A 53557-nucleotide genomic window follows, 5' to 3' on the forward strand; every position below is an offset into this window, starting at 1 on the left:
ACGCCGGTCAGATGACCGTCGGCGCGATCGGGGTCCTGGCCGCGGGCTGTGTGGCCAGCGGCGCGGTCCTGCTGCTGCGACGTCGGCGCGCATGATCGGACGCACCCCACGGCGCGGTGGCGCCGTGCGCGCCCTGTCCCGCGTGCTCTCGCCGGCGGTGGTCGTCGCGCTCCTGCTTCCGCTGGCGGCGCTGCTCGTCCTCGGCTCCGCCTCCCCGGCCGCCGCGCACGCGACCCTGGTCGGCACCGACCCGGTCGAGGGGGCCGTGCTGGACACGGCGCCGGAGCAGGTGACCTTCACCTTCGACGAGGCGGTCATCGGCGTCCCGGCCGGCATCCAGGTCTTCGACGCCACCGGCGCGGAGGTCGCCGCGACGGCCTCGGTGCGCAAGGCGCAGCTGGTGGTCGACCTCGACGGTGAGGTCGACGAGGGGACGCTGGTGGTGGTGTGGCGCCTCGTCTCCGCGGACGGTCACCCGATCAGCGGCTCCCTGAGCTTCTCGGTCGGTGCCCCCAGCGACGTGGTCGACGTGCCCACGGTCAGCACGGACGCCAGCACGAACGCTCCGCTGCATCTCGGCGTGGCCCGATGGCTCGGCTACGTCGGGCTGCTGCTCGCCGCAGGGCTGGCGGCGTTCTCGGTGCTCTTCCTGCCCGCGGACCGCGCCCACGACGGCTCCCGGCGACGGTTGCGCACCGCGGCGCGTGCGGCGGCGGTCGTGGGGGCCCTCGCCTGCTGGGTCGGCGTCCCGATGATCGCGCTCTACCAGCTCGGTCTGCCGCCCTCAGCGCTCGGTCGGGCCTCCACGTGGTCGGCGCTGGCCGCCGGCGAGTACGTCGTGCCCGCGATGGTGGTGCTCGGCCTGGCCCTGGCGGTCGGCGCCATGCCGCGCGCGGCGCCTGACCGGCGGCGCACCGCCCTGGTGCTCGCCGGGTGTGCGCTGTCCCTCGCCGCTCCCTCCGTGACCGGCCACACGCGGGCGGCCACCCCGCAGGCGCTCGTGATCGGCGTCGACGTGCTCCACCTCCTCGCCGGAGCCCTCTGGCTCGGGGGACTGGTGGCGATCGGGCTGGTCCTGGCCGACCTCGCCGCGCGTGACGACTCCGGTGCGCTCGTGCTGGCCCGCTTCTCGGCCTGCGCCTCGGGTGTCCTCGCCCTCCTGGTCGTCACCGGCACGGTGCTCGCCTGGCGGATCGCCGGGTCGTGGGGCGAGCTCGTCGACAGCGGCTACGGCGGGCTGCTCCTCGTCAAGGTGGTCGTCGTCCTCGTCGCCGTGGCGATCGCTGCCTGGAACCGCTTCTCGCTGCTCCCGCGCCTTCGCGACGCGACGAGGCGGGCCGAGCGCCGGGGCACCGCCTCGGTCCTGGTGCGTACGTCGCTGGCTGAGGCCGGCGTGCTGGTGGCGGTGCTGCTCGTGACCGGCTTCCTCGTCGATCGCAGCCCGGAGCCCGACGCCACCCCGTCCGCGTCCGCGGCCCCCGGCGACGCGTCGGGGGAGTCGGTCTGGCTCGGCGGCATCATCGCGGAGGTGGGCCTGGACCCCCTCGGCGTCGGACCGGCGACCGTCACCATCACCATGACCGACCCCGACGGCGCGCCCGCCGAGGGCTACGAGGCGCCCCGGATCAGCCTGTCGACCGCCGAGGTCGACCTGGGAGAGATCGAGCTGCGCAACCTCGGCCCCGGCATCTACGCCGGTGACCTGGTGATGCCGACCGGCGGCACCTGGGAGGCGCAGGTCTCGCTGCGCACGACCGAGTTCGACAACCCGGTCAAGACGGTGCGGTTCGAGGTGCCCTGAGCGGCGCCACGGAGCAATTCCGGTCGGGCGGCAGCGGCCGCTCGTACCGCAGACTGGGACCATGACGGAGCCCGGACGCGACCGCCTGCGTGAGCTGCTCGACGCGGTGCTCGACGAGGACCACGCCACCTTGACGGACATGGCCAGCGGCGCCTTCTCGTCCCCGCACCACTTCAACCGGCGCGTGCGGCGCGAGTCCGGCGAGCCGCCGGTGGCGATGCGGCGCCGGGTCATGCTCGAGCGGGCGGCGTGGCGGATCGCCGGCGGCGACAGCGTCACCGCCGCCGCCTTCGAGGCCGGCTACGAGTCGGTCGAGGGTTTCGCGCGGGCCTACGCCCGGGCGTACGGACACCCGCCGAGCACACCGGCGGACGATCACTGGCTGCCGGCGCCCAACGGCATCCACTTCCACCCGCCCATGTCGTTGTGGGTCACGTCCTCGGAGCAGGCCATGAACCCGATCACCGAGCACCTCGTCCGCCACGACCTCGACGACACCCGGCACCTGCTGGACCTCGCCAGGGACGTGCCGGAGACGGCGTACGAGTCGTCGGTCGTGCCCGGCCTGGCGGTGCTCGGCTTCGACGGTCCCGACGAGTCGCTCGCCCAGCTGCTGGAGCACCTGGTGGCGAGCAAGGAGGTGTGGCTGGCCGCGATCGACGGGGAGGACCTCCCGGCCGGTGGCGACCGCAGTGCCGCGGCCCTGCTGGAGCGCCACGACGCCGTCGCGCCACGCTGGCTGGCCCGGGTGCGCGACCTCGACAGCCGGGGAGCCTGGGACGACCGGCTCGTCGACGCGCTGTGCGACCCCCCGGAGAGCTTCGTGATGGGCAGCGTCTTCGCCCACGTCGTGACCTATGCGGCCGCCCGGCGCCAGGTGGCGCGACACGCGTTGCGCCACCACGGCGTCGTCGTCGACGAGGGCGACCCGATCGAGTGGCTGCGGGAGGTCCGGAGGTAGCTCAGGCGGGTCCGGTGCCGTCGCCCTGGTGGGTGACCTCGTCCTCGGTGAGGCCGAGTGCGGGCGCCAGCACGGCGGCCTGCTTCGACGGAGCACGCCGCGTCGACGCCTTGCTGTCGGAGGACTTCCGGGCGGGCAGCTTGCCCGACGGCGTCGACGCAGCCTTCTTGGCCGGCGCCTTCTTCGCAGCGGGCGCCTTCTTCGCAGCGGGCGCCTTCTTCGCAGCGGGCGCCTTCTTCGCGGCGGGTGCCGTCCCCGGGGCGGGCGCCTTCCGGGGCGACGGCTTCTTGGCAGCCGCTGGCACGTCGGGCTCGCTGGGCGACGGGGCGCCGGTCTCCGCGGCAGGGGCTCCGGTCACGTCTTCGTCGGGAGCCCACGGGGTCGACGGCCGCGTCGGGGATCCTCCGGTCGCGCGCTCGACCGCCCAGCCGATCACGCCCGATGCCGTCCGCAGGCCGACCCGGGCGACGCCGAGCGAGGCGTCGGTGACGGCGCGCGCGGTGCCGACGGGGTGGGTGATCGCTCGGGTGATCTTGCTGATGGAGCTCACAAGGGTTCCTCTCGTGGGTGGTCGTCACCTACCCAAGCACGCCGCCCCGCACGACGCGGCGGGCCGGCCGACCCGTCGGGTCAGGTGGCGTCCTCGCGCAGCAGCCACCAGGCGGCGAGCCAGGCGGCCGCTCCGGCGACGAGCTCGACGTGCAGCTCGACGATCGCCAGCGTGGCCAGCGTGGTGAACGCGACCGAGCTGAACGCCGAGCCCGCCATCACCGGGTCACCGTCGCGACGCGGCGTCCGCGTGGGCGGGCAGGGCCTCGGTCACGGTCGCCAGACGGCGGGCGTCGAGCGCCGAGGAGCGGCGCGACAGGCGCGCGTCGAGCAGCGTCGCGGCCTCGGTGGTGCGCCCGGCCATCGCGAGCGCGTGGACCAGCGTGTCCTCGACGACCTCGCGCTGCGCCTTGCTCCCGCCGAGCGGCGCCATCGTGGCCACCACCGTGGTGAGGGTGGCTGCGGCAGCGTTCCAGCGCTCCTCGACGACCGAGACCAGGCCCCGGCACAGCGGCGCGACGACGTCGCGGAACACGACGTCCTGGCTGCGCGAGGACTCCTCGGCCAGGACGCTCAGCGCCGAGGCGTCGCCGTCGGCGGCGAGCAGCACGGCTCCGTGCATCGCCGCGAACGCGGTCGGCGGGGTGCTCAGCCACTCCGACGGTGCGTGGGCGCGCACGTCGGAGACCGGCAGGTCGTCGGTCCAGGCGCCGGTGACGCGGCCGCGCCACAGCAGCGCGCCGCTGTCGACCACCACGCGGCTGCCGCTGACCACGGAAGGGGCGAGCTCGCGGTGGTAGCGACGGCGTACGGCCTCGACGTCGTCCTGCATCAGCTCGTGGAGCGCGGCGTGCCAGGAGAAGTGCGAGCGGTGGTTGGCCTCGGGGCCGCGGGAGCGGATCCACTCGTCGAGCCAGGCCAGACCGGTGGCGTGGTCTCCGGTCTCGTAGAACACGTGGGCCCGAGCGTGCACGGCGTGGCCGGAGGACGGCTCGACCGACAGGGCGTACGACGACAGCTCCTCGGCCTCGGCCCAGCGCTCCTGGTCCTGGCGCACGAAGGCGAGCTGGCCGGCGTACCACCAGTCGTCGCCGTAGGAGCGGCCGAGCGACTCGACGAGCGCTGCGGTCTGCGAGCCGCTGGTGAGGCCGCCGAAGGCGACCGTCGGCACCGCGACGCTGACGGCGAGAGCGTCGCGCGGGAAGAGGCGCACGTGGCGCAGGAGGGCGGACGCGCCGGTCGCCTCGTCGGTGCGCAGCCGGGTGGTGACGGCGTCGAGGAAGGAGCTCTCGCGGTCGTCGAGGTGGCGCTCGGCCGCGGCCCGGTGGGCGGCACGGAGCGAGGCCTGCCAGTGGGTGTTGGTGCCCCACTCGTGGCCGAGCAGGGCCAGCGCGGCGTGCGCCTGGACGAAACCCTCGTCGGCGGCGACGGCCTCGGCCAGCCCCTCCTCGACGCCGTCCTGGAGGCGGAGCAGTCGACCGAGCGCGCCGTTGTAGCGGTCGGCGGCGTCCTGGCTGGTGGACAGGGTGAGGCCGTAGGGGTCGACCGGGCGCCGGCGCGACTCGCCGTGCATCGAGCGGCTCACGACGCGGGCTACGTCGTAGGCCTGCTCGCGGATCTCGGGCATCGCCGTGGACTCCCACATGTTGCCCTTGCGCAGGGAGCCGACGGCGAGGAACGGCACGGTGTCGGGCAGCGTGCCGACGATGCGACCGTCGTCGGTCGTGTCGATGCCCAGCCCGGCAGGGCCGGGGCGGACGAGCCCGGTCTGGGCGAGCCGGCTCAGGAGTGGGTCGGAGGCGATCGAGCCGACCGGTCCGGTGCAGTTCACGACGGCGGCGACCCGCAGGGTCGTGCCGTCGTCGAGGGTGACGTGCAGCGCGTGGGCGTCCGCCCGGACCCCCGCGATCGTGCCGCGGTGGCGCCGCAGTCGGCCCGCGGAGGAGATGGCGTCGAAGCGGCGTGCGGTCGCGGGCGCCATCCGGTGGCGATGGACGTCCCAGCTCCGCGCGTCCTCGGCGATGAAGCGACGCTTGTCGGCCTCGGACAGCCCGCGCCAGAGCTGCGCGGTCACCGGACGCAGGCCGTCGACCGCCGCGCGCCAGTCGCCCGTGGACCGCACCGTCTCCTCGACGTGTGCCGACACGATGGTGCGCAGGTCGTCGAGTCCCTGGGTGCGGGTGATGCCCGGTGGCGGTGGGACCGGGGGAGTGGTGGGCAGCACGTGCGGGCGCGGCACCGCGTCGGTGCGCGAGACGACGTGGACGGTGCGGTCGGGGCGGTCGGCGCTGATCGCGAGGTCGACCATGGTGAGACCGGACCCGAGCATCAGCACGTCGCCGACGTCGGGGACGGGCTGCGTCCACGGGTCGGTGACCAGGCGGGCGTCCGCGACGAGCTCGGCGGGCGCCCAGCCGGTGCCGGGCTGGCTGCTGGTCGCCAGCACGACGGCGCGGGCCTCGAGCCGGTCGCCGTCGGAGAGCTCCATGGCGAACCCGGTGCCGACGCTCGTGATGTCGACGACCTCCGCGCGGCGGCGTACGACCCGGGCGTTGCCGGGGAACTCGGTGGCCGTGGTCAGCAGGCCCTCGATGTAGCGGCCGAAGACGGCGCGTGGGGCGAAGTCGTGGGGCTGGAACTTCGGGTCGTGGTGGTTGCGCAGCCAGCGCAGGAAGTGCTCGGGGTCGCGCGGGAAGGCGCTCATGCCCGAGGCGGGGACGTTGAGGAGGTGGCGGTCGTCGGTGGTCGAGTACGCCTGGCCGCGCCCCGTGGTGGGGGCCGGGTCGACCAGCTCGACGCGGAAGCGTGAGGAGAGCGCGGTCACCAGGTGGGTGGCGACCAGCGTGCCGCCGGCTCCGGCGCCGACCACCACGACCCGACAGTCACCCTCGTTCGACCCCAGCGGCGTTATGGCCCCACTCCGTCCTTTTAGTGCACTGAATTACGTGACTAAAGGTACCAAGGAGCGTGCCGCGCGGCGAGTCGGCGCGCAGGGATCAGGCGTCGCGGCGCATGACGACGCGCGGGAAGCCGGCCGAGGTCGCCTCGGTGCTGCTCGCGAGCTCGAAGCCGGCGTCCTCGAAGAGCTTGCGGGTGCCGACGTAGGCCATGGTGAGGTCGACCTTCTCGCCCCGGTTGTCGACGGGGTAGCCCTCGATGACCGGCGCCCCGCGCTGGACGGCGTACGCCACCGCGCCCTCGAGCAGGACGTGCGAGATGCCCCGACCGCGGTGACCGGGCCGCACCCGGATGCACCAGACCGACCACGCGTCCTGCTCGTCGACGTGCGGGATCTTCGTGGAGCGGGCGAAGGGGAGGTCGGCCCGCGGGGCGACCGCGGCCCACCCGACGACCTCGTCGCCGTCGTAGGCGAGCACACCGGGCTTGGTGCGCCTGCGGGTCAGTGCCTCCACGAAGTCGGCGCGCGCGGGACCGGCGAGCTCGCGGTTGTCCTTGGCCGGGATGCGGTGGCTCAGGCACCAGCACACGTTGGACGTCGGCTTCTTCGGGCCCACCATCGTGCGCACGTCGTCGAAGCGTGCCTGGGTCGCCGGGTGGACGGTGAGCCCGTCGGAGGAGGTGAGAGGCGCGGCCATGGGTCCACGCTAGAACGCTGGTCGCTCCCTCGCATGTCGAGCTGGTCGCCACCACGTCGCTCGCGGCGCACGATGCGCTGCTCGAGGACCGACCCGAGACGGACCTCTGCCCACGCGCTCGGTTGAATGGCGTCATGGGTGAGGCGATGCGCACGATCGGGCTGCTGGGCGGGATGAGCTGGGAGAGCTCGGCGCTCTACTACCAGGTCGTCAACGAGGCCGTCCGCGAGCGGCTGGGCGGCTACCACTCGGCGAAGGTGCTGATGTCGTCGGTCGACTTCGCCGAGGTGGAGGCCATGCAGGCCACCGGGGACTGGGACGCTGCGGGCGAGCTGCTCGCCGCCGAGGCGCGCGCCCTCGAGGCCGCCGGTGCCGACTGCCTGGTGCTCTGCACCAACACGATGCACAAGGTCGCAGGTGCCATCGAGGCGGCTGCATCGATCCCGCTGCTGCACATCGTCGACGTCACCGCGGCCGCGATCCACGACGCCGGCCTCTCCCGGGTGGCGCTGCTCGGCACCCGCTTCACCATGGAGCAGCCCTTCGTGCGCGAGCGGCTGGAGGCCCAAGGCATCGAGGTGCTCGTGCCGACCGGCGACGACCTCGAGCTGGTGCACCGGGTGATCTACGACGAGCTCGTCCACGGCGTCGTGCGCGACGGGTCGCGGTCGGCGTACGTCGACGTGGTGGCGCGCCTGGCGACCGCCGGCGCCGAGGGCGTGATCCTCGGCTGCACCGAGATCGAGCTGCTGATCGGCGCCGACGACGTCGAGGTGCCGGTCTTCGCCACGACCCGCCTGCACGCACTCGCCGCGGTGGACTTCGCGCTGGGCTGACCGCGCGCGGTCGGGCTGGTCCTGTGGTCTCTCGAACACGTGCTCCGAGGCGGCGGGCGGGCTGGACACGTGTCCGAGACGTCGCCCCCGGATGGGAGCTTCGCGGGCAACAAGGCGGACACGTGTCCGAGAGGTTGCCCCCGGCCCAGTCGAGGGCTGCGCTCCAGTCGTTGGTCATCGGCGCGACGCTGGCGCCACCACGTCCACACGTGTCCGAGGAATCGCCCTCGGAACGGCGGATCGAGGGCGACGTCACGGACACGTGTCCGCGACGTCGCCCGGGCACGCCAGCCGAGGGCGACCTCTCGGACACGTGTCCGGATCAGGTGACGGCGGACGGGGAGCCCCCGCCGCTCAGCCCTGGGCGGGCCAGAGGGAGTGGTAGGCGTTGATCGCCGGCTGCCCGCCGAGGTGGGCGTAGAGCACGTGGGAGTCGCGCGGGATCTCACCCTGGCCCACGAGGTCGATGAGGCCGGCGAGCGACTTCCCCTCGTAGACGGGGTCGGTGATCATCGCCTCGAGCTGCGCGCCGAGCGCCATCGCCTCCATCGTCGAGTCGACCGGGAGTCCGTAGAGCTCCCCGGCCCAGCCCTCGAGCACCGTGATCTCGTCGTCGCGCAGGTCGCGGCCGAGCTCGATCAGCTCGGCGGTGTGGCGGGCGATCCGGGCGACCTGGTCGCGGGTCTTCTCCAGCGTGGCGCTCGCGTCGATGCCGAGCACGCGACGGCGGACGCCGGTGAGGTCCTCCAGCGCGGCGAAGCCGGCGATCATGCCGGCGTGCGTCGAGCCGGTCACCGTGCAGACCACGATCGTGTCGAACGTGACGCCCAGCTCCTTCTCCTGCTCGGCGACCTCGAAGGCCCAGTTGGCGAACCCGAGCCCACCGAGGCGGTGCTCGCTCGCGCCGGCCGGGATGGCGTACGGCGTGCCGCCCGACTCCTCGACCTCACGGAGCGCGTCCTTCCACGAGTCGCGGATGCCGATGTCGAAGCCGGCCGGGTCGAGGCGGGAGTCGGCGCCCATCATCCGGCTGAGCAGGATGTTGCCGACCTGGGTGTTGGTGGGGTCGTCCCACGGCACCCACTTCTCCTGCACCAGGCGGCACTTGAGGCCGAGGTGCGCGGCGACCGCTGCGACCTGGCGCGTGTGGTTGGACTGGAAGCCGCCGATGGACACGAGCGTGTCGGCGCCGCTGGCGAGCACGTCGGGGACGATGTACTCCAGCTTGCGGACCTTGTTGCCGCCGTAGGCCAGGGGGCTGCTGACGTCCTCGCGCTTGGCCCAGACGGTGGCGCCACCGAGGTGCTGGGTCAGTCGCTTCAGCTCGTGGACGGGGGACGGGCCGAACGTGAGCGGGTAGCGCTCGAACTGGTCGAGGATCACGCGATCTCCTGCGGGGTGGTGGTGTCGGACTCGGGGGACTCGGGGGACTCGGGGATCAGCGCGGCGAGGTTCTGCCAGGTCTGGAAGGCCACCTCCGCGGCCGCGTCGGCGTCGCCGGCCGCACACGCGTCGACGAGCCGGTCGTGCAGGCCCACGGACTCGGCGCCGGCGTGGGAGGCGAAGCGGCGCCGCTCGAGGCGACGCACGACCGGGCTGAACTGGTCGAGCACGGTCGCGAGAGCCCGGTTGCCGGAGGCGTCGACGGCCACGGCGTGGAAGTCGTCGTCGGCGCTGAGGGCCGCAGCCGTGTCCCGGTCGTCGATCGCGGCGGCGAAGCGTTCGTTGGCCGTGCGCATCCGGTCGAGGTCGGCGGAGGTGAGTCTGGAGACGGCCTCGCCCACCGCGAGCCGGTGCATCGAGGCGACGACGGCGTGGGCGGCGCGCACCTCGCCCAGGTCGATCTCGGCGACGACGGTGGAACGACCGGGGGCCGCGCGGACCAGCCCAGTCTCCCCGAGTCGCAGCAGCGCCTCACGCACCGGCGTACGACTCACGCCGAGCCAGGTGGCTAGCTCGGTGTCGCGGACGACCTCACCCGGAGCCAGCGTGCCGTCGACGATCGCGTCGCGGAGTCGGTCGTGCACGGTGTCGCGCAGCAGTCCGGTGCGGATCGGTGCCGCGTCGAGAGGGATCGGCATGCAATATATTGCACACCGGAGACGGTCGCGCGTCAAGGGCCGGAGTGACAGGGTGGTGAGGTGCTCACCGTCCTCGTCGCGCTGGCCGCCAACACGATCCTCGCCATCCTCAAGAGCCTCGCCGCCGCGCTCACCGGCTCGGCGTCGATGGTGGCCGAGGCAGCGCACTCCTGGGCCGACGCCGGCAACGAGGTCTTCCTCGTCGTGGCCGAGCGCCGCTCGGAGAAGGCGCCCGACCGCACCCACCCGCTCGGCTACGGCCGGGAGGCCTACGTCTGGTCGATGATCGCGGCCTTCGGGCTCTTCGCCGTCGGGGCCGCGGTCTCGGTGATCCACGGGATCCAGTCGCTCGGCGCGGAGGAGCAGGAGGCCGACTACCTGTGGGCCTACCTCGTCCTCGGTGCCGCGTTCGTGCTCGAGGGCATCTCCTTCACCCAGGCCCGTCGGGAGGTGCGCCGCGGGGCGCTGACCGCGAAGGTCAGCCGGGCGACGTTCCTCGACCAGACCTCCAACCCCACGCTGCGCGGTGTCTTCTTCGAGGACGCCGCGGCGCTCGTCGGCATCGTGATCGCGGTGAGCGGTCTCGCCCTGCACCAGGCGACCGGTCAGCCGGTGTGGGACGCGATCGGCTCCATCCTCGTCGGGCTGCTGCTCGGCTGGGTCGCGATCTACCTGCTGCGCCGCAACATGGCCTTCCTCGTCGGCCAGATCGCCGACCCCCGCGCCTACGAGACCGTCATCGGCTGGCTGCGGGAGCGGCCCGAGGTGCAGAGCGTCAACAGCCTGCACCTGGAGTACGTCGGACCGGAGAAGATCTTCCTCGTCGGCTCGGTCGACCTCGTCGGCGACGACCCCGAGAGCCAGGCGGCCGAGGAGCTCCAGCGGCTCGAGGACCACCTCGAGGAACGCCCCGAGATCGCCCGGGCGGTGCTGTCGCTGGCGGCGCCCGGACGGCCGCCGGTCGAGGGGGCCGGGTTCAGCGGCGACCGCCGGGAACAAACGGAGTAGTTGAGCGTTGAACGAGTCATGAAGAAGATCGGGTTCCTGAACTTCGGCCACTGGACCGACTCGCCGCAGTCGGCGGTCCGCTCGGCCTCCGACACGTTGCTGCAGTCGATCGACCTCGCCGTCGCGGCCGAGGAGCTCGGCGCCGACGGGGCCTACTTCCGCGTGCACCACTTCGCGCGCCAGCTCGCCTCGCCGTTCCCCCTGCTCGCCGCCGTGGGCGCGCGCACGAGCCGGATCGAGATCGGCACCGGCGTGATCGACATGCGCTACGAGAACCCGCTCTACATGGCCGAGGACGCCGGCTCCGCCGACCTGATCTCCGGCGGCCGGCTCCAGCTCGGCATCAGCCGGGGATCACCGGAGCAGGTCGTCGACGGCTGGCGCTACTTCGGCTACGCCCCGGCCGAGGGGAGGACCAGGCCGACATGGCCCGTCGCCACACCGAGGTCTTCCTCCAGGTCCTCGAGGGCGAGGGCTTCGCCCAGCCCAACCCGCGACCGATGTTCCCGAACCCGCCGGGCCTGCTGCGCCCCGAGCCGCACTCGCCCGGGCTGCGCGATCGCATCTGGTGGGGCGCCGCGTCCGACGCGACCGCGCGCTGGACGGCCGAGAAGGGCATGCACCTGATGAGCTCGACGCTCAAGGCCGACGAGACCGGCGAGCCGTTCCACGTCCAGCAGCGCAAGCAGATCGAGATCTTCCGCGAGGCGTGGAAGGAGGCCGGCCACGAGGGCGAGCCACGCGTCTCGGTCAGCCGCTCGATCATGCCGATCACCACCGACCTCGACCGGATGTACTTCGGGCACGAGGGATCCAGCTCGGACCAGTTCGGCCAGATCGAGGCCAACCTGCGGGCCGTCTTCGGCAAGACGTACGCCGCCGAGCCGGACATCCTGGTCAAGGAGCTGGCCGACGACGAGGCGATCGCCGCCGCCGACACCCTGCTGCTCACGGTGCCCAACCAGCTCGGCGTGGACTACAACGCCCACCTCCTCGAGTCGCTGCTCACCGAGGTCGCACCCGACCTCGGCTGGCGCTGACCCACACCCATCCCGGAAGGAAGCACGTCATGGCACGCATCACTGTTCTCGGAGGCACCGGCTACGCCGGCGCCGCCCTCGTCGCCGAGGCCCACAAGCGGGGTCACGACGTGACCTCGGTGAGCCGCACCGCTCCGGAGACCCCGGTCGACGGCGTCGACCACGTCGTGGGCTCGGCCCTGGACACCGACGTGCTCGACCGCGTGCTCGCGGGACGCGACGTCGTGGTCAGCGCGCTCTCGCCGCGCGGCGACATGGCCGGCAGGCTCGAGGGCGTCGTGACCGACCTCGTCGCGCGCCTCGACGGCACGCCGACCCGCCTGGGGTTCATCGGGGGCGCCTCCTCGCTCCTGGTCGAGGAGGGCGGTCCCCGCCTGTGGGACGTGACCGAGGAGCACATGCCGGACGAGGTGAAGCCGGAGGTGCAGACCGGGCTCGACGTCCTCGCGCTGCTGCAGGAGAGCCCCGAGGGCCTCGACTTCTTCTACGTCAGCCCGCCGCAGGACTTCGGCTCGTGGCTCGGCACGGCCTCGAAGGGCGCGTACGTCCTCGGTGGCGACGTGCTCCTCAAGGACGCCGACGGCACGTCCACGATCTCGGCCGACGATCTCGCGATCGCGATCGTCGACGAGATCGAGCAGCCGCGGCACCGGCGGGGTCGCTTCACCGCGATCAGCTGATCGGCGAGACTCAGCCCGCTCGTGCCGCGACGTGGTCGAGCCAGGCCCCGGAGCACAGCCCGGCCACGGAGGCGCTGACCTTCACCGCCCCAGCCGTCTTGAGCTCCTCCTGCCCGAAGCCGCCGGTGCGCACCGCCAGGCACGGGAGGCCGGCACGGCGCGCGGACTCCACGTCGTAGACCGTGTCGCCGACGAGGACCGCCCGGTCGACGTCACCGAGCCGATCGAGCGTCAGCTGGAGCAGGTCGGGGGCGGGCTTGGAGGCGTCGACGTCGTCGGAGGTCAGCAGCACGTCGACGTGCTTGCCGATGCCGAGGAGCTCGATCGCCTCCCGCGCGAACTGCGGGTCGCCGGACGAGGCGATCGCGACCCTGCCGCCGTGGTCGCGCACCTCGGCCACCAGGTCGGCCGCGCCGGGCAGGGCGACGATCTCCTCGCGGAGGGGGAGGTACTCCTCGCGCCAGGCCTCTCGCAGCGCGTCACCGATCCGCTCCTCGGTCTCCTCGTCGGTGATGTGCGCGACGAGCTTGTCTCCGCCCATGCCGATCGCGCGATGGACCTCCCACATCGGCGGCGGCGTGCCGTGCCTGCTGAACGCGCGGAACCAGGCGACCGCGTGGTGGTAGGTCGAGTCGACGAGCGTGCCGTCGACGTCGAGCAGGACGGCCGTCCGGGACGGGTCGCTCACGGGGCGGCCGCGCGCAGCTTCTCGAGCAGCGGTCCGGCCGCCTCGGCGAGGAACCGGTCCTGGCCCTCGTCGCCGACCTGCACGAGCGCGACGTCGGTGAACCCGGCCCCCCAGTAGTCCGAGACGGCCTCGACGATCCTGTCGAGGTCGGGCCCGCAGGGGATCGAGTCCGCGACGTCCTCGGGGCGGACGAACTGGGTCGCGCCGGAGAACCCGGCGGGAGTCGGCAGGTCGGCGTTGACCGACCAGCCACCGGCGAACCAGCGGAACTGCTCGTGCGCTCGGGCGATCGCTGCGTCCTCGTCGGGGTCCCAGCAGATCGGGATCTGGCCGATGGCGCGGGCCCCGGAGCCGATCGAGGGCGCATCCTCGACGGCGTTCCACTGCTCGACGATCTCGGCCTTCGGCTCGACGGCGACGAGGTGGTCGGCCAGGGGCGCGAACCGCTCGATGCCGCGCTCGCCGGCGACCGCGACCCCGATGTCGACGCCCTCGTCGGGCAGGTCCCAGATGCGGGCGGAGTCCACCTGGAAGAACTCGCCGCGGTGGTCGACGAGCTCACCGGTGTGCAACGCGCGGATGACCTCGATCGCCTCGGCGAGCATGTCCTGCCGCTCGGCGATCGCGGGCCAGCCGGCGCCGACCACGTGCTCGTTGAGGTTCTCGCCGCTGCCGAGCCCGAGGATGAACCGCCCCTCGGCGAGCAGCTGCAGCGTCGCGGCCTTCTGCGCCACGACGGCCGGGTGGTAGCGCAGCGTCGGGCACGTCACGTAGGTCATCAGGTCGACGCGCTCGGTCGCCTGCGCGACCGCCCCGAGCGTCGTCCAGGCGTGCGGGGCATGGCCCTGCTCGGTGAGCCAGGGGGAGAAGTGGTCACTCATCACCTCGAAGTCGAAACCGGTCCGCTCGGCGGCGACGGCGTACGAGACCAGCTGCCGCGGGCCGCTCTGCTCGGTCATCAGGGTGTATCCGAATCGAGTCATGCCGCGACCGTAGCCAGCCGCCCGTGCACGTCCACCACCCGCGGAGGTGAGCCGCGCCGGCTGCCGTGGCTGCTTGTGTGGACCGACCACGACGAGAGGCGACCCATGGCACACGACGAGCACGACCGCGACGCGAACGACCACGAGGAGGAGCCCGAGGGCCAGGTCTCCGAGATGGCCGTCGCGGGCGATGAGCCGCAGGCCATCAGCGCCGAGGACTCGGTGGCCGGGCAGCCGGAGCAGGAGTCCGGGGACGTCCAGGAGGGCGCCCAGGGACCCAACGCCATCCCCGACGACCCCACCGGCGAGCACCCCCACACGACCTGAGCGTGCGGTACGAACGACCCATGAGCAGACCAGTCGTCGTGATCGTGGGTGCCGGGCCGGGTGTGAGCGGATCGGTGGCGAGGAAGTTCGCCGACGAGGGCTACGACGTCGCGCTGATGGGCCAGGACCAGGGCGTGCTCGACGACCTCGCAGCCGACGTCGAGGGGCGTGGTGCCGCGTGCGGTCACACGGTCGTCGACGTCACCGACGAGCCGGCCGCGCGCGCCGCCGTACGCCGCTTCGGCGAGCACGCTGGCCGGATCGACGTGCTCCACTTCAACCCGAGCGCCTTCCGGGAGAAGGATCCGCTGCAGCTGAGCGTCGACGAGCTGCTCGAGGACGTCCGGCTCGGTGTCGGCGCGCTGCTGACCGTCGTCCAGGCCGCGCGACCCTTCATGTCCGCGGGCGGGCGCGTGAGCGTCACCGGGAGCATGGCGGCCGACGAGCCGTGGGAGGGCGCCGCATCGCTCGGGGTGCAGAAGGCCGGCGTGCGCAACCTGGTGCACAGCCTCGACAAGACCCTGTCTCCCGACGGCATCCGCGCGGTCTCGGTGACCGTGCGCGGCGCCCTGGCGAAGGACGGCGCGTTCACGCCCGACGGGGTCGCCGAGGCGCTCTGGGCGGCGGTCGCGACCGACGAGGGCGACTGGCGCAGCGAGGTTCCCTACGCGGGCTAGGGTCGAACGGTGATCTCCCGCCCCCTGGTCGCCCTGTCGCTGACGGCACTGCTGGCTCTCGGCGCCAGCGCCTGCGGCTCCGACGGCGAGCCCGCGCCGGCGTCCTCGTCCGACTCGTCCGCGAGCGGTGCTGCACCGGTCTCGTCGAGCGACGCACTCGGACGCATCGCCGACGGGGCGACGGTGATCGACGTCAGGACCCCTGAGGAGTTCGCCGCCGGCCACCTCGACGGGGCGACCAATCTCGACGTGCAGGCCGACGACTTCGCCGATCGCCTCGGCGAGCTGCCTCGCGAAGACCCCTACGTGGTCTACTGCGCCACCGGTCGCCGCGCCACCGGTGCGGTCGAGCAGATGGAGGAGCTCGGCTTCACCGACGTCGTCAACGGCGGAGGCTACGCCGACCTCGCCGACGGCTGAGCCGCAGGCTCAGGCCTCCTTGGCCACCAGGGTCAGCACGTCGTAGGTCGCGACGGGCTCGTCGTCGCCGTTGGTGACGAGCGCGTCCCAGCGGACCTCTCCGTAGTCGGCGGAGGAGCGCGGGGTGATCTGCTTGACCGTGAGCGTCACGCGGATCGAGTCACCGGCCTTGACGGGGGTGAGGAAGCGCAGGTGGTCGACGCCGAAGTTGGCCAGCACCGGGCCGGGCGCGGGGTCGACGAAGAGCCCGGCGGCCATCGACACGATGAGGTAGCCGTGGGCGACGATGCCGCCGAAGAGCGGGTTCTGCGCGGCGGCCTCGGGATCGGTGTGGGCGTAGAAGGTGTCACCGGTGAAGTCGGCGAAGTGGTCGATGTCCTCGAGCGAGACGACCCGTGGCTCGGACGCGATGGTGTCGCCGACCTGGAGCGTCGCCAGAGAGTGGCGGAACGGGTGCTCCGGGGTGATCGTGCGCTGCGAGCCGCGCGTCCAGCGGCCGGTGATCGCGGTCAGCATGTCGGGGGAGGCCTGGATCGCCGAGCGCTGCATGTGGTGGAGCACGCCGCGCACGCCGCCGAGCTCCTCGCCGCCGCCGGCGCGACCGGGTCCGCCGTGCACCAGCATCGGCAGGGGCGAGCCGTGGCCGGTCGACTCCGGCGCGTCGTCGCGGTCGAGGACCAGGATGCGTCCGTGCCACGGGGCGAGGCCGAGCACGAGCGTGCGAGCGACGGCCGGGTCGTGGGTGACCACCGAGCCGACGAGCGAGCCCTTGCCGCGGGCGGCCAGGGTGACGGCCTCGTCGAGGGTGTCGTACGACATCACGGTCGACACCGGGCCGAAGGGCTCCACGTCGTGCGGCTCGACCGCGCCGGCGCGGGCCCTCAGCAGCACCGGGGTCATGAACGCACCTCGGTCCGAGGCGTCCACCGAGGTCTCGTCGAGGACCACCTCGCACGACGAGCGCAGCGCCTCGACGGCCTTGCGGACCTCCTCGCGCTGACCGAGGGAGGCGAGCGGACCCATCCGGGTCGACTCGTCGCCGGGATCCCCGACGGTGATCGCCGCGAGCCTGGTGGCGATCGCATCGGTCATCTCGTCGGCGACGGCCGACGGCACGATGACGCGGCGGATGGCCGTGCACTTCTGGCCCGCCTTGGCCGTCATCTCGGTGACGACGCCCCTGACGAAGAGGTCCCACTCCGGGTCGCTCGAGGTGACGTCGGGACCGAGCACGGAGCAGTTGAGCGAGTCGGCCTCGACCTGGAGCTGCACGCCGCCGTGGAGCACCGACGGGTGCTGACGCAGGATGCCGGCGGTGTGGGCCGATCCGGTGAACGCCACCGAGTCCTGCACGCCGAGGTGGTCGAGGAGGTCGCCCGCCGAGCCGGACAGCAGCTGCAGCGAGCCCTCGGGCAGGATCCCCGACTCGATGATCCGCCGCACCACGAGCTCGGTCAGGTACGCCGTCTGGCTGGCGGGCTTCACGAGGGAGGGGAGTCCGGCGATGAAGGCCGGCGCGAGCTTCTCGAGCATGCCCCACACCGGGAAGTTGAAGGCGTTGACCTGCACCGCGACACCCGGGCGCGAGGTGTAGACGTGCTGGCCCAGGAAGACGCCGGTGCGGCCGAGCTGCTCGAGGTCGCCGTCGCACACCACCGTGTCGTTGGGCAGCTCGCGGCGACCCTTCGACGAGAAGCTGAACATCGTGCCGAAGCCACCGTCGATGTCGATCATCGAGTCACGGCGCGTCGCGCCGGTCGCCAGGGACAGCTCGTAGAGCTCGTCCTTGAGCCCGGTGAGGTGGGTGGCCAGCTCCTTGAGCAGGAGGGCGCGCTCGTGGAAGGTCAGCTCGCGGATCGCCGGGCCGCCGACCGACCGGGCGTGGTGGGCCATCGCCCCGAGGTCCAGACCGGCGCTCGAGATGCGCGCGACCTCCTCGCCCGTGCCTGCGTCGAGGAGCGGGTGGCCCTCGGCGGGGGCGGCGTACCAGCGGCCTGCGGCATAGCTCTCGAGCAGTCGGCTCACGGTGTTCCTCCACTGGTCGCACGGGCGGATTGCGTGTCAGGGTGACTGGTGACACACTAATACCAGACCGATCGGTCAGTAAATCGCTCAGCCCATTCGTTCGGAGGCCCTGATGACGCTGACGGAGACCGCGCCGGACCGCGAGTCCGACGAGGCGCTGGAGCGCCGGTTCGAGGCGACGATCGCCCGCAACGACCGGATCGAGCCGCGCGACTGGATGCCCGAGGGCTACCGGAGGACGTTGGTGCGCCAGATCGCCCAGCACGCGCACAGCGAGATCATCGGCATGCAGCCCGAGGGCAACTGGATCGCGCGCGCGCCGAGCCTGCGCCGCAAGGCGATCCTGCTGGCCAAGGTGCAGGACGAGGCCGGGCACGGGCTCTACCTCTACTCCGCGGCCGAGACCCTCGGCGTCTCCCGGCTCGAGCTCACCGAGCTGCTGCTCGCGGGCAAGCAGAAGTACTCCTCGATCTTCAACTACCCCACGTTGTCCTACGCCGACGTCGGCACCATCGGGTGGCTGGTCGACGGTGCCGCGATCTGCAACCAGGTCCCGCTGTGCCGCACGTCCTACGGCCCCTACGGCCGCGCGATGATCCGTGTCTGCAAGGAGGAGTCCTTCCACCAGCGCCAGGGCTACGAGCTGCTCACCACGATGATGCGCGGCACCGACGAGCAGCGCGCGATGGTGCAGGAGTCGGTCGACCGGTTCTGGTGGCCGGCGCTGATGATGTTCGGCCCGCCCGACGCCGACTCGCCCAACACCGCGCAGTCGATGGCGTGGGGCATCAAGCGCAACACCAACGACGAGCTGCGTCAGAAGTTCGTCGACATGTCGGTCCCACAGGCGAAGGCGCTCGGCGTGACCCTGCCCGACCCGGAGCTCGTCTGGAACGAGGAGCGCGGCCACCACGACTTCGGCCAGCCCGACTGGGAGGAGTTCATGGAGGGTGTGAGGGGCAACGGCCCCTGCAACGCGCAGCGGATGGAGCACCGCCGACGCGCCCACGAGGACGGCGCGTGGGTGAGGGAGGCAGCGATGGCGTACGCCTCCCGCCAGGACGGAGCCACCGCATGAGCGACGAGCCGACCGGCCGCGGGTTCACCGCCGAGGGCGGGCACGGCGCCGTCCCGCTCGAGGGCGTGGCCAGCGGTGTCGGGATCGCACCCGTCGAGCGGGAGTGGCCCCTCTACGAGGTCTTCGTGCGCGGCAAGCGCGGGCTCAACCACGTCCACGTCGGCTCGCTGCACGCCGCAGACGACCGGATGGCGCTGCTGCACGCGCGCGACGTCTACACCCGGCGCAACGAGGGCGTGAGCATCTGGGTCGTCCGCGCCGACGCGATCACCGCGTCGAGCCCCGACGAGAAGGACCCGATGTTCGCCCCGAGCGGCGACAAGGTCTACCGCCACCCGACCTTCTACGACATCCCCGCCGACGTCCCCCACATGTGAGAGCACCCCACGACGTTCTTCTTCCCCCGCTGCGCTCCTCCAGAACAACGCCGCGGGGACCCCGTTCCCTCCGACAATCACCGGACAGGGCTGATGACTGACCACATCCAGACACCTGCAGAGGACGAGCACGACAGCGCCTACGCCGGCCTGCTCGTCAACGACGCCCACTGGGCCTTCGGGACCGACTTCGAGGACCCCCTCGCGGGCGTCGACACCACGATCCCCGAGGGCGTCGACGGCCCCACGCTCGCGGTGTACGCGCTGATGCTGGGCGACGACGCGCTCGTCATGTCCCACCGGGTCTCGGAGTGGACCAGCCGCGCGCCCGACCTCGAGGACGACATCGCGCTGTCCAACATCTCCCTCGACCTGCTCGGCCAGGCGCGGCTCCTGCTCGCCCGCGCGGCCAAGGCCGACGGGTCGGTCGTGCCGGTGCTGCCTGAGGGCTCGCCCGCACCGCCGGAGGACGCACTGGCCTACTTCCGCGAGTCCCACGCCTTCCGCAACGTCCGTCTCGCCGAGCTCGACAACGGTGACTTCGCCGAGGCGACCGTGCGGGTGCTGCTCTTCTCGGTCTGGCGGCTCGCGATCTGGGAGCGGCTGCGCGAGAGCCGCGACCACGTGCTCGCCGCCGTCGCCACCAAGGGCGTCAAGGAGCTCGCCTACCACCGCGACTACGCCGCCCGCTGGTTCGTCACGCTCGCGCGCGGCACCGACGAGTCCCGTGCCCGGCTCGTCGCCGCGCTCGACCTCTTGTGGCCACTGTGGCCCGAGCTGTTCGACACCCACCCGGTCGAGGCCGCCGCCGCTGCGTCCGGTGTCGGCGTCGACCCGGCGGGCGTCCGCGAGGCCGCGGAGGCGGTGCTCGACCAGGTGCTGGCCGCCGCCGACGTGCCGCGCTCGGAGGCGCCGCGCCGCGCCGGGGTGCTCGGCCGCACCGGCCGCGACGGCACGCACGGCGAGCCGCTGGGCCGGATGCTCGCGGAGATGCAGTCCGTCGCCCGCGCCCACCCGAGGGGGCAGTGGTGAGGTTGCTGAGCCGTACGACGTTGAAGCAGGCCAGGGCCGCCGCCGGGCGGGTCACCGACCCCGAGCTGCCGATGCTGACCCTCGCCGACCTCGGCGTGCTCCGCGACGTCGACGTGGTGGGCGACTCGCACGTGGTCGTCGACATCACCCCGACCTATTCCGGATGCCCGGCGATGGCCGCGATGCGCGACGACCTCGTCCGCGAGCTCTCAGGTGCCGGGTTCGACCGCGTCGAGGTGCGGGTCAGCCTCGATCCGCCCTGGACGACCGACTGGATCACGGCGGAGGGTCGGGCCGCGCTGGCCGAGGCCGGCATCTCGCCGCCCGGACCCGCGCCGTCGAGCGACGGACCGATCCCGCTCACGCTGCAGCCGATGGCCCGACAGGTGCGGTGCCCGCAGTGCGACTCGCCCGCCACCGAGCTCGTCTCGGAGTTCGGCTCGACGGCCTGCAAGGCGCAGTACCGCTGCACCTCGTGCCTCGAGCCCTTCGACCACGTGAAGGAGATCTGACCCCGTGGCCGCCCCCACCTTCCACCGGCTCACCGTGCGCGACGTCGAGCCGCTCACCGACGACGCCGCCGCCGTCACGTTCGACGTGCCCGACGACCTGCGCGAGCTGTTCGCCTTCGAGCCGGGGGAGTCGCTCACCCTGCGCCGCGTCGTCGACGGTGTCGAGCACCGCCGCACCTACTCCATCTGCGCGCCGGCCGGTGCCGCGCCCCGCATCGGCGTGCGCGAGATCCCCGGTGGCCTGTTCTCCTCCTGGTTGATCCACCAGGTGCACCCGGGCGAGGCAGTCGAGGTCGCCGAGCCGTCGGGCAGCTTCCGTGCCGACCCGGCGATGGCCGGGCGCCATCTCTGCATCGCGGCCGGCTCCGGCATCACGCCGATGCTCTCGATCGCCGCCTCCGTCCTGGCCAACCCGGCGAGCTCGGTGACGATGCTCTACGGCAACCGCGAGACGACGTCGGTGATGTTCGCCGAGGAGCTCAGCGACCTCAAGAACCTCCACGGCCCGCGCTTCGACCTCGTCCACGTGCTCTCCCGCGAGCCGCGCGACGTCGAGCTCTTCTCCGGCCGGCTCGACGCGGACCGGCTGCGCCGACTGCTGCCGATCAAGGTGCCGCTGGCGGCCCTCGACCACGTGTGGCTGTGTGGTCCGCTCGGGCTGATCCAGGACTCCCGCACCGTGCTCGAGGAGCTCGGCGTGCCAGGCGAGAAGGTGCACTTCGAGCTGTTCTTCGTCGACGAGCCGCCGCCCACGTTGCGTCACGCCGACCGCGTCGTCGACGGAGTGACCAGCGACGTCACCGTCGTGCTCGACGGACGTACGACGACCACCCCGATGCCGCGCGACACGACGTTGCTCGACTCCGCCCAGGCCGTGCGCAGCGACCTGCCCTTCGCCTGCAAGGGCGGCGTGTGCGGCACCTGCCGGGCGAAGGTCACCGGTGGCGAGGTGGAGATGGTGCGCAACTACGCCCTCGAGCCCGCCGAGGTCGAGCAGCAGTTCGTGCTGACCTGCCAGACCTATCCCGTGAGCGACGACGTCACGGTCGACTTCGATGCCTGAGGCCGACCACCCCGAGGCTCGTGCGATGTGGGCCGCCGACGCCGCCAGCGCCATGCTCGGGATGCAGGTCGACTTCCTCGGTCCCGGCCGCGCGCGGGTGTCGATGCTCGTGCGGCCCGACATGGTCAACGGTCACGACCTCTGTCACGGCGGGTTGATCGCGAGCCTGGGCGACTCGGCGTTCGCGCTGGCCTGCAACTCCCACGGGCCGGTCACCGTCGCCGCCGGCTTCGGGGTCGACTTCCTGGTGCCGGGGCGGCTCGGCCAGACCCTCCACGCCGACGCCCGTGAGGTGTCGCGCCGTGGGCGGTCCGGGATCTACGACGTCACGGTCCGCGCCGACGACCCCGAGGCAGGCGAGGTCGTCGCCGAGTTCCGCGGTCGCAGCCGGACGATCACGTCGCGCTGACGCGGAGCTAGCGCTTCAACCGGATGGTCGCGCTGGTCCCGGCCATGCCGTGCTGGCGGGGCACCACCACGCGGTACCTCCCACGCGTTAGCGTGACGGTCATCCGGTCCTTCGGCCCCAGCGTCTGGGTGTAGCTGACCGGGCGCCACGACCTGCCACGCTTGCGCTGGATGGTCAGGCGGTAGTTCGACGGGTTGAGGTTCGGGTCGACGTCGATGCGCAGCCGCGACTTCTTCAGGGCCTTCAGCGTGACGGTGATGCGCGGTTCTGCCGGGGGCGGCGGTGGTGGTGACGGCGGGGCCGGCGGCGGCGGAGGTGCCGGCGCGACGACGGTGAACGCGTACGCCGCTGGGCTCGGATCGACGGTGCCGGCGGCATTCGTCGCGACGACCTCGAACGTGTGCGCGCCGACCGCGACGGTGTGGGCAGCGGGGCTGGTGCAGGGCTCCCACGCAGCCTGGTCGAGACGGCACCGGAACGTGCTCGGCTCGTCGGCGCGGAAGGCGAAGGCCACCGAGGTGTCGGTGCCCTCGACCGGTGGGCCCGCGGTGATCGCCGTCTCCGGTGGGACGTCGGCGATCGTGACGACTCCCTGGGGGAGGTCCACTGTCTGCGTCGGTCCGAGGAAGTAGACGTAGACGGCTTGGGGCCCGTGCTGCGAGACGGCCACCGTCCGGTCGATCCCCTGGTTCGGGCCGACCCCGTACACGTCCGCCACGTCCTGCCGGGGTTGATCAGTCGACCCGACCACGTACCCGGGCGCACCGGATCCGGCCGGCCCGCCCACATACACGTGGACTGCCAGCGGGCTGCTGGGTGCGGCGTCGTCGAAGGCCCATCCGGCGAGCCGGAGCGTCCCAGGTCTCTCCGAGCGCACCAGGTCGACCGCGGCGTGGACCGTGCCGGCGTGCGCCGGGGGCGCCACGAGGGCCAACATCCCTGTCGCGACGACGAGCGCCAGTCCCGGGGGCAGGCACGAGCGCAACATGGCGTGGAAGCGTCGCACCTTCGTCCCCCGACGATCGCTGGTGGTGGTCGGGGAAAACCTAGACGAGTCAGCGGTGTCGCGAAAGCCCGTCGAAGGCCAGCGTGGTGACCGCGTCGGCGAGCACGTCCGCGTCGCCCTCGTCGCGCAGCCACTCGGTCAGCGAGTTGACCATGCCGAAGATCAGCCGGCTGATCAGGTGTGGGTCGATGTCGTCGCGGATCGCGCCGGCCCCGGCGGCCTCCTGGACCATCTCGGCGAGACGCTGGTCGATGTCGCGCCGGCGGGCGAGGGCGTCCTGCTCGGTCGGGGTGTTGCCCCGCACACGCAGCAGCAACGTCACTGCGGGCAGGTGCTGGGCCAGCACCACGACGCTGGAGCGGACGGCCTCGCGCAGCCGCTCATCGGGGGAGTACGACGCCTCGGCGCGCACCGCGTCGAGGGCGGACGAGAGCTCCCCGAGGGCTTCGTCGAGCGCCCGCTCGAGCAAGTGCTCCTTGCTGGGGACGTGGTGGTAGATCGCCGACTTCGTCAGCCCCAGCTCGCGGGCGAGGTCACCGACGCTGGTGGCGTCGTAGCCTTGCTTGTTGAAGAGCTCGATGGCGACGCGGAGCACCGATGCCTGGTCGTGGCCCGGCCGGCCCCGGCGTGCGCGTTCTGCCATGGCTGAACGTTCTCACGACTGACCTCGGACCCGGAGGACCACGTGCACGACCTCGCTCCCCAGCCCGGTGACCTCGACCCCATCGAGACGGCGCCCGTCGAGGAGCTGCGCGCGCTCCAGCTCGAGCGGCTCCGGTGGTCGGTGCGCCACGCCCACGACCACGTCGCGCACTACCGGCAGGCCTTCGACGAGGCCGGGGTGGGCCCGGACGACATCGAGACGCTGGCCGACCTCGCCCGACTCCCGTTCACGACCAAGGCGACGCTGCGAGACCACTACCCGTTCGGCATGTTCGCGGTGCCTCGCGAGGACGTCGTACGCCTCCACGCCTCCAGTGGCACGACCGGCAAGCCGACCGTGGTCGGCTACACCCGCGACGACCTCGACATGTGGGCCGACGTCGTCGCCCGCTCGATCCGCGCGGCCGGCGGCCGGAAGGGAATGGTGCTGCACAACGCCTACGGCTACGGCCTCTTCACCGGTGGCCTCGGCGCGCATGCCGGTGCCGAGCGTCTCGGGTGCACCGTCGTACCGGTCTCCGGCGGCATGACGCAGCGCCAGGTCCAGCTGATCCTCGACTTCGAGCCCGACGTGATCATGGTGACGCCGTCCTACATGCTCTCGATCATCGACGAGCTCGAGGCGCAGGGCGTCGACCCGCGCTCCACCTCTCTCAAGGTCGGCATCTTCGGGGCCGAGCCGTGGACCAACGACATGCGCCGCGAGATGGAGGAGCGCACCGACATGCACGCGGTCGACATCTACGGCTTGTCCGAGGTGATCGGCCCCGGCGTCGCGAGCGAGTGCGTGGAGACCAAGGACGGCCTGCACGTGTGGGAGGACCACTTCTATCCGGAGGTGATCGACCCGGTGACCGGTGAGGTGCTGCCCGACGGCGAGGAGGGCGAGCTGGTCCTCACCACCCTCACCAAGCAGGCGATGCCGGTCATCCGCTACCGCACCCGCGACCTGACCCGGTTGCTGCCCGGCACCGCGCGGACGATGCGGCGGATGGAGAAGATCACCGGTCGCACCGACGACATGATCATCCTGCGCGGGGTCAACCTGTTCCCGACCCAGATCGAGGAGGTCGTCCTCGCCATCCCGGCCCTCTCGCCCCACTTCCAGTGCCACCTCGACCGCAGCGGCAACCTCGACACCCTCACCGTGCGCGTGGAGCAGCGCGAGCACACGACGCCGGCCGAGGCCGCCGCGGCGCAGGCGGAGCTCGGTCAGCGGATCAAGGACTCGATCGGGGTCAGCGTCGCCGTCGAGGTCGTCGACGTGGCGTCCATCGAGCGCTCGGTCGGCAAGATGCGTCGCATCGTCGACCACCGCCCGCCACGCTGATCCGGGGTTGTTTACCGGCGGACGGCGCCCGGGGGCTACAGTGGTCGCAGCGTCCCGACGCCGTGCCGCCGCTGATCCCCCCGATCCACCGGCCACGACCCAGACGCCCGCTCCACACCTGACGCCGCGGCGTGCAGGTCAGGGCCTCGCCACAGGCTCGCCTGCTCCGCGACGCGTATCCGAGTCCGGGAGGACCCCTTGGCCCAGCGCCAGCGCTCACGCGGCGGTCGCCGCACCCCTGCACAAGCCCGCCACAAGGACAACGAGGGCATCGTCCCCGTCCTGGCGCGTGCGGTGCGCGAGCTCGAGTCCGCGGTGCAGCGCGGTCCGTTGGCCCCGGGCCAGCGCGTCCGGTTCCAGGTCGTCGCGCTCCTGGTGCGCGAGCACCGGCAGGACGTCAAGGCCTCGACCGAGCTGAGCGACCCGCAGAAGGCCGACGAGCTCAAGCGTCTCGACGGCATCGCGACGATCCTCGCCAAGACCGCGACCCGCGACCCCTCCCTCTTCGGCCTGCTCTCGGAGGAGTCCGTCGTCACCGACAGTGCGCGCGACCTGCGCCTGGAGATGCTCCGCAAGGCCGGCGTCGAGGTGGCGCCGGAGGAGCCCAAGCCCGACGACGAGGCCGGCCCGGGCCTGGGCGAGCGCCGGGTCATCCCGCAGTCCGTGGTCCAGCACCAGCTGGCCAACCCGTTCCTCGTGCCCGACTTCGGGATCGGCCGCGAGCGCCGCAGCACCCACGGGCGCCTCACCACCTGGGAGCTGCTCGGGCCGCTCTTCCGCTCCTTCGAGCTCGGTGGGTCCTCCTCCTGCATGGAGCTGCCCGAGCCGACCACCCTCGACGCGCCCGGCAAGCTCGAGCTGATGCCCCACCAGGCCGCGATGATCGCCTCGGCGGCCGAGGGTCACCGCACCTTCCTGCTCGCCGACGAGCCGGGCCTCGGCAAGACCGCCCAAGCGCTCCTCGCCGCGCAGGCGGCCAACGCCTTCCCCCTGCTCGTGGTGTGCCCCAACGTCGTCAAGACCAACTGGGCCCGCGAGACCGAGCGCTGGACGCCGCGCCGCCGCGCGACGGTCATCCACGGTGACGGCGACCGGGTCGACGCCTTCGCCGACGTCGTCATCGTCAACTACGAGATCCTCGACCGCCACGTCGGCTGGCTGGGCGACTTCGGCTTCCGCGGCATGGTCGTCGACGAGGCGCACTTCATCAAGAACAAGACCTCGCAGCGCTCGCGCCACGTGCTCGAGCTCTCCGAGCGGCTGCGCTCGCGCACCGCGCGGCCGCTGCTGATGGCGCTGACCGGCACCCCGCTGATCAACGACATCGAGGACTTCCGCGCGATCTGGCAGTTCCTCGGCTGGATCGACGACCACAAGCCGATGGCGCGCCTGATGGAGGCGCTGGAGGAGACCGACCTGACGCCGGCCGACCCGCCGTTCTACCCCGCGGCGCGCAAGGCCGTGATCGACATGGGCATCGTGCGACGGCGCAAGGTCGACGTGGCCGAGGACATCCCGGCACGCCGCATCGCCGACATCCCCGTCGAGCTCGACGACGAGGACACCCGCTCGATCCGCGCGGCCGAGGAGGACCTGGCCCGCCGGCTCGTGCAGCGCTACAAGGCGGCGCTGGAGACCCGGCGTACGGGCTCCGTCGTCGACGGCATCGACCACGAGCTCGTCCGCCGCGTGGCGACGTGGGAGCGCGAGGAGATGGACAAGGGCACCGGCGGGGAGAACGTCTTCTCGATGTTCCGCCGCATCGGTCGCGCCAAGGCCGGACTCTCCGCCGACTACGCCGCCCAGCTCGCCCGCAACGTCGGCAAGGTCGTCTTCTTCGCCCGCCACGTCGACGTGATGGACATCGCCGAGGAGACCTTCACGCGCCGGGGGCTCAAGCACACCTCGATCCGTGGCGACCAGACGCCGAAGGCGCGCGAGAAGGCGATCGAGGGCTTCGTCAACGACCCCGACGTGCAGGTCATCGTCTGCTCGCTGGCCGCGGCCGGCGTCGGTGTCAACCTCCAGGTCGCCTCCAACGTGGTGCTCTCCGAGCTCTCGTGGACCGACGCCGAGCAGACGCAGGCGATCGACCGCGTGCACCGCATCGGGCAGAGCGACCCGGTCACCGCGTGGCGCATCATCGCCGCCCAGACGATCGACACCCGGATCGCCGAGCTGATCGACTCCAAGGCCGGTCTCGCCGCCCGGGCGCTCGACGGGTCGGACGCGGACGTCGGCTCCTCGGCCAACATCCAGACCGAGGCCCTGGTCGCGCTGCTCACCGACGCGCTGGAGCGCGAGCTCGGCTGATCACCCCCTCGGGCCTTGTCCCGCCCCGGCGGGTCAGGTACGCCTGTAGGCATGACTGAGGATCGCGAGACCTACCTCGACATGTCGGTGGACGACGAGGACCAGCTCCAGCCCGAGGACACGCTCGACGACGGTGACCTCACCGATGTGCTGGACCGCGGCTACTCGCCGCCGGACCGGGCCCCCAAGGGCTACGACGACTACCCGACCGAGGCCGAGCGCCTCCAGGGGGAGTCCCTCGACGAGAAGCTGGCCGAGGAGGAGCCCGAGCCCGACCCGTACGCCGAGGCCGCCAAGGACGCGGACCCCGACCGCGAGGACGAGAACGCCCTCGACGAGCAGCTCGGCCTCGACGAGGCCGACGAGCGCACCGGTCGCCTGGTCGCACCCGACGAGGGGCTGGGGGAGGACCTCGACAAGCAGGAGGTCGCCTACGACGTCGGCATCGACGGCGCCGGCGCCTCCGCCGAGGAGGCCGCCATGCACGTCACCCGCGAGCCCGAGCCGCCGGAGGACCTCGAGCCCTGAGCGAGACTCACGTCGCATCAAGGTCGAAGTCCGCTCGTACCTGCTGCGAGCGGACTTCGACCTTGTCGTCTCTTGTCGTCTCTGTTGACGCCTGCGGTGAGAGTCGACGCTCGGTCGCAACTTCGGACACGTGTCCGAGATGTTGCCCTCAGGCGCCGGGTCGAGGGGCGGATCCGGCAACACGTGTCCGAGATGTTGCCCTCAGAGAGCGACCTCGGGGGCGACATCTCGGACACGTGTGAACCTGTGCCGCGGAACCGGGCCGCCGTCACCTGACGTGGGGCACGAGGTGGGGACCCGGTCTCTAGGCTCGTCGCATGTTCACGCGTCGCTCCCGCCCACAGCCACCGGTGATGCGCACGGACGCGGAGTGGCGGGCGCAGCTGGGTGCCGAGGCGTACCGCGTGCTTCGCCGGGCCGGCACCGAGGCGCCGGGGAGCAGTCCGTACGTCCACCCGACGGCCGGTGCCGAGGGCGTCTACAGGTGCGCGGGCTGCGGCACCGAGCTGTTCCGAGCAGGCGACCAGTTCGACTCCGGGACGGGCTGGCCCAGCTTCTCGGATCCGGCCACGCGTGATGCCGTGTCGATCCGGACCGACTTCAAGCTGCTGGTCCCGCGACGCGAGGCGAGCTGCTCCAGCTGCGGTGGGCACCTGGGACACGTGTTCGGTGACGGGCCCACGCCGACCGGTCGACGATGGTGCATCAACGGCGCCGCCCTCACCCTCGACGAGGATCCACCCGAGGCGACCGAGGAGACGACCGCCTAGAGGCCGCCGGTCCGGGCGCCGGTCAGCCGCGCGCGGTCGCGGCGTAGCGCTCGGCGAGCACCGCGAACGCGGCGGTGAGCTCGGGCGGCCCCACCACCTCCATGGCCACCTCGAAGCGGCCGAGCGAGGCGGCGAGCGAGCCCCAGGACCAGGAGCCGACCTCGAGGCTGCACCGCTCCTCGTCGACCACGCGCACCGTCCCGTCGCCGGCGAAGGGCAGGACCTCCCGGGCCGGGAGGTCGAGGATCACCGTGCCCCGGCAGGGCCACTCGTTGACGTCGCGGCCCTTGAAGCGTGCCGAGACGAACTCGTGCACGTCACCGCCCGGGACCTCGCGGGGCGTGAAGCGCGGGCCCGTCGGCGTACGCGGTGTGACCCGGTCGGCGCTGAAGAGACGCCAGTCCTCCCGGTCGAGGTCCCAGGCGAGGAGGTACCAGCGGCCGTCGGAGGTGACGATGTGGTGCGGCTCCGCGCGACGTGGTGGCGAGGTCGGCTCGGCGTCCGGGGCGGCGTCACGAGCGGCGTAGTCGAAGCGCAGCACCTCCCGGGCGCGGATCGCGCCGCTGAGCGAGACGAGCACCTCGGAGGAGACCCGCGCAGGGGTTCCGCTGCCGGCGCCGCGGGTGATGGCGGTGACCTCGAGCGCGTCGAGCCGATGGCGCAGGCGCGACGGCATGACCTGCCGCACGGTGGCCAGCGCGCGGAGGGCGCCTTCCTCGATCCCGACGCCGGCGGCCGGCGCGGTCTGCAGGGCGATGGCGACCGCGACGGTCTGGTCGTCGTCGAAGAGCAGCGGAGGGAGCTCCGTCCCGGCGCCCAGCCGGTAGCCACCGTCGGGACCCATCGTCGCCTCGATGCGATAGCCCATCTCGCGGAGGCGGTCGATGTCGCGTCGCACCGTGCGGTCGCTGGTCTGCAGGCGCTGGGCGAGCAGGGAGCCCGGCCAGTCGCGCCGGGTCTGGAGCAGCGACAGCAGCTGCAGCAGTCGCGAGGTCGTCGACGTCATCTCCCCAGACTAGGTGCAGTCTAGGACACACCCTGACCTACACGACCGGCAGAGTCGCTCCTGACGCGGCCACCAGGGCCGCGCACCCCAGGAGGAGCAGCAATGACCATCCAGACGACCCCTCACCTGAACTTCCGCGGTGACGCACGCGCGGCGCTCGAGCACTACCGGTCCGTGTTCGGCGGGCACGCGGTCATCCAGACGTACGCCGACTTCGGCATGCCGGCCGAGGTGCCGGGCTCCGACCGAGTGGTGTTCGGCCTCGTCGCGTCCGACGCAGGGTTCCGGATCATGGGCTACGACGTCCCCGGCGAGTCCGGCGGCACGATCGTGGGCGGCACCTCGACCCGACGCGAGGACAACACCACCCTCACCGACCAGGCGCTGTTCGTCTCCGTCGCCGCCGACACCCTCGACGAGGCGCAGGGCTACTGGGACGGCCTCGTCGAGGGCAGCACCGTCGTCGAACCCCTCGCCGCGTCCGCGTGGAGTCCTGGCTTCGGCATGCTCACCGACCGCTTCGGCGTGACCTGGAGCATGAGCGTCGCCACCGCCTGAGCCCCGAGGCCCGGCGGTCCCGTCGGTGGCTACGGTGGGGGCATGGGCCTGATCGGCACGATGGAGCACTCCGTGCTCGGCACGCGCCACGTCTACGACGCCTGTGCGGACCCGGTCTTCGTCGCGACCGTGCTCGACACGATCCGGTCGGGCGGCCGTCAGGCCGATCTCCGGGTGAGGCGGGTCGACGGCACCGAGGTCGGTCGCGACGCCGACGCGACGGCCCGGGGCGAGGGTGTGCCGACCGTCCCCCGTCACGACCCCGGCGTGCCGGTGTCGGTGGCGGACGGGACGGATCGCACCACGGTCACCGGCGGCGGCTTCGAGCTGACGGTCGTGCGCCGCCTCGGCGGCTCGCCGGATGGGCTGAAGAAGGGGCCGGCCCTGACCGGCACCTTCGCCGGCGGGGCCGACCTCCGGCTCGCGATCGTCAGCGGCTGAGCCTCAGGCCATCCTCCGCAGCACCGCCGTCGGCACGTGCTTGGTCACGAACCCGAGTGGCGCCCAGGGCCAGGCGGGGACGCGCGCCGAGGCCTTCTGCTTCTCGATCGCATCGACCATCGCGCGCACGCCCTTCTCCGTCGAGGACATGAGCGGCGTCCGCGCCGCGGTGCCGGACATCTCGGAGGCGATGTAGCCGGGGTAGAGCACGGTGACCTTGATCGGGCTGCCGTGCACGTCGGCGCGGAAGCCCTCGGCGAGGTGGGCGACCGCGGCCTTGGTGGCGGCGTAGGTCGTGATGTTCCTCGGCATCCCGCGCAGCGCGGAGATCGACGAGACCATCACGAGCTGACCGGCGTCCTGCCTGCGGAAGATCGCGGCGGCGGCCTCGGTCTGCGCCAGCGCTCCGATGAAGTTGGTCTGCGCGGTCTCGAGGTTCGCGTCGAAGCGACCGGTGCCGAGCGGCTGGCCCTTGCCGAGCCCGGCGTTGACGACGACCTTGTCGAGGTGTCCGAGCTCGGCGTGGAACTCGTCGAAGACGCGGAAGACGGCGTCGTGGTCGTTGACGTCGAGCGCCTTCACCGAGACGGTCACGTCCGGGTGCGCCGCACCGATCTCGGACGCGAGCGCGTCGAGGCGGTCCGTGCGCCGGGCGCATAGGGCGAGGTCGTAGCCGAGGGCCGCGAACTGTCGCGCCATCTCGGCGCCGAGGCCACTGCTCGCTCCGGTGATCAGGATCGTGCGCTGGTCGGGCATCGGTGGTTCCTAGCGGTAGGTGAGCAGGTCGGCGGAGAGGTGGTCGTGGGCGTTGAACGAGACGAGCGTGGTGCCACGTGAGCCGCGCACGACGGTCGAGACGCCGGAGTTGACCGAGACGGGGTTCAGCCGGAGCCAGAGCCCGGTGCGGACGGCCGGGTCGTCGGCCAGCAGCGTGGCGACCGCCCAGGCGATCGGACCACCGCTCGTGACGACCACGGCGGATCCCTTGCGCGGCAACGAGTCGGTGAGCCGGGCCAGCGAGGCCCCGACGCGGTCGGTGAAGGCGGCGAACGGCTCGTCGTAGGCCCCGTCGTGCCCGCCCGACGTCCAGCTCAGCGTGGCCTCCTCGAACCAGCGCTGGAAGGCGACCCGCCCGGTCTCGCCCTCGACGCTCGTCGGACGGTCGTGGACGGCGAGCACCTGGACGTGGTCGAACTCGTCCCATCCGGCGTCGACCGCGACCTCAGTCGTCCACCCGGAGCCGTCGAGCACACCGGTCGCGGTCTGGGAGTGCCGCTTCATCCCACCCGCCACCACCACGTCCGGGGCGACCCCGCGCGAGGCCAGTGCCGCTCCGAGCACCCGCGCCTGCTCGTGGCCGGTGGGGGAGAGCTCGTCGTAGTCGGCCGCACCGAAGGACGCCTGCCCGTGCCGCACCAGGAGGATGCTGCTCACGCGCCCGCCCCGATGATGGTGTCGATCCGGCGACCCATGACCTGCACGGCCGTGCCGAAGAGCGCGTAGGTCTCGTTGCTCGTCTGGCCGTGGAACCAGCGGTAGTAGATCTGCTGGGCGATGACCGCCGTGCGGAACAGCCCGAAGACCTCGTAGAACCGCCACTGCTCGGCCGTCACGGTGCGACCGGTGCGCTCGGCGTACGCCGCCACGAACTCGTCGCGGGTCAGCATCCCGGGCAGGTGGGTCGGCACCCGCCGCACCATCTGGAGCTCCTCGGGATCGTCGGCCTGCACCCAGTAGGCCATCGACCCGGCCAGGTCCATCAGCGGGTCTCCGAGCGTCGCCATCTCCCAGTCGAGGACGCCGACGACGCGCGTGACGTCGTCGTCCGACAGCACCAGGTTGTCGAGCTTGTAGTCGTTGTGGATCACGCAGACGCCGACGTCGTCGGGCTGGCGCTCGTCGAGCCAGGCCATCACCGACTCGAGGTCGGGCACGTCGTCGGTGCGCGCGTTGCGATAGCGCGTCGACCAGCCCTCGACCTGTCGGCGGACGTAGCCGAGGCCCTTGCCGAGGTCGTCGAGCCCCGCGGCCACCGGGTCGATGCCGTGCAGCTCGGCCAGCACGTCGACGGCGTTCAGGCACAGTGCACGCGCCTGCTTGGGCGACAGCGGCACGTCGACCGGCCACTCGCTGCGCGGGATCACCCCGGGGACGCGGTCCATCGCGTAGAAGTCGCCGCCCACGACGTCGGGGTCGTCGCAGAAGGCGACCATCGTCGCGACGTGGGCGAAGACGGGCGCCAGCGCCGCCTGGATGACGTACTCGCGGCGCATGTCGTGCGCCCCCCTGGCCTTGGTGCCCCTCGGCGCGCGGCGGACGATGAGGTCACGACCTGACCGGAAGCGCAGCAGGTAGGTCAGGTTCGAGGCGCCGCCCGTGAACTGCCGGACGTCCGGATCGCCGTCGAGGCCGTCGGGCGTGGCGGCGTTCGCGCGGAGCCACTCGACCACGCGGTCCACGTCGAAGGCGTCCTCGTCCCGCACCGGCCGGGCGCCCGGCACGGCCGTCACGGCGTCGCTCCGTCGGCCGACTGCAGCTTGGCCGCCTGGTCGCGCATGACGGCGTCGTAGGCGGGTCGGTCCGCCCACTTGAGGTAGTAGGCATGCCGCGCCGGCTCGTCGGGCACGATGACCTCGTCGCCGGCGTCCATCCCTGCGAGCACCGCGGCCGCGATGTCGCCGGCGGTGATCGTGGAGCGCGCGACCAGTGCGCCGACCACCTGCCCGACGAGCTCGTCGCTGCCCTGCATCGAGTCCATGAGGTTGGTCCGGAAGTAGGACGGGCACACCACGCTCGCCCGGACGCCGTACGACGCCAGCTCGTGGCCGCAGGTCTCGGTGAACGCGACGACCGCCGCCTTCACCGCGTTGTAGGAGCCCATCCCTCCCGGGTGGACGAGGCCGGCGAGCGAGGCGACGTTGACCAGGTGCCCGGAGCGCTGCTCCTTGAGCATCGGCACGAAGGCCCGGGTGCCGCGGACGACCCCGAAGAGGTTGATGTCGGTGATCCACTGCCACTCGTCCAGGGTGCAGACGTCGACGCGGCCGCCTCCGGCGACGCCGGCGTTGTTGACCAGCACGTCGAGGCCGCCCCACCGGTCGCGGACGGCCGTCAGGGCCGCGGCCCAGTCGTCGTCGGAGGTGATGTCGAGGACCAGGTCGATGCCGTCGGCCGCCACCCGGTCGGTGGCGAGCACCTCGTCGCCGCGCGCGCGGAACGCGTCGACGAGCGCGGCGCCCAGCCCCGAGGCCGCCCCGGTGACGAGGACCCGGGCTCCGCCGATGGTGCTCACGCCGTGTGCTTCCCGAGCTCGATCTTCGCGATCACGTTGCGGTGCACCTCGTCGGGACCGTCGGCCAGCCGGAGGGACCGCGCGCCGACCCAGGCGTTGGCCAGGGGGAAGTCGTCGGACATGCCGCCACCGCCGTGCAGCTGGATCGCCATGTCGATGACGTCGAGGGCCATGAGGGGCACCTCGACCTTGATCTCGCTGACCGCGGAGTAGGCCTCGCGGCTCATGCCCTGGTCGAGGAGCCAGGCGGCGTGCATCACCAGCAGGCGGGAGCGGTTGATCGCGATCCGGGCATCGGCGATGCGCTCGCGGTTGCCGCCGAGGCTGGCGAGCGGCTTGCCGAAGGCGGTGCGCGAGAGTGCCCGGGCGCAGGCCAGCTCGAGGGCGCGCTCGGCCAGGCCGATCGCGCGCATGCAGTGGTGCACGCGACCGGGACCGAGCCGGCCCTGGGCGATCTCGAACGCGCGACCGGGCCCGAGCAGCACGTTGGCCGCCGGCACGCGGACGTCGTCGAAGGACACCTCGCCGTGGCCCAGCGGCTCGTCGTAGTAGCCCATCGTGGTGAGCATCCGCTCGACCTTCACCCCGGGGGTGTCGCGCGGGACCAGCACCATCGTGTGCCGCGAGTGCCGGTCGGCGTCGGGGTCCGAGAGGCCCATGAAGACGAAGATCCTGCAGTCGGGGTTGCCGACGCCGGTCGACCACCACTTGCGCCCGTTGATGACGACCTCGTCGCCCTCGAGGCGGGCGGTCGCGGCCATGTTGGTCGCGTCGGAGGACGCCACGGCAGGCTCGGTCATGCAGAAGGCGCTGCGGATCTCGGCGCGCAGCAGCGGCTCGAGCCACTGCTCGCGCTGCTCGGCGGTGCCGTAGCGCAGCAGCACCTCCATGTTGCCGGTGTCCGGCGCGTTCGAGTTGAAGACCAGGGGAGCCAGGAACGAGCGACCCATCGCCTCGGCCACCGGTGCGTAGTCGACGTTGGTCAGGCCCTCGCCCCCGTCGGTGCCGAAGTCGGCGGCATAGCTCCCGGCGTGCGCGGCGGGCAGGAAGAGGTTCCACAGCCCCTGCTCCCGGGCCTTGGCCTGGAGCTCGGCGATCACCGGGTCGGGCGTCCACTGGTCGCCGTCGGACTCGCGCAGGCGGGTGATGCGCCGGTGGGTCTCGGCCTCGACCGGCTCGACCTCGGACGTGACGAACGCGCGGACCCGGTCGCGGAGGTCGGCGGCGCGGGGGGAGAGCGAGAAGTCCATGGATTGACCTTGGCACACTGTTGAGCAATGCTCAACAGTGTGTCCGAACCGCCCGTACGCCGCCGGCTGAGCGCCCAGGACCGACGGCGGCAGCTGGTCGGCATCGGGCTGTCGAAGATCGTCGAGAAGCCGATCCAGGACCTCTCGATGGACGACATCGCGGCTGAGGCAGGCATCTCGCGCGGCTTGCTCTTCCACTACTTCCCGACCAAGACCGACTTCTACCTCGACTGCATCGCGGCCGCGGGGCGGCGCATCCTGCGCAACACCGCGCCCGACGAGACGTTGGACGGAGCGCAGCAGGTCGAGATGGTGGTCCGACTGATGATCGAGCAGATCGATCGCCGGCGCGACTTCTACCTCGCCCTCGTCCACGGCCACGGCGTGGCCGACCCGCGGGTCAGCGAGGTGATGGAGTCGGTCCGCGACGGCAGCACCGACCGGGTGAGCGCCGCGATCGAGGTGCCCGGTCGTCAGCGCGACGTCGTGCGCGCGTGGTGGGCCTACACGGAGGACCGGGCGCTCACCTGGTCGGCAGTGCCGACCGGCGAGCGCCCGGTCTCGTTGGCTGAGCTGGTCGAGGAGTGCGTCGCCGCGCTCCACGCCCTGCTGGGGCTCAGGCCCTAGCTCATCGCTCCTGTCAGCGCTTGGTGACGCGGCCCGTCACCGAGAAGCGCATCTTGTCGTCCAGCGGCTTGCCCTGGCAGGCGTAGGTCGTGCCACGGTTGCACTTGTAGCGGGTCGAGCCGTTGACGAGCGTCACCGAGACGACGGCGACCTTCTTGCCGTTGAAGCCGACGCGGAGGCGACCGTCACCGTTGCGGTTGAGCTTGACCGTCTTGACCTGGCGCTTGCCGTTCTTCATGTGCACGACGACCACGGCGGCCGGCGAGGTCCGCTTGGCCGGACCGTTGACCTTGATCGCGAGCTTCCACTTCTTGCCGTTGAGGCCCTTCGGGGCGAAGCCGTAGGAGGCCGAGGCGAGGTGGAAGATCTTGGTGCCGAACTTCTTCGAGCGCTTGCGCTTGGTCAGCACCTTGCCGTTGGCGAACTTCGGGAAGGCGTACTCGGCGCCCTCGGGGTAGTTCGCGGCGGGGGTCAGGTTGCCGGCGGCGAACCTGGCGAAGTTCTTGGTGAAGCCGCCCTTCTTCTTCAGGACCTTCTGCAGCGCCTCGACGCTGTTCTTGCCGCCGTCCTTCTTGAGCGATCCGGCCTGGTCCCAGGCCTTCTTCACGATGCCGGTGCCGTACTTGTTGGACAGGTACTCCCACCAGACCCAGCTGCCGTACTGGAAGGTGTACTGGCTGCTGAACAGGTCGAGCGGCACCTGGGGCGCGTAGATCGGGCTGGTCGGGAAGTACTGACGGTTGTCGTTGACGTGGGTGGCGACCCGCTCCTCCATCCACGTCGCCGTGGACTCCATCATCCAGCGGTCCTCGGCGTAGTCGTAGCCGAACTGGATGGCGTGGAAGAACTCGTGGCCCGCGGTGACCAGGAGGTTGTCGGCCGGGGTGGCGCTGGGGAACTGCGCCTGGGAGAAGTCGTTGTCGAGGACGCAGTAGCCCGAGGCGGTGCGGTTCTTGACCCGGGTCTCGGGCGCGCAGTAGCCGTAGATGCCCTGGCCGCCGAGGTCCTTGAGGTAGACGTCGAGCTGCGGGCCGCCGCCCTTGGCGCCGTCGGTGAGCGGCGCGCGGTAGCCGAGCTGGTCGACCTCCTGGGTCCAGATCGAGTCGACGACGGCGAGGTTCTGGTTGACCCAGTCGACCGACGGCGGGGCGTCGGCGGTGGTGGGGACGTAGTGCAGGCAGATGCGGGTGTTGCACACCGGGGCCGCCTCGGGGACGGTGTAGCCGAATCCGTCGGGGTCGGTGGGGCCGTCGGTCGGCCGGGCGAGGAGGTTCTCGGCCTGGGCCAGGTCCCGGCCGCTCAGCTCGGACCTCTTGACCCACAGGTCGCGCAGCGCGAGGGTCGCGGAGGGGTCGTTCGCGCGGGCCTTGCCCGAGAACACCCGTCGCGCGGTGGTGAGCGCGTCGCCCGCGGCCAGCTGGTCGACCTCGGGCAGCGGCGCCTGGGGTGCGAGGTCCGACGGGCCGCCGGACGCGGAGAGGTCGGCGGTCCGCGGGTTGATCGGCCGCTGGCCATCGGCGGCGACGGCGGGCGCAGACAGGGCCGCGCCCCCCATCAGTGCGATGGCCACGGCGGTGGTGAGTGCTCTGCGCATGGTTGGCCTCTGGTTCCCCTCTTGGTGGTCAGCTCGGAGTGACACTAACCCAGCGACAGGACACTGAAACCTGTTGCCGGGTCGGCAGTCACAGATCCGCGATGTGCTCGATGATCGCGGTGGTGGAGATGGCAGGTGTCCGCTCGAGGTAGACGACCTCGCACACGTCGCCGAACTCGTCGAACTTGCCCGCCCAGTCGTCGCCCATCACGAGGACGTCGGCGGCGTGCTCGACGAGGTAGTCGCGCTTCTGCTCCAGGCTCTCCTCGACGAACACCTCGTCGACCACCTTGAGCGCCGCCACGATCGCGAGTCGCTCACGCTGGCTGAAGATCGGGGCCCGCCCCTTCTTCCGCTCGTTGAGTGCGTCGGCGGACACCCCGACCACGAGCCGGTCGCCCAGGGCCGCTGCGCGCTCGAGCACGCGCAGGTGCCCGACGTGGAACACGTCGAACGTCCCGAAGGTGACCACGGTGCGAGGCATGCGCGGCATTCTGGCACGCCCGGTGCGGGGCCGGTGGGAGAGGATGGGCGGCATGTCCACCACGGCTGCGACCCAGAGGCCCACCGTCTCGCTCATCACCCCCGACCCGGGCGCGGACGAGGAGCGACGCCGCGGCCTGCGCCGGATGCGGACGGTGGCCGTCGGGCTGCTGGCGCTCGCCGCGGTCGTGTACGTCGCCACGCTGGGCCGCGACGGGGCCTGGGGTTTCGTCAACGCGGGCGCCGAGGCGTCGATGGTCGGCGCCATCGCCGACTGGTTCGCGGTGACCGCGCTCTTCAAGCACCCCCTCGGCCTGCCCATCCCGCACACGGCGCTGGTGCCGAAGCGGAAGGACGAGCTCGGCAAGGGCCTCGAGGAGTTCGTGGGGGAGAACTTCCTCCAGGAGGACATCATCCGCGAGCGGGTCGCCGCCGCGACGATCTCGGCGCGGGTGGGGGACTGGCTCGCCGAGCCGGCCAACGCCCGTCGGGTGGTCGACGAGGCCTCCGACGTCGCCGCCATCGCGCTCGGCAAGGTCCGCGACGACCACATCGTCGACCTGGTGACCCAGGCGCTGGTGCCGCGCTTCCGCGAGGAGCCGATCGCACCCCTGCTCGGCACCACGCTCATGGAGGTGCTCCGCGACGACCTGCACCACGGGGTGGTCGACCTGGCGGTCGACGAGATGCACCGTTGGCTGGTCGAGAACCCCGAGACGTTCTCCTCCGTCCTGGAGGAGCGGGCGCCGTGGTGGACGCCGCCGCGGCTCAACGAGGCGGTCACCTCGCGCATGCACGTGCAGGCGCTGGCGTGGCTCGAGGACATCCGCGACGACCCGCACCACCGCGCCCGCGAGGCGCTCGACTCGATGCTGGGCCAGCTCGCCACCGACCTGCTGCACGACCGGGAGACCCAGGAGCGGGCCGAGTCGTTCAAGGAGCGCCTGCTCGAGCACCCGCAGGTGGCGGCGACCGCGGTCTCGCTGTGGAAGGCGATGCGCTCGGCGCTGCTCGCGTCCATCGAGGACCGCGAGGGTGCGGTGCGCCAGCGGCTGCTGGCCGAGCTCGACCTGTTCTCCGAGCGGTTGCGTCAGGACGCCCCGCTGCGCGAACGGCTCGACCGCACTGCCGCCGACCTCACGGTCTTCATGGTCGAGCGCTACGGCGCGGAGGTGACGACGGTGATCACCTCGACCATCGAGCGGTGGGACGGCAAGGAGGCCGCCAGGCGCATCGAGCTGCACGTGGGCAAGGACCTCCAGTTCATCCGCATCAACGGCACCATCGTCGGCGGCCTCGTGGGTGTGCTGATCCACACGTTCTCGGTGCTGGTTCACTAGGGCCCGTGCCCGCGAACTCCCCTGAGCCCGTCGACGTACCGATCCGTGACGACTCGATCCGGCTCGGCCAGTTCCTCAAGCTCGCGAACCTCGTCGAGACCGGCGCCGAGGCCAAGCCGGTGATCGCCGACGGCGCTGTGCTCGTCAACGACGAGGTCGAGACGCGACGGGGCCGCCAGCTCGTCCCCGGTGACGTGGTCACGCTGGGCGGGCTGGCGGCCCGTGTCGCCACGGGGGAGATCGAGATCGACGTCCCCTGGTGAGGTGGCGACGGATGAGGTGAAGGGTCCCCCGACCTGCTCCACCTCACGTCTGGTCCACCGGGCGGCTACTTCACCTCGCGGTTGAGCACCCGGTAGGTGCCGATCGCCAGCGGCAGCAGCACCCAGGCCGCGACGCCGGTGGCGAGCTGGGCCCACTCCTGGCCGCCCATCTCGCCGGCGAACAGCGGCACCATGACGCGGTCCAGGTTGACCCACTCGCCGATCGTCTCGAGTCGGCCGATCAGCTGGGTCGCGATCCCCCAGATGCTGGGCAGGACGAGCACCGCGACGATCGAGATCGGCGTGTTGAGGAAGACCAGGCCGAACGCCACGCCCTGGAGGACGTAGAGCATCATCGCGAGGAACAGCCCGCCCGCGACGGCTGCGGTCAGGTCCCACTCGCCGGTGCCGGCGACCACGTTGACGAAGGCGGAGGCGGCGACCGCGACCACGAGGACGAGGACCGCGAACAGCATGGACGCGACGGCCTTGGCGAGCACGACCCGGCCGCGACGCGGCTCGAGCGCGAACGTGACCAGTCCGGTGCGCTGCGACCACTCGGCGGTCGCAGCCATGATGCCCAGGATCGGCAGCACGGTGGCGAGCGGCAGCGTGGCCAGCTGCAGGAGCCCGTTGAACGAGGAGTCGTCGGCGGATCCCCAGATGACGGCCGCGGCCAGGACGACCGCTGCGAGCCCGACCATCACCACGACCATCCAGAGGCCGGCGCGGGTGTCGACGATCTTGCGGAGCTCGGCCTGGAGGGTGCGGCTGAACGGGACGCCGGGGCGACCCTCGAGGGCCGTGGCCGGACGGTGCTGGTCGGTCGACGGGTCACCGCCGACGACCGGTGCGGTGGTGGTGTCGGTGCTGCTGTGGGTGCTCATGCTGCGTCTCCTTCACGTGAGGTGGCGGCCGTGAGGTCGAGGAACATCTCCTCCAGGCCCTCGGAGCCGCCGGACCGCAGCTCGAGGAGGACGACCCGGTCCTCGGCGGCGATGCGGCCGACGACCTCGGCCTCGGCGTCGACGGTGAGCCCGGCCCCCGTGCGGGATACGGGGACGCCGGCCTTGTCCAGGAGCCCTGCCAGGCGGTCGTCGTCGGTCGAGCGGACCGTGGTGCCGCCCCGGCTGAGCAGCTCGTCCTTCGAGCCCATCGCGACGATGCGGCCGCGGCCGATCATGACCAGGTCGTCGGCGACGATCTGGACCTCGTGGAGCAGGTGGCTGGAGAGCAGGACTGTGCCGCCGCCGTCCGCGAAGCGGCGGAGGAGCCCGCGCATCCAGTGGATGCCCTGCGGGTCGAGACCGTTGGCCGGCTCGTCGAGGATCAGCACCTGCGGCTCGCCCAGCAGGGCGGCGGCGATGCCGAGTCGCTGGCGCATGCCGAGCGAGTAGTTGCGCACCCGCCGCCCGGCCTCCTCGCCGGTGAGGCCGACCAGCGCGAGCACCTCCTCGACCCGCTCCTTCGACACGCCGACGGAGACCGCGGCGACCCGCAGGATCTCGCGACCGGTGCGACCGGGGTGCTGGGCGGAGGCATCGAGCATGACGCCGACCTGGCGGCCGGGGTTGTGCAGCTCGCGATAGGTCTGGCCCAGGATCGTGGCCCGGCCCGACGTGGCCGGGGTGAGCCCGGTCATCATCCGCATCGCGGTGGACTTGCCGGCACCGTTCGGCCCCAGGAAGCCGACGACGCTGCCCGGACGCACCTGGAACGAGATGTCGTCGACGGCGGTGAACCCGCCGTAGCGCTTGGTGAGGTTCTCGACTGTGATCATGGCTCCAGCCTCGCCGTCCAGCGGTCCTCCGGACATCGTGCGCAGGGCTCGGCGGCATCCGACTCCGGTATCGGGGTCGGTGTCGGGGCGACACCTGGGTCGGACGCGTCCCCGCCGGGGGTAGCCCTAACCTCGGTCCATGCCACCAGCCCAGGACGACGCGGCAGCCGAGGTCGTGCGACCGAGTCGGTGGGGCTCGACGTGGCGCTACGCCCTCGCCCTGACGATCGGCGCCGTGACGTGGGCGGTCATCGTGGTGAGTGCCTCGGAGCGCCCGACGTCCGACGCGGCGGTCATGTGGCTGCTGATCGGCGACCCGCTGCTGGGCCTGGTGTCGTTCGTCCTCATCCGTTGGCGCCACCGGGCCCCGGGACCGGTGGCCGTGGTGCTGACGGTCTTCTCCTCCGTCTCGGTCATCAGCTCAGGGCCCTCGTCGTGGGTCATGGGCTCAGTCGCCTCGCACCGACGATGGCGCGTGCTGGCGATCATCGTGCCGCTCAGCCTGGTGGCCACCCTCGTGCAGCAGAGGATCGGGATCGACGACTCGACGCTGCCGGTCTGGGCCACGCTCGCGTTCGGCATGCTGGTCTCCGGCATCGTGATCGCCACCGGCTACGCCATGGGGTCCCAGCGCGAGCTGGTCGGCTCCTACCGCGACCGTGCCGAGACCGCGGAGCGGGAGCAGCGCGCGCGCGTGGCGCAGGCGCAGGCCGCGGAGCGCACCCGCATCGCCCGCGAGATGCACGACGTGCTGGCCCACCGGATCTCGCTCGTCGCGATGAACGCGAGCACGCTGAGCTATCGCACGGACCTGTCCGACGAGGACCGCGCCACCGCCGCCCGCTCCATCGAGGAGAACGCCCACCGGGCGCTCAGCGACCTCCGGGCGGTCCTCGGGGTGCTGCGCGACCCGACGCAGCCGGCGGACGCCGGACCCGAGCGACCCCAGCCGGGGATCGAGGACCTGGCCGCGCTGGTGGAGGAGGAGGCCTCCGGCGGGATGCGCGTACGCCTCGCGAACCGCGTCGAGGGCGAGATGCCCGCCGCGACCGGCCGGACGGCGTACCGCATCGTGCAGGAGGCGCTGACCAACGTGCGCAAGCACGCCCCCGGCACCCACGTCACGGTCGACCTCCACGGCACGCCGGAGGACGGGCTCGTGATCGCCGTGCGCAACGCCGCACCCGTGGGACCGGCCCGACCGTCGTCGCTGCCGGCGTCCGGGCTCGGGCTCCTCGGCCTCGCCGAGCGTGCGGCGCTCGCGGGGGGCCGCATCAGCCACGGGGTGGACGCCACCGGTGGGTACGCCGTCCGCGCATGGATACCGTGGGACTCGTGACGACCGGATCCGACCCCGAGGGCCACCAGTCGCCCGCACCCGACCAGATCCGCCTGGCCGTCGTCGACGACGACCCCATGGTGCGCACCGCCCTGGGCATGATGCTCGGCGGGACCTCGGGCATCACCGTCGTCGCCGAGGCAGGTGACGGCGAGGAGGCCCTGCGGGTCGTGCCCGACGCCCGGGCCGACGTCGTGCTGATGGACATCCGGATGCCCGTGCGCGACGGGCTCAGCGCGACCGAGGAGCTGCTCGCGGCCCATCCCTCCCTGAAGATCATCGTGCTCACGACCTTCGACACCGACGACATGGTGCTCAAGGCGCTGCGCACCGGTGCCGCCGGCTTCCTGCTCAAGGACACGCCGCCGGCCCGACTGGTGGAGGCCATCCGCACGGTCGCGTCGGGACAGCCGATGCTCTCGCCGAGCGTCACCGCGCAGCTCATCGCAGCCGTCACGCGCGACGACCAGGGATCCGAGGCGCAGGACCGGGCCCGGGCGGCGCAGCAGTCGCTGGCCGGGCTTACCGAGCGGGAGCGCGACGTGGCCGACGGGGTGGCGCGCGGGCTCAGCAACGCCGAGATCGCCGCCGACCTCTTCATGGGCGTGCCGACGGTGAAGACGCATGTCGGGCGGCTCTTCACCAAGCTGGGCGTCGAGAACCGGGTGCAGGTCGCGATCCTGGTCCACGACGCCCAGGGGTGAGGCGTCAGCGGACCTCGAGCAGGTCCACCACGAAGATCAGCGTCTCGCCGGGCTTGATGGCGCCGCCTGCGCCGCGGTCGCCGTAGCCCAGGTGCGGCGGGATGACGAGCCGGCGACGACCGCCGACCTTCATGCCCTGCACGCCGGTGTCCCAGCCGGAGATGACCTGGCCGATGCCCAGCCGGAACTGGAGCGGCGTGCCGCGGTTGTAGGACGCGTCGAACTCCTCGCCCGTGGAGTGGGCGACGCCGACGTAGTGGACGGAGACGGTCGAGCCGGAGGTGGCCTCGGCGCCCTCGCCCTCGACGAGGTCGGTGACCTCTAGGTCGGCGGGCGCGTCACCCATGTGGGGGTCGACGTCAGGCTTCTCGCTCACAGTTGCTCCTTGGAGTCTCTCGGGTGTGTCGTCAGGTCTGGTGGACGTAGCTGTCGAGCTGGTCGCGCTCGAACTCGAGCTCCTCGATCCGGTTCTTGACCACGTCACCGATGGAGATGATGCCGGTCAGCCTTCCCTCGGCCACCACCGGGACGTGCCGGATGCGGTGCTGGGTCATCGTCTGCATGAGGTCGGTGAGCTCGTCACCGCCGTCGCAGGTGCGCACCTCGGCGGTCATGATCTCCCGCACCGCGGTGTCGAGCACCCCCGTGTCGGCGTGGAGGCGGCGCACGACGTCGCGCTCGCTGACGATCCCGGTGACGCGCTCGCCGTCGTCGCTGACGACCAGCGCGCCGACGTTGTGCTCGGCCAGCAGGCTGATGAGCTCGCGCACGGTGGCGTCGGGACCGATGGTCACCACCGCGCGGCTGTCCTTGCCCTGGATGACGTCCTGGATCCTCATGGTCCGCAACCTCTCGTCCGGCGACTGGTGCAGTCACCGTAGCCAAGCCAGGCCCCGAGGGACAGGGCCGAAGGACGTGCTCTCAGTCGGCGACGGGCGGTGCCTGGCGGTCACGGAGGTTGCTCACCGAGCCCGGCCCGCGGCGCGGCACGTCGGGGTCGGCCTCGTCGTCGCCCATCCCGCCGAGGAAGGACAGCGCGGCGTCGTGGAGGTGGCCGTTGGACGCCAGCGCGTTGCCTCCCCACGGCCCGTCGGTGCCGTCGAGCGAGGTGAACCGGCCGCCGGCCTCGCGCACGATCACGTCGAGCGCTGCCATGTCGTAGAGCTCCAGCTCGGGCTCGGCGGCGAGGTCGACGGCGCCCTCGGCGAGCAGCATGTAGGACCAGAAGTCGCCGTAGGCGCGGGTGCGCCAGCAGCGTCGGGTCAGCGACACGAAGTCGTCGAGGCGGCCGCGCTCGTCCCAGCCCGAGAGCGAGGAGTAGCTCAGCGAGGCGTCCTCGAGGCGGCGTACGTCGGAGACCTCGCACTTCGTCGCCTTGAGCAGCGAGCGTCCGGTCCAGGCGCCGTTGCCGCTCGAGGCCCACCAGCGGCGCTGCAGCTGCGGGGCGGAGACGACGCCGAGCACGACCTCGTCGTCGACGGCGAGCGCGATCAGCGTGGCCCACACCGGCACGCCCCGGACGAAGTTCTTGGTGCCGTCGATCGGGTCGACGATCCAGCGGCGCTGGCTGTGCCCGGTCGTGCCCTCCTCCTCGCCGACCACGGCGTCGCGCGAGCGGACGCGCGACAGGGTGCGGCGGATGCCCTCCTCGACCGCCCGGTCGGCGTCGGTGACCGGGGTCAGGTCGGGCTTGCTCATCACGTGCAGGTCGAGGGCCTTGAAGCGTGACTGGGTGAGCGAGTCGGCGTCGTCGGCCAGGACGTGGGCCAGGCGCAGGTCGTCGGTGTGGTCAGTGGAGCCGGTGATGGGCATGTTCACAGGTTATTGCCAGCAACCGCCCCTACTGTGCAGCCATGGAACTCAACGGTGTGCCGCTGCACCCGCTCATCGTGCACGCAGTCGTCGTCCTCGGACCGCTCGCCGCCCTCACCGGGCTCGCCTACGCGTTCGTGCCGAAGTGGCGCTGGCTGCTGCGGTGGCCGCTGGTGGTGCTCGCTGTCGTCACCGCCGGAGCCGCGGTGCTCGCCGCCGCTGCCGGCGAGAGCCTGCTGGAGTCGCGGCCCGAGCTGGAGCAGATCATCGGGGAGCACGAGGAGCGCGGCGAGCTGCTGCGGAACGTGTCGCTCGCCTACGTGCTGGTGGCCGGGTTCGGCGCCTGGGCGCTGGGCGGCGTGTCGGCCCTCGCCTCCGGCAGGGGCGCGCGCGAGACCAGGCTGGCGATCCCGGCGATCGTCCTGCTCGTGGTCGGCTCGATCGCCCTGCTCGTGCTGCTCTTCCTCGCCGGCGACTCCGGCGCCCGAGCCGTCTGGGGCTGAGCGGCTCACCAGTCGCTGGCACCCTCGCGGGCGGCGAGCAGCCGCCGGAAGGACTCCACCCGGTCGGGGTCGGCCTCGCCGGCCTCGACCGCCTCGTCGAGCGCGCACTCGGGCTCGCCCTCGCCGTGCGAGCAGCCGCGCGGGCAGGTCTCGGTCATCTCGTCGAGGTCGGGGAACGCCTCGATGAGGTCCTCCGGACGCACGTGGGCCAGCCCGAACGACCGGATGCCCGGTGTGTCGATGATCCAGCCGTCCGCACCCGGCAGCTCGAGGAGGTAGGCGCTGGTCGAGGTGTGCCGACCGCGGCCGGTGACGGCGTTGACGATGCCGACCTCGCGGCCCGCGTCTGGCACGAGCGCGTTGACCAGCGTCGACTTGCCGACGCCGCTGTGCCCGACCAGGACGCTGGTGCGCCCCCGCAGTCGTGCCCGCAGCTCGGTCAGGTCGCCGGCGCCCTCGCCCCTGAGTTGGGTGACGACCCAGGGGACCCCGAGGGAGCGGTAGGTCGACAGCAGCGTCTCGGGGTCGGCCAGGTCGGCCTTCGTGAGGCACAGCAGCGGCGCCATCCCGGCGTCGTACGCCGCCACGAGGGCGCGGTCGATCAGGCGCGGACGGGGCTCGGGGTCGGCCAGCGCGGCCACCACGACCAGCTGGTCGGCGTTGGACACGATGACGCGCTCGACCGGGTCGTCGTCGTCGGCCGTGCGGCGCAGCGTGGTGCTGCGCTCGACCACCTCGACGATCCGGGCCAGCGAGCCGTCGACCCCGCTCGTGTCGCCGACGACCCGCACGTGGTCGCCCACGACGACGCCCTTGCGGCCGAGCGGGCGCGACTTCATCGCCATCACCCGGTGCCCGTCGACGAGCAGCGTGAAGCGTCCGCGATCGACGGTGACCACGCGGCCGTCGACCGCGTCGTCGTAGGTCGGACGGTCCTTGGTGCGCGGCCGGGTGCGCCGGCGCGGTCGCTCGTAGTGCTCGTGGTCGTGCTCGGAGTAGCGACCCGTGGTCACGAGGGCGATCCGTGCACGGCGCGGGTCCACGCGGTGGCGAAGTCGGGGAACGTCTTGGAGGTGGTGGCGACGTCCTCGACGAGCACGTCGTCGACGGCGAGGCCGAGGATGACGCCGGCGTGCGCCATGCGGTGGTCGGCGTAGGTCCGGAACGTGCCGCCGTGCAGGGCGGCGGGGTGGATGGTCAGGCCGTCCTCGCGCTCGGTGACCTCGGCGCCGAGGCGGCCGAGTTCGGTGGCCAGGGCCGTGATGCGGTCGGTCTCGTGGCCGCGGATGTGGGCGATGCCGCGCAGGTGGGAGGGGGAGTCGGCCAGCGCGCAGAGCGCCGCGACGGCCGGGGTCAGCTCGCCGACGTCGTGCAGGTCGAGGTCGACCCCGGTCAGGCGCTCGGGGCCGACGACGGTGAGCCGCCCCTCGGCGAGGCTCACCTCACAGCCCATGAGGGAGAGGATCTCGCGCAGCTCGTCGCCGGGCTGGGTGGTCCGGGCCGGCCAGTCCGTGACCGTGACCCGGCCGCCGGTGGCGGCGCCGAGCGCGAGGAACGGCGCGGCGTTGGACAGGTCGGGCTCGATGTCGTGGTCGACGGCCTTCACCGGCCCCGGGGCGACGGCCCACCGGTCGGCGTCGTGGTCGTCGACCTCGACCCCGTGCTGGCGCAGCATCTGCACGGTCATCTCGATGTGGGGCAGCGACGGCACCGGCTTGCCGACGTGTCGCACGTCGACGCCGTGGTCGTAGCGCGCGCCGGCGAGCAGCAGTGCGGAGACGAACTGCGACGAGGCGCTCGCGTCGATCGTCACCGTCCCGCCCGGCACCGAGCCCGCGCCGTGGACGGCGAACGGCAGCGCGCCGCGTCCCCCGTCGTCGATCGTCATGCCCAGCGTGCCGAGGGCGGCGAGGATCTGGCCGATCGGACGCAGACGCATGTGGGGGTCGCCGTCGAAGCGCACCGTGCCGTGCGCCAAGCCGACGACCGGCGGCACGAACCGCATGACGGTGCCGGCGAGACCGCAGTCCACGTCGGCGTCGCTGTCCCAGGTGCCGGGCGCCACGGCCCAGTGGCCGTCAGCGGTGTCCTCCACCGAGGTGCCGAGGGACCTCAGCGCCGAGGCCATGAGCAGCGTGTCGCGGGAGCGCAGCGGACGGCGTACGACGCTGGGACCGTCGGCGATCGCCGCGAGCACGAGCGCCCGGTTGGTCAGCGACTTGCTGCCCGGGAGCGAGACGACCCGGTCGACGGGGTCCGACGGTCGCGGCGCGGGCCAGGGATCAGCGAGCAGGTCAGTCACCCGCGCAGCCTATCGAGGACTGCGCGTGACAGGCCCCGCTTAGGTGAGCTGGGCCCTGGCCAGCTTCGCCTCGCGGCGGGCGTCCTTGGCGACCTGCTTGGCCTCGCGGCGTACGTCCTTGGCGGCGCGGCGGGCCCGCCAGGCCAGGCCGGGCTTGCCCTCGGTGTCGACGGCGGCGAGCAGGAGCCCCCCGAGGACCGAGGTGTTCTTGAAGAACTGGAGGCGCTGGGTGGCCTTGGCCTGCGGGTCGGTCTCGTCCCAGAACGCGTGGCCCGCGAGGGTCGTGGGCACGAGGGACGCGGCCAGCACGCCGGCGCTGAGCCGGGGGGCGCGACCGGTGGCCAGCGCGGCGGCGGCGAGGATCTGGGCGCCCGCATTGATCCGTACGAGGGTGGCCGGGTCGGTGGGGATCGGCAGGGCGGGTGCGGCCTTCTGCGCCGCAGGCACGACCTTGTCCGTCACCTTCTTCGCCTTCGTGGCATGGCCCTCGGTGTTGCGGATGGCGTTGATGCCGCCGGCGACGAAGATCGAGGCCAGCATGGGACGGGCAAGCAACCGGGTGATCGTCATGCCCTCTGTCTACACGATCGGCGATGACGGCGCGCCGCCCGCAGGGGTGCGCGAACGCCACGCGTGCGGTGTCAGCGCAGGACGGTCCGCCAGGTGTTGTTGGTGAGGTCCGGGTCGTCGGTGCCGGCGGTGACCGTCGCGGTCACGGAGGTGCCGGGGAGCGCCGTGAGGGTCATCCCCAGTGGCGCGGTGTCGGTGGCCGTCACGGTGCACAGGAGTCCGGTCGGGGCGCTGGCGCAGCGTCGGTCGACGTCGAGTCCGACGAAGAAGCGGCTGACCACGACCTGCACGGTGGCCGTGGTTCCGGCGGCCAGGCCCGACGGCCGCAGCGTCACCCGGTAGAACGGCGCGGACCCGGTCAGGCTGCCGGTGATCGAGGTGTCGACGACCACGGGGTCCGGGGTCGGGTCCGGGGTCGGGTCCGGGGTCGGGTCCGGGGTCGGGTCCGGGGTCTCGGTCGGCGTGGGCTCCTCGGTCGGCTCGGGCGTCTCGGTCGGCTCGGGCGTCTCGGTCGGGGTGGGCTCGGCGGTCGGGGCGGGAGTCTCGGTGGGCTGCGGCGTCTCGGTGGGCTGGGGCGTCTCGGTGGGGCCGGGTGTCCCGGTCGGCTGCGTGGTCGGCGTCCCGGTCGGCTGCGTGGTCGGCGTCCCGGTGGGCGTCGAGGTGGGCGTCGAGGTGGGGCTCGAGGTGGGCTCGGGCGTCTCGCTGGGCTCGGGGGTGGGCTCGGGCGTGGGCTCGGGCGTCTGGCTGGGATCCGGGACGGTGCTGGGCGTCAGGCTCGGCAACGTCGGCGGCACCGACAGGTCCTCGTCGTCGCTGACCAGGTCGCCGACGGCTGCGCGTTCGCGGGCGTCGAGCCGGCTGGAGCCGTCGGGCTCGCTCCGGCCGTCCGGTGCGGTCGTGGCAGGCGCGCTCAGGCTCGACCCGGCTGGTGGGGGATCTGCGATCGTGCGCGGCGGGTCGTGGAGGCCGACCGCGACCGCCCCACCGACCACGACGACCGTTGCGGCCACCCCGGCCACGGCTGCGACGGTGCTGTTGCCGACGACGAGGTCGCGCACCCGGCCCGCGACCGCGCCGACGCCGAAGGGGACCGACCCCGCTGCGATCGACGTCCCGAGGTAGGCCGTGCCGACCGCGCCCAGCAGGAGCGGGGCGAGCAGCCCGCCGAGGTGGGAGTTGACCTCGGTGAGCTCGAGGTAGATCGCGGTGCACGATCGGCACTCGTCGAGGTGCGCCTGCACCTTCGCGGCGTCACGACGCGAGGTGGCGCCGCGCACGTGCGCACCGAGCTGGCTGTGGGTCCACCGGCAGCGGTCGCCCTCGAGCTCGGCGACGTGCTCGGTGAGGAAGGCCTGGCGCAGGCCCTCGCGCGCGCGGTAGGCGAGGGCCGCGACCGAGTTGGGACTCATCCCGAGCAGCGTGGCGATGTCGGACGGCTTGTCGCCCTCGACCTCCGTGTGCCAGAGCACGAGCTGCCAGCGCTCGGGGAGAGAGGCGAAGGCACGTGCCGCGGTGGCGTTCTCGAAGCCGTCGACGGCCGTGTCCCGGAAGGGCACGCCCGGGTCGAAGGCCTCCATGTCGTCGGTGGTGTGCAGCCGGGAGCCGGCGCGGAACCGGTCGACCTGGAGCCTGCGGACGGAGGTCAGCAGGTAGGCGCGGAACGCGGCGTCCGGCCCGCCGCCACGCTGCAGCACCCCCAGCACCTTCACGAACGCCTCGGACACGAGGTCGTCGGCGTCCGCCGGTGGCACCAGCTGTCGGGCGAGCCTGCGGGCGGCTGCCACGTGGCGCTCGAAGAGCGTGCCGTAGGCGTCGACGTCCCCACCGCGGACCGCCGAGATCAGCTCGGCGTCTGACGGCGCTTCGATGCTGGTGGCGCTGCTCATCCGTCGCGACGCTTTCCCCGGGTGCCGACGACGGCTCCCGGACTCCAGCGACTGTAGCCCCGTGAGCGCCGTGACGTCCGGGCAAGACACGAAAGCGGAATCGTGGGAAGAAAGTGGTCTGGTCCGCGTCATGGTCGGCAGTCGGCGCCGTCCCACCGGTGAACAGGACGAGATCGGGAGGGGGTGCCGTGAGGAGGCTCGCCATGCACGGGCGTCGACCTGCGGCGGCCGATCCCGAGACGAGTGACGCCGGGCCGACCGTCGAGCGGTCGGGGTTGCCGCACCGGTTCGAGGCCGTGGGGGAGGCGCTCGTCTCGGGATCGGACGATCAGCTCGTCCTGGACACATGCTCCGTCGCGGGCCAGGACCTGGCCCGCGACGGGGCCTCGGTGCAGGAGACGCTCGAGGGGCTGCGTGAGACCTGGCGCCGCGTGGCCGGCACCGATCCGTCGTACGACGTGGTGACCGCGACCGTCGTCGCCTGGAGCGAGAGCACGCTCGGCTACCTCCACCAGCTCTCGTGCGAGGACCCGCTGACCGGCCTGTCCAGCCAGGCCCACCTGCGCAGCCGGCTCTCCGAGCTCTACCGCCTCCCCGGTGCCGACGGTGCCGACGGACACGCCCTCGTGGTGCTCGCACTGCCACCGGGAGACCCGTCCGAGGAGCCGGTCGACCACTTCACCCGGGCGATGCGCCTGGCGCGTGCGGGGGAGCTGAGCCGTACGGCGTTCGCGCGCGAGGAGACGATCGCCCGGATCGGCGTCCACCGGGTGGCGATCCTGACCCGGCGCGACGACCGTCTCGCCCGGCGCGCGCAGGTGCTGGGGACGCTGCTCGGGGAGGCGCGCTGCTGGATCGAGGGTCTGCCGGCCACCGACGCGGGTGCCGGCATGCTGCTCGACGAGCTGGCCCGCGGCTGAGCCTCCTGCCGTGCACCTAGGGTGGAGGCATGTGTGGCCGCTACGCGTCGTCGCGAGAAGCCGACGACCTCGTCGAGGAGTTCGAGGTCGTCGAGAGCCGGGTCGCGGCCCCACTGGCACCCGACTACAACGTGGCGCCCACCAAGGAGGTCTACGCCGTCGTCGAGCGTCCGCCCTCGCGCGAGTCGCACGAGCCGCCGCAGCGCCAGCTGCGCGTCCTCACCTGGGGCCTGGTGCCGTCGTGGGCCAAGGACCCCTCCATCGGCAACCGGATGATCAACGCGCGGATGGAGACGGTCGCCGAGAAGCCCGCCTACCGCAAGGCGTTCGCCGCCCGCCGGGCGCTGCTGCCTGCTGACGGCTACTTCGAGTGGTACGCGACCTCGCAGACCAACGCCCGGGGCAAGCCGGTCAAGCAGCCCTTCTTCATCCGACCCGCCGACGGCGGGATCCTGGCGATGGCGGGGCTCTACGAGATCTGGCGCGACCCGTCGAAGGACGACGACGACCCCGACCGGTTCCGGTGGACCTGCACGGTCCTCACCACCCAGGCCGAGGACTCGCTCGGCCACATCCACGAGCGGATGCCGCTGATGGTCGAGCGGGAGCGGTGGCACGAGTGGCTCGACCCGACCACGCCCGGTGACACCTCCCTCCTGGTGCCCGCGGCGCCCGGTCGGCTCGAGGCGTACGCCGTGCCCACCCTCGTCAGCAACGTGCGCAACAACGGACCCGAGCTCGTCGAGCCACTGGCAGTGGCCGAGGAAGGTCAGACCTCGTGAAGAAGGCCACCGTCCGCTCCGTCGCGACGCCCCACGGCGAGGGACGCCTGCACACCCGGCGCGCGACCAGCCCGATGGCGACGCTGCTGCTCAGCCACGGCGCCGGCGGCGGTGTCGAGGCGCGCGACCTGTGGGCGCTCGCCGACGCGCTCCCCGCGCAGGGGGTCTCCGTCGTGCTCTTCGAGCAGCCGTGGCGGCTCGCGGGCCGCAAGGTCGCGACCGCGCCGCCGACGCTCGACGCGGCGCTGCGGTGCGCCGCCGACGTGATGCGGGTGCGTACGCCGCTCGTGGTCGGCGGCCGCTCGGCGGGCGCCCGGTCGGCGGCTCGCACCGCACGGTCCCTCGGCGCGACCGGCTGCCTGGCCCTGTCCTTCCCGCTCCACCAGCCCGGGCGCACCGAGCCCACCCGGCTGCCCGAGCTCCAGGGCGTGGGTCTGCCCACGCTGGTGGTGCAGGGGGAGCGCGACGCGATGGGCCGTCCCGAGGAGTTCCCGGGCGACCTGCCGGGCGTGGACATGGTCGTCGTCCCGGGCGGTGACCACAGCCTCAAGGTGCCGGCCCGGGGCGAGGTCGACCAGGCTGAGGCGATGGGGATCGTCGTGGAGTCGACGCTGGAGTGGCTGGTGCGTGAAGTCGTCGGGAATCCCCGCGTGGGGTGAGGTGTTGGGGACGGTGTGAAGTCACTGACCCTCGAACGACCACGGCCCACGGAGCGCCCTACGTCGACCGCCTCCCCGGCGGTACTGTGGGAGGCGATGACTGAATCGCTGAACGACGAGACGCTCTCCACCGACGACGTGGAGATCGTCGTGGAGGACGAGACCTCCGACGACCGCTCCGCGCGCTTCGAGCGCGACGCACTGCCCTACCTCGACCAGCTCTACGGCGCGGCGATGCGGATGACCCGCAACCCCGCCGACGCCGAGGACCTGGTGCAGGAGACCTTCGCGAAGGCCTACAGCGCCTTCCACCAGTTCAAGCCCGGCACGAACCTCAAGGCCTGGCTCTACCGGATCCTCACCAACACCTACATCAACTCCTACCGCAAGAAGCAGCGCCAGCCGCAGCAGTCGATGTCCGAGGACGTCGAGGACTGGCAGCTCGCGCGGGCGGAGTCGCACTCCTCGACCGGCCTGCGCTCGGCGGAGATGGAGGCGCTGGAGCACCTGCCCGACTCCGAGGTGAAGGACGCCCTGCAACGCCTCCCCGAGGAGTTCCGCCTCGCGGTCTACCTCGCCGATGTCGAGGGATTCCCCTACAAGGAGATCGCCGAGATCATGGACACCCCGATCGGCACCGTGATGTCCCGCCTGCACCGTGGGCGCCGTCAGCTGCGCGACATGCTCGCCGGC

The 53557-nt window shown here is 72.3% G+C and carries 60 protein-coding genes and 1 pseudogene (2 of these 61 running past the window's edge); 33 read left to right on the forward strand and 28 right to left on the reverse strand.

Features of this window, described 5'->3' with window-relative positions; genetic code table 11:
* From IEZ25_RS15000 to IEZ25_RS15010, 3 genes are all read left to right on the forward strand, one after another.
* Positions 1-95 carry the end of a YcnI family copper-binding membrane protein gene (locus IEZ25_RS15000; RefSeq protein ID WP_191200263.1) on the forward strand. 523 nt of this gene lie to the left of the window's left edge, so only the last 95 of its 618 coding nucleotides appear in the window; its start codon lies beyond the left edge, outside the window; its stop codon occupies positions 93-95.
* On the forward strand, positions 92-1801 hold the full coding sequence (locus IEZ25_RS15005) for a copper resistance CopC/CopD family protein (RefSeq protein ID WP_191200264.1): 1710 nt from the start codon (positions 92-94) through the stop codon (positions 1799-1801). Before IEZ25_RS15000 ends, IEZ25_RS15005 begins: the two co-directional genes overlap by 4 nt.
* Positions 1802-1862: 61 nt before the next feature.
* Entirely contained in the window at positions 1863-2762 is a 900-nt protein-coding gene (locus tag IEZ25_RS15010; protein ID WP_191200265.1) for a helix-turn-helix domain-containing protein, read from the forward strand.
* Position 2763: 1 nt separating this feature from the next.
* Here IEZ25_RS15010 and IEZ25_RS15015 read toward each other — a convergent pair whose 3' ends face one another.
* From IEZ25_RS15015 to IEZ25_RS15030, 4 genes are all read right to left on the reverse strand, one after another.
* The gene (locus IEZ25_RS15015; protein WP_191200266.1) at positions 2764-3312 is read right to left on the reverse strand and encodes a hypothetical protein; all 549 of its coding nucleotides are present in this window, start codon (positions 3310-3312) and stop codon (positions 2764-2766) included.
* An 80-nt stretch (positions 3313-3392) separates the two neighbouring features.
* A complete protein-coding gene (locus IEZ25_RS15020) occupies positions 3393-3533 on the reverse strand; it encodes a hypothetical protein (protein ID WP_191200267.1) in 141 nt (46 codons plus the stop codon).
* Positions 3534-3537: 4 nt separating this feature from the next.
* The gene (locus IEZ25_RS15025; RefSeq protein ID WP_191200268.1) at positions 3538-6183 is read right to left on the reverse strand and encodes an FAD/NAD(P)-binding protein; all 2646 of its coding nucleotides are present in this window, start codon (positions 6181-6183) and stop codon (positions 3538-3540) included.
* 124 nt (positions 6184-6307) lie between these two features.
* Entirely contained in the window at positions 6308-6907 is a 600-nt protein-coding gene (locus IEZ25_RS15030; protein WP_191200269.1) for a GNAT family N-acetyltransferase, read from the reverse strand.
* Between the two features lie 134 nt (positions 6908-7041).
* On the opposite strand from IEZ25_RS15030, the gene IEZ25_RS15035 reads away from it, so the two are divergent.
* Entirely contained in the window at positions 7042-7743 is a 702-nt protein-coding gene (locus IEZ25_RS15035; protein WP_318152257.1) for an aspartate/glutamate racemase family protein, read from the forward strand.
* 354 nt (positions 7744-8097) lie between these two features.
* Here IEZ25_RS15035 and IEZ25_RS15040 read toward each other — a convergent pair whose 3' ends face one another.
* On the reverse strand, positions 8098-9126 hold the full coding sequence (locus tag IEZ25_RS15040) for a 1-aminocyclopropane-1-carboxylate deaminase (RefSeq protein WP_191200270.1): 1029 nt from the start codon (positions 9124-9126) through the stop codon (positions 8098-8100).
* Positions 9123-9824, reverse strand: coding sequence for a GntR family transcriptional regulator (locus tag IEZ25_RS15045; protein WP_191200271.1), 702 nt, complete (start codon positions 9822-9824; stop codon positions 9123-9125). The genes IEZ25_RS15040 and IEZ25_RS15045 overlap by 4 nt, the downstream gene beginning before the upstream one ends.
* Positions 9825-9884: 60 nt before the next feature.
* Between IEZ25_RS15045 and IEZ25_RS15050 the strand changes: the two genes are divergently transcribed.
* From IEZ25_RS15050 to IEZ25_RS15060, 4 genes and pseudogenes are all read left to right on the forward strand, one after another.
* Positions 9885-10832 (forward strand): cation diffusion facilitator family transporter, encoded by a 948-nt coding sequence (locus tag IEZ25_RS15050; protein WP_191200272.1) that lies wholly within the window; start codon positions 9885-9887, stop codon positions 10830-10832.
* A gap of 18 nt (positions 10833-10850) precedes the next feature.
* Positions 10851-11144 (forward strand): annotated as a pseudogene (locus IEZ25_RS21545) (LLM class flavin-dependent oxidoreductase); the annotation flags it as partial.
* Positions 11145-11257: 113 nt separating this feature from the next.
* Positions 11258-11872, forward strand: a complete 615-nt coding sequence (locus tag IEZ25_RS21550; protein WP_224749076.1) for an LLM class flavin-dependent oxidoreductase — start codon at positions 11258-11260, stop codon at positions 11870-11872.
* 29 nt (positions 11873-11901) lie between these two features.
* Complete coding sequence (locus tag IEZ25_RS15060) at positions 11902-12552, forward strand: NAD(P)-dependent oxidoreductase (protein ID WP_191200273.1); 651 nt, start codon at positions 11902-11904, stop codon at positions 12550-12552.
* Positions 12553-12562: 10 nt separating this feature from the next.
* Here IEZ25_RS15060 and IEZ25_RS15065 read toward each other — a convergent pair whose 3' ends face one another.
* Together IEZ25_RS15065 and IEZ25_RS15070 are read right to left on the reverse strand one after the other, a co-directional pair.
* Positions 12563-13240: an HAD family hydrolase gene (locus IEZ25_RS15065; protein WP_191200274.1), complete on the reverse strand. Its 678-nt coding sequence runs from the start codon at positions 13238-13240 to the stop codon at positions 12563-12565.
* Positions 13237-14223: an LLM class F420-dependent oxidoreductase gene (locus tag IEZ25_RS15070; RefSeq protein ID WP_191200275.1), complete on the reverse strand. Its 987-nt coding sequence runs from the start codon at positions 14221-14223 to the stop codon at positions 13237-13239. The genes IEZ25_RS15065 and IEZ25_RS15070 overlap by 4 nt, the downstream gene beginning before the upstream one ends.
* A 105-nt stretch (positions 14224-14328) precedes the next feature.
* Here IEZ25_RS15070 and IEZ25_RS15075 point away from each other — a divergent pair, with 105 nt between their 5' ends.
* The 3 genes from IEZ25_RS15075 to IEZ25_RS15085 are packed head-to-tail and all read left to right on the forward strand — an operon-like array spanning position 14329 to position 15647.
* Positions 14329-14550 carry a hypothetical protein gene (locus tag IEZ25_RS15075; protein ID WP_191200276.1) on the forward strand — a complete coding sequence of 74 codons (222 nt, stop codon included), beginning with the start codon at positions 14329-14331 and terminating at the stop codon, positions 14548-14550.
* 20 nt (positions 14551-14570) lie between these two features.
* Entirely contained in the window at positions 14571-15227 is a 657-nt protein-coding gene (locus IEZ25_RS15080) for an SDR family oxidoreductase (protein ID WP_191200277.1), read from the forward strand.
* Positions 15228-15236: 9 nt separating this feature from the next.
* The gene (locus IEZ25_RS15085; RefSeq protein WP_318152258.1) at positions 15237-15647 is read left to right on the forward strand and encodes a rhodanese-like domain-containing protein; all 411 of its coding nucleotides are present in this window, start codon (positions 15237-15239) and stop codon (positions 15645-15647) included.
* A 9-nt stretch (positions 15648-15656) separates the two neighbouring features.
* On the opposite strand, the gene paaZ is transcribed toward IEZ25_RS15085, so the two are convergent.
* Positions 15657-17672 (reverse strand): phenylacetic acid degradation bifunctional protein PaaZ, encoded by a 2016-nt coding sequence (gene paaZ / locus IEZ25_RS15090; protein ID WP_191200278.1) that lies wholly within the window; start codon positions 17670-17672, stop codon positions 15657-15659.
* 112 nt (positions 17673-17784) lie between these two features.
* Between paaZ and paaA the strand changes: the two genes are divergently transcribed.
* The 6 genes from paaA to paaI all read left to right on the forward strand — a co-directional run bounded on the left by paaA (position 17785) and on the right by paaI (position 22143).
* Positions 17785-18750, forward strand: coding sequence for a 1,2-phenylacetyl-CoA epoxidase subunit PaaA (paaA, locus tag IEZ25_RS15095; protein ID WP_191200279.1), 966 nt, complete (start codon positions 17785-17787; stop codon positions 18748-18750).
* Positions 18747-19127 carry a 1,2-phenylacetyl-CoA epoxidase subunit PaaB gene (gene paaB / locus IEZ25_RS15100; RefSeq protein WP_191200280.1) on the forward strand — a complete coding sequence of 127 codons (381 nt, stop codon included), beginning with the start codon at positions 18747-18749 and terminating at the stop codon, positions 19125-19127. The genes paaA and paaB overlap by 4 nt, the downstream gene beginning before the upstream one ends.
* Before the next feature lie 93 nt (positions 19128-19220).
* Positions 19221-20159, forward strand: a complete 939-nt coding sequence (paaC, locus tag IEZ25_RS15105) for a 1,2-phenylacetyl-CoA epoxidase subunit PaaC (RefSeq protein ID WP_191200281.1) — start codon at positions 19221-19223, stop codon at positions 20157-20159.
* The gene (gene paaD, locus IEZ25_RS15110) at positions 20156-20671 is read left to right on the forward strand and encodes a 1,2-phenylacetyl-CoA epoxidase subunit PaaD (RefSeq protein ID WP_191200282.1); all 516 of its coding nucleotides are present in this window, start codon (positions 20156-20158) and stop codon (positions 20669-20671) included. The genes paaC and paaD overlap by 4 nt, the downstream gene beginning before the upstream one ends.
* Positions 20672-20675: 4 nt before the next feature.
* Complete coding sequence (gene paaE, locus IEZ25_RS15115) at positions 20676-21734, forward strand: 1,2-phenylacetyl-CoA epoxidase subunit PaaE (RefSeq protein WP_191200283.1); 1059 nt, start codon at positions 20676-20678, stop codon at positions 21732-21734.
* Positions 21727-22143: a hydroxyphenylacetyl-CoA thioesterase PaaI gene (paaI, locus tag IEZ25_RS15120; RefSeq protein ID WP_191200284.1), complete on the forward strand. Its 417-nt coding sequence runs from the start codon at positions 21727-21729 to the stop codon at positions 22141-22143. The genes paaE and paaI overlap by 8 nt, the downstream gene beginning before the upstream one ends.
* A gap of 7 nt (positions 22144-22150) precedes the next feature.
* Here paaI and IEZ25_RS15125 read toward each other — a convergent pair whose 3' ends face one another.
* Together IEZ25_RS15125 and IEZ25_RS15130 are read right to left on the reverse strand one after the other, a co-directional pair.
* Positions 22151-23131, reverse strand: coding sequence for a hypothetical protein (locus tag IEZ25_RS15125; protein WP_191200285.1), 981 nt, complete (start codon positions 23129-23131; stop codon positions 22151-22153).
* 67 nt (positions 23132-23198) lie between these two features.
* The gene (locus IEZ25_RS15130; RefSeq protein ID WP_191200286.1) at positions 23199-23792 is read right to left on the reverse strand and encodes a TetR/AcrR family transcriptional regulator; all 594 of its coding nucleotides are present in this window, start codon (positions 23790-23792) and stop codon (positions 23199-23201) included.
* Positions 23793-23834: 42 nt separating this feature from the next.
* On the opposite strand from IEZ25_RS15130, the gene paaK reads away from it, so the two are divergent.
* From paaK to msrB, 4 genes are all read left to right on the forward strand, one after another.
* Positions 23835-25142 carry a phenylacetate--CoA ligase PaaK gene (gene paaK, locus IEZ25_RS15135; protein WP_191200287.1) on the forward strand — a complete coding sequence of 436 codons (1308 nt, stop codon included), beginning with the start codon at positions 23835-23837 and terminating at the stop codon, positions 25140-25142.
* A gap of 198 nt (positions 25143-25340) precedes the next feature.
* Entirely contained in the window at positions 25341-27455 is a 2115-nt protein-coding gene (locus IEZ25_RS15140) for a DEAD/DEAH box helicase (protein ID WP_191200288.1), read from the forward strand.
* Positions 27456-27506: 51 nt separating this feature from the next.
* Positions 27507-27983, forward strand: a complete 477-nt coding sequence (locus IEZ25_RS15145; protein ID WP_191200289.1) for a DUF5709 domain-containing protein — start codon at positions 27507-27509, stop codon at positions 27981-27983.
* A 317-nt stretch (positions 27984-28300) separates the two neighbouring features.
* Positions 28301-28753: a peptide-methionine (R)-S-oxide reductase MsrB gene (msrB, locus tag IEZ25_RS15150; protein ID WP_191200290.1), complete on the forward strand. Its 453-nt coding sequence runs from the start codon at positions 28301-28303 to the stop codon at positions 28751-28753.
* Between the two features lie 22 nt (positions 28754-28775).
* Here msrB and IEZ25_RS15155 read toward each other — a convergent pair whose 3' ends face one another.
* Positions 28776-29759, reverse strand: a complete 984-nt coding sequence (locus IEZ25_RS15155; RefSeq protein ID WP_191200291.1) for a helix-turn-helix transcriptional regulator — start codon at positions 29757-29759, stop codon at positions 28776-28778.
* Between the two features lie 102 nt (positions 29760-29861).
* Between IEZ25_RS15155 and IEZ25_RS15160 the strand changes: the two genes are divergently transcribed.
* Together IEZ25_RS15160 and IEZ25_RS21555 are read left to right on the forward strand one after the other, a co-directional pair.
* Positions 29862-30317: a VOC family protein gene (locus IEZ25_RS15160; RefSeq protein ID WP_191200292.1), complete on the forward strand. Its 456-nt coding sequence runs from the start codon at positions 29862-29864 to the stop codon at positions 30315-30317.
* A gap of 42 nt (positions 30318-30359) precedes the next feature.
* Positions 30360-30758 carry a maltokinase N-terminal cap-like domain-containing protein gene (locus tag IEZ25_RS21555; protein ID WP_224749077.1) on the forward strand — a complete coding sequence of 133 codons (399 nt, stop codon included), beginning with the start codon at positions 30360-30362 and terminating at the stop codon, positions 30756-30758.
* Positions 30759-30761: 3 nt separating this feature from the next.
* On the opposite strand, the gene IEZ25_RS15170 is transcribed toward IEZ25_RS21555, so the two are convergent.
* The 5 genes from IEZ25_RS15170 to IEZ25_RS15190 are packed head-to-tail and all read right to left on the reverse strand — an operon-like array spanning position 30762 to position 35300.
* A complete protein-coding gene (locus IEZ25_RS15170) occupies positions 30762-31514 on the reverse strand; it encodes an SDR family oxidoreductase (RefSeq protein ID WP_191200293.1) in 753 nt (250 codons plus the stop codon).
* 9 nt (positions 31515-31523) lie between these two features.
* Positions 31524-32192: a histidine phosphatase family protein gene (locus tag IEZ25_RS15175; protein ID WP_191200294.1), complete on the reverse strand. Its 669-nt coding sequence runs from the start codon at positions 32190-32192 to the stop codon at positions 31524-31526.
* Positions 32189-33268 carry a phosphotransferase family protein gene (locus tag IEZ25_RS15180; protein ID WP_191200295.1) on the reverse strand — a complete coding sequence of 360 codons (1080 nt, stop codon included), beginning with the start codon at positions 33266-33268 and terminating at the stop codon, positions 32189-32191. Before IEZ25_RS15180 ends, IEZ25_RS15175 begins: the two co-directional genes overlap by 4 nt.
* Positions 33265-34050 (reverse strand): SDR family NAD(P)-dependent oxidoreductase, encoded by a 786-nt coding sequence (locus IEZ25_RS15185; protein ID WP_191200296.1) that lies wholly within the window; start codon positions 34048-34050, stop codon positions 33265-33267. The genes IEZ25_RS15180 and IEZ25_RS15185 overlap by 4 nt, the downstream gene beginning before the upstream one ends.
* A complete protein-coding gene (locus IEZ25_RS15190; RefSeq protein ID WP_191200297.1) occupies positions 34047-35300 on the reverse strand; it encodes an acyl-CoA dehydrogenase family protein in 1254 nt (417 codons plus the stop codon). The genes IEZ25_RS15185 and IEZ25_RS15190 overlap by 4 nt, the downstream gene beginning before the upstream one ends.
* A gap of 39 nt (positions 35301-35339) precedes the next feature.
* On the opposite strand from IEZ25_RS15190, the gene IEZ25_RS15195 reads away from it, so the two are divergent.
* On the forward strand, positions 35340-35927 hold the full coding sequence (locus IEZ25_RS15195; RefSeq protein ID WP_318152259.1) for a TetR/AcrR family transcriptional regulator: 588 nt from the start codon (positions 35340-35342) through the stop codon (positions 35925-35927).
* A gap of 13 nt (positions 35928-35940) precedes the next feature.
* On the opposite strand, the gene IEZ25_RS15200 is transcribed toward IEZ25_RS15195, so the two are convergent.
* Positions 35941-37521, reverse strand: coding sequence for an MXAN_6640 family putative metalloprotease (locus tag IEZ25_RS15200; protein WP_191200298.1), 1581 nt, complete (start codon positions 37519-37521; stop codon positions 35941-35943).
* A gap of 88 nt (positions 37522-37609) precedes the next feature.
* Positions 37610-38005: an adenylyltransferase/cytidyltransferase family protein gene (locus IEZ25_RS15205; protein ID WP_191200299.1), complete on the reverse strand. Its 396-nt coding sequence runs from the start codon at positions 38003-38005 to the stop codon at positions 37610-37612.
* A gap of 52 nt (positions 38006-38057) precedes the next feature.
* Between IEZ25_RS15205 and IEZ25_RS15210 the strand changes: the two genes are divergently transcribed.
* Together IEZ25_RS15210 and IEZ25_RS15215 are read left to right on the forward strand one after the other, a co-directional pair.
* Positions 38058-39344, forward strand: coding sequence for a DUF445 domain-containing protein (locus tag IEZ25_RS15210; protein ID WP_191200300.1), 1287 nt, complete (start codon positions 38058-38060; stop codon positions 39342-39344).
* A gap of 5 nt (positions 39345-39349) precedes the next feature.
* The gene (locus tag IEZ25_RS15215; protein ID WP_191200301.1) at positions 39350-39607 is read left to right on the forward strand and encodes an RNA-binding S4 domain-containing protein; all 258 of its coding nucleotides are present in this window, start codon (positions 39350-39352) and stop codon (positions 39605-39607) included.
* A 65-nt stretch (positions 39608-39672) separates the two neighbouring features.
* On the opposite strand, the gene IEZ25_RS15220 is transcribed toward IEZ25_RS15215, so the two are convergent.
* Both IEZ25_RS15220 and IEZ25_RS15225 read right to left on the reverse strand, forming a co-directional pair.
* Positions 39673-40494: an ABC transporter permease gene (locus IEZ25_RS15220; protein WP_191200302.1), complete on the reverse strand. Its 822-nt coding sequence runs from the start codon at positions 40492-40494 to the stop codon at positions 39673-39675.
* A complete protein-coding gene (locus IEZ25_RS15225; protein WP_191200303.1) occupies positions 40491-41387 on the reverse strand; it encodes an ABC transporter ATP-binding protein in 897 nt (298 codons plus the stop codon). The genes IEZ25_RS15220 and IEZ25_RS15225 overlap by 4 nt, the downstream gene beginning before the upstream one ends.
* A gap of 139 nt (positions 41388-41526) precedes the next feature.
* Between IEZ25_RS15225 and IEZ25_RS15230 the strand changes: the two genes are divergently transcribed.
* Together IEZ25_RS15230 and IEZ25_RS15235 are read left to right on the forward strand one after the other, a co-directional pair.
* Positions 41527-42726 carry a sensor histidine kinase gene (locus IEZ25_RS15230; protein WP_191200304.1) on the forward strand — a complete coding sequence of 400 codons (1200 nt, stop codon included), beginning with the start codon at positions 41527-41529 and terminating at the stop codon, positions 42724-42726.
* Entirely contained in the window at positions 42723-43430 is a 708-nt protein-coding gene (locus IEZ25_RS15235) for a response regulator transcription factor (protein ID WP_318152260.1), read from the forward strand. Before IEZ25_RS15230 ends, IEZ25_RS15235 begins: the two co-directional genes overlap by 4 nt.
* A gap of 4 nt (positions 43431-43434) precedes the next feature.
* On the opposite strand, the gene IEZ25_RS15240 is transcribed toward IEZ25_RS15235, so the two are convergent.
* From IEZ25_RS15240 to IEZ25_RS15250, 3 genes are all read right to left on the reverse strand, one after another.
* Complete coding sequence (locus IEZ25_RS15240) at positions 43435-43776, reverse strand: FKBP-type peptidyl-prolyl cis-trans isomerase (protein ID WP_191200521.1); 342 nt, start codon at positions 43774-43776, stop codon at positions 43435-43437.
* Between the two features lie 61 nt (positions 43777-43837).
* On the reverse strand, positions 43838-44269 hold the full coding sequence (locus tag IEZ25_RS15245) for a CBS domain-containing protein (protein ID WP_191200306.1): 432 nt from the start codon (positions 44267-44269) through the stop codon (positions 43838-43840).
* Positions 44270-44351: 82 nt separating this feature from the next.
* Positions 44352-45242 (reverse strand): inositol monophosphatase family protein, encoded by an 891-nt coding sequence (locus IEZ25_RS15250; protein ID WP_191200307.1) that lies wholly within the window; start codon positions 45240-45242, stop codon positions 44352-44354.
* 41 nt (positions 45243-45283) lie between these two features.
* On the opposite strand from IEZ25_RS15250, the gene IEZ25_RS15255 reads away from it, so the two are divergent.
* Positions 45284-45745, forward strand: a complete 462-nt coding sequence (locus tag IEZ25_RS15255) for a DUF2231 domain-containing protein (RefSeq protein WP_191200308.1) — start codon at positions 45284-45286, stop codon at positions 45743-45745.
* A 5-nt stretch (positions 45746-45750) separates the two neighbouring features.
* On the opposite strand, the gene rsgA is transcribed toward IEZ25_RS15255, so the two are convergent.
* The 4 genes from rsgA to IEZ25_RS15275 all read right to left on the reverse strand — a co-directional run bounded on the left by rsgA (position 45751) and on the right by IEZ25_RS15275 (position 50503).
* On the reverse strand, positions 45751-46758 hold the full coding sequence (gene rsgA / locus IEZ25_RS15260) for a ribosome small subunit-dependent GTPase A (protein WP_191200309.1): 1008 nt from the start codon (positions 46756-46758) through the stop codon (positions 45751-45753).
* Positions 46755-48047, reverse strand: a complete 1293-nt coding sequence (gene aroA, locus IEZ25_RS15265; protein WP_191200310.1) for a 3-phosphoshikimate 1-carboxyvinyltransferase — start codon at positions 48045-48047, stop codon at positions 46755-46757. Before aroA ends, rsgA begins: the two co-directional genes overlap by 4 nt.
* Before the next feature lie 39 nt (positions 48048-48086).
* Positions 48087-48617, reverse strand: coding sequence for a DoxX family membrane protein (locus IEZ25_RS15270; RefSeq protein WP_191200311.1), 531 nt, complete (start codon positions 48615-48617; stop codon positions 48087-48089).
* 71 nt (positions 48618-48688) lie between these two features.
* A complete protein-coding gene (locus tag IEZ25_RS15275; protein ID WP_191200312.1) occupies positions 48689-50503 on the reverse strand; it encodes a sigma-70 family RNA polymerase sigma factor in 1815 nt (604 codons plus the stop codon).
* Positions 50504-50706: 203 nt separating this feature from the next.
* Between IEZ25_RS15275 and IEZ25_RS15280 the strand changes: the two genes are divergently transcribed.
* The 4 genes from IEZ25_RS15280 to IEZ25_RS15295 form a co-directional block, all read left to right on the forward strand.
* Positions 50707-51423, forward strand: a complete 717-nt coding sequence (locus tag IEZ25_RS15280; protein WP_191200313.1) for a hypothetical protein — start codon at positions 50707-50709, stop codon at positions 51421-51423.
* Positions 51424-51452: 29 nt separating this feature from the next.
* Entirely contained in the window at positions 51453-52205 is a 753-nt protein-coding gene (locus tag IEZ25_RS15285) for an SOS response-associated peptidase (RefSeq protein WP_191200314.1), read from the forward strand.
* Positions 52202-52864: an alpha/beta hydrolase family protein gene (locus tag IEZ25_RS15290; protein ID WP_191200315.1), complete on the forward strand. Its 663-nt coding sequence runs from the start codon at positions 52202-52204 to the stop codon at positions 52862-52864. The genes IEZ25_RS15285 and IEZ25_RS15290 overlap by 4 nt, the downstream gene beginning before the upstream one ends.
* Before the next feature lie 96 nt (positions 52865-52960).
* Positions 52961-53557, forward strand: partial view of a sigma-70 family RNA polymerase sigma factor gene (locus tag IEZ25_RS15295; protein WP_191200316.1) — the 5' portion only. It continues 69 nt past the right edge of the window; 597 of the gene's 666 nt are visible here — the first part of the coding sequence; its start codon is at positions 52961-52963; its stop codon lies off the right edge, out of view.

This window comes from Nocardioides hwasunensis (assembly GCF_014779665.1).
GTDB lineage: Bacteria > Actinomycetota > Actinomycetes > Propionibacteriales > Nocardioidaceae > Nocardioides > Nocardioides hwasunensis.

What these genes read in the sequence shown, in the direction of transcription:
- IEZ25_RS15205 (WP_191200299.1), bottom strand. Translation starts at nt 38,005, where the DNA reads ATGCCTCGCACCGTGGTCACCTTCGGGACGTTCGACGTGTTCCACGTC.
- IEZ25_RS15200 (WP_191200298.1), bottom strand. Translation starts at nt 37,521, where the DNA reads ATGCGCAGAGCACTCACCACCGCCGTGGCCATCGCACTGATGGGGGGC.
- IEZ25_RS15030 (WP_191200269.1), bottom strand. Translation starts at nt 6,907, where the DNA reads ATGGCCGCGCCTCTCACCTCCTCCGACGGGCTCACCGTCCACCCGGCG.
- IEZ25_RS15130 (WP_191200286.1), bottom strand. Translation starts at nt 23,792, where the DNA reads ATGGCAGAACGCGCACGCCGGGGCCGGCCGGGCCACGACCAGGCATCG.
- IEZ25_RS15155 (WP_191200291.1), bottom strand. Translation starts at nt 29,759, where the DNA reads ATGACGTCGACGACCTCGCGACTGCTGCAGCTGCTGTCGCTGCTCCAG.
- IEZ25_RS15245 (WP_191200306.1), bottom strand. Translation starts at nt 44,269, where the DNA reads ATGAGGATCCAGGACGTCATCCAGGGCAAGGACAGCCGCGCGGTGGTG.
- IEZ25_RS15210 (WP_191200300.1), top strand. Translation starts at nt 38,058, where the DNA reads ATGTCCACCACGGCTGCGACCCAGAGGCCCACCGTCTCGCTCATCACC.
- IEZ25_RS15240 (WP_191200521.1), bottom strand. Translation starts at nt 43,776, where the DNA reads ATGGGTGACGCGCCCGCCGACCTAGAGGTCACCGACCTCGTCGAGGGC.
- IEZ25_RS15220 (WP_191200302.1), bottom strand. Translation starts at nt 40,494, where the DNA reads ATGAGCACCCACAGCAGCACCGACACCACCACCGCACCGGTCGTCGGC.
- IEZ25_RS15190 (WP_191200297.1), bottom strand. Translation starts at nt 35,300, where the DNA reads ATGGACTTCTCGCTCTCCCCCCGCGCCGCCGACCTCCGCGACCGGGTC.
- IEZ25_RS15160 (WP_191200292.1), top strand. Translation starts at nt 29,862, where the DNA reads ATGACCATCCAGACGACCCCTCACCTGAACTTCCGCGGTGACGCACGC.
- paaC (WP_191200281.1), top strand. Translation starts at nt 19,221, where the DNA reads ATGACTGACCACATCCAGACACCTGCAGAGGACGAGCACGACAGCGCC.
- IEZ25_RS15145 (WP_191200289.1), top strand. Translation starts at nt 27,507, where the DNA reads ATGACTGAGGATCGCGAGACCTACCTCGACATGTCGGTGGACGACGAG.
- IEZ25_RS15045 (WP_191200271.1), bottom strand. Translation starts at nt 9,824, where the DNA reads ATGCCGATCCCTCTCGACGCGGCACCGATCCGCACCGGACTGCTGCGC.
- IEZ25_RS21550 (WP_224749076.1), top strand. Translation starts at nt 11,258, where the DNA reads ATGGCCCGTCGCCACACCGAGGTCTTCCTCCAGGTCCTCGAGGGCGAG.
- IEZ25_RS15035 (WP_318152257.1), top strand. Translation starts at nt 7,042, where the DNA reads ATGGGTGAGGCGATGCGCACGATCGGGCTGCTGGGCGGGATGAGCTGG.
- IEZ25_RS15005 (WP_191200264.1), top strand. Translation starts at nt 92, where the DNA reads ATGATCGGACGCACCCCACGGCGCGGTGGCGCCGTGCGCGCCCTGTCC.
- IEZ25_RS15270 (WP_191200311.1), bottom strand. Translation starts at nt 48,617, where the DNA reads ATGACGATCACCCGGTTGCTTGCCCGTCCCATGCTGGCCTCGATCTTC.
- msrB (WP_191200290.1), top strand. Translation starts at nt 28,301, where the DNA reads ATGTTCACGCGTCGCTCCCGCCCACAGCCACCGGTGATGCGCACGGAC.
- IEZ25_RS15255 (WP_191200308.1), top strand. Translation starts at nt 45,284, where the DNA reads ATGGAACTCAACGGTGTGCCGCTGCACCCGCTCATCGTGCACGCAGTC.
- paaA (WP_191200279.1), top strand. Translation starts at nt 17,785, where the DNA reads ATGACGCTGACGGAGACCGCGCCGGACCGCGAGTCCGACGAGGCGCTG.
- IEZ25_RS15170 (WP_191200293.1), bottom strand. Translation starts at nt 31,514, where the DNA reads ATGCCCGACCAGCGCACGATCCTGATCACCGGAGCGAGCAGTGGCCTC.
- paaI (WP_191200284.1), top strand. Translation starts at nt 21,727, where the DNA reads ATGCCTGAGGCCGACCACCCCGAGGCTCGTGCGATGTGGGCCGCCGAC.
- IEZ25_RS15230 (WP_191200304.1), top strand. Translation starts at nt 41,527, where the DNA reads ATGCCACCAGCCCAGGACGACGCGGCAGCCGAGGTCGTGCGACCGAGT.
- IEZ25_RS15285 (WP_191200314.1), top strand. Translation starts at nt 51,453, where the DNA reads ATGTGTGGCCGCTACGCGTCGTCGCGAGAAGCCGACGACCTCGTCGAG.
- IEZ25_RS15080 (WP_191200277.1), top strand. Translation starts at nt 14,571, where the DNA reads ATGAGCAGACCAGTCGTCGTGATCGTGGGTGCCGGGCCGGGTGTGAGC.
- IEZ25_RS15225 (WP_191200303.1), bottom strand. Translation starts at nt 41,387, where the DNA reads ATGATCACAGTCGAGAACCTCACCAAGCGCTACGGCGGGTTCACCGCC.
- IEZ25_RS15010 (WP_191200265.1), top strand. Translation starts at nt 1,863, where the DNA reads ATGACGGAGCCCGGACGCGACCGCCTGCGTGAGCTGCTCGACGCGGTG.
- IEZ25_RS15250 (WP_191200307.1), bottom strand. Translation starts at nt 45,242, where the DNA reads ATGCCCATCACCGGCTCCACTGACCACACCGACGACCTGCGCCTGGCC.
- paaB (WP_191200280.1), top strand. Translation starts at nt 18,747, where the DNA reads ATGAGCGACGAGCCGACCGGCCGCGGGTTCACCGCCGAGGGCGGGCAC.
- IEZ25_RS15075 (WP_191200276.1), top strand. Translation starts at nt 14,329, where the DNA reads ATGGCACACGACGAGCACGACCGCGACGCGAACGACCACGAGGAGGAG.
- IEZ25_RS15070 (WP_191200275.1), bottom strand. Translation starts at nt 14,223, where the DNA reads ATGACTCGATTCGGATACACCCTGATGACCGAGCAGAGCGGCCCGCGG.
- IEZ25_RS21555 (WP_224749077.1), top strand. Translation starts at nt 30,360, where the DNA reads ATGGGCCTGATCGGCACGATGGAGCACTCCGTGCTCGGCACGCGCCAC.
- IEZ25_RS15125 (WP_191200285.1), bottom strand. Translation starts at nt 23,131, where the DNA reads ATGTTGCGCTCGTGCCTGCCCCCGGGACTGGCGCTCGTCGTCGCGACA.
- IEZ25_RS15060 (WP_191200273.1), top strand. Translation starts at nt 11,902, where the DNA reads ATGGCACGCATCACTGTTCTCGGAGGCACCGGCTACGCCGGCGCCGCC.
- IEZ25_RS15275 (WP_191200312.1), bottom strand. Translation starts at nt 50,503, where the DNA reads ATGAGCAGCGCCACCAGCATCGAAGCGCCGTCAGACGCCGAGCTGATC.
- IEZ25_RS15280 (WP_191200313.1), top strand. Translation starts at nt 50,707, where the DNA reads ATGCACGGGCGTCGACCTGCGGCGGCCGATCCCGAGACGAGTGACGCC.